The sequence below is a fragment of the Bacillus sp. OTU2372 genome, from assembly GCF_038440275.1.
GTDB classification, from domain to species: domain Bacteria; phylum Bacillota; class Bacilli; order Bacillales; family Cytobacillaceae; genus Neobacillus; species Neobacillus bataviensis_B.
In genome coordinates this window covers 57,672-115,342 of record NZ_JASATK010000015.1, presented here as the reverse complement: position 1 = coordinate 115,342, position 57,671 = coordinate 57,672, and the positions used below count along the sequence as shown (strand labels likewise).

45 protein-coding genes and 2 pseudogenes (2 of these 47 cut by a window edge) are annotated in these 57,671 nt (G+C 39.9%); 35 read left to right on the top strand and 12 right to left on the bottom strand.

The features are described from left to right. From AAHB15_RS20645 to AAHB15_RS20625, 5 genes are all read left to right on the top strand, one after another. Positions 1-709: the 3' portion of a carbohydrate kinase family protein gene (locus AAHB15_RS20645; protein ID WP_335574333.1), read on the top strand. 254 nt of this gene lie to the left of the window's left edge; only the last 709 of its 963 coding nucleotides appear in the window; its start codon lies beyond the left edge, outside the window; it ends in the stop codon at positions 707-709. Between the two features lie 141 nt (positions 710-850). Continuing rightward, positions 851-1,417, top strand: a complete 567-nt coding sequence (locus AAHB15_RS20640) for a DUF4256 domain-containing protein (RefSeq protein ID WP_335574334.1) — start codon at positions 851-853, stop codon at positions 1,415-1,417. Between the two features lie 247 nt (positions 1,418-1,664). Beyond that, a complete protein-coding gene (locus AAHB15_RS20635; protein ID WP_335574335.1) occupies positions 1,665-2,873 on the top strand; it encodes a macrolide family glycosyltransferase in 1,209 nt (402 codons plus the stop codon). Between the two features lie 120 nt (positions 2,874-2,993). Continuing rightward, on the top strand, positions 2,994-3,488 hold the full coding sequence (locus tag AAHB15_RS20630) for a DUF1456 family protein (protein WP_335574336.1): 495 nt from the start codon (positions 2,994-2,996) through the stop codon (positions 3,486-3,488). An 18-nt stretch (positions 3,489-3,506) separates the two neighbouring features. Next, positions 3,507-4,214 (top strand): M48 family metallopeptidase, encoded by a 708-nt coding sequence (locus tag AAHB15_RS20625; protein WP_335574337.1) that lies wholly within the window; start codon positions 3,507-3,509, stop codon positions 4,212-4,214. 127 nt (positions 4,215-4,341) lie between these two features. Here AAHB15_RS20625 and AAHB15_RS20620 read toward each other — a convergent pair whose 3' ends face one another. After that, entirely contained in the window at positions 4,342-4,962 is a 621-nt protein-coding gene (locus tag AAHB15_RS20620) for a GntR family transcriptional regulator (protein ID WP_342043213.1), read from the bottom strand. A 264-nt stretch (positions 4,963-5,226) separates the two neighbouring features. Between AAHB15_RS20620 and garR the strand changes: the two genes are divergently transcribed. The 3 genes from garR (at position 5,227) to AAHB15_RS20605 (ending at position 8,949) form a co-directional block, all read left to right on the top strand. After that, positions 5,227-6,120 (top strand): 2-hydroxy-3-oxopropionate reductase, encoded by an 894-nt coding sequence (garR, locus tag AAHB15_RS20615; RefSeq protein ID WP_342043212.1) that lies wholly within the window; start codon positions 5,227-5,229, stop codon positions 6,118-6,120. Positions 6,121-6,123: 3 nt separating this feature from the next. Further along, on the top strand, positions 6,124-7,560 hold the full coding sequence (locus AAHB15_RS20610) for a four-carbon acid sugar kinase family protein (RefSeq protein WP_335574340.1): 1,437 nt from the start codon (positions 6,124-6,126) through the stop codon (positions 7,558-7,560). Between the two features lie 66 nt (positions 7,561-7,626). Beyond that, on the top strand, positions 7,627-8,949 hold the full coding sequence (locus tag AAHB15_RS20605) for a gluconate:H+ symporter (protein ID WP_098531162.1): 1,323 nt from the start codon (positions 7,627-7,629) through the stop codon (positions 8,947-8,949). Between the two features lie 131 nt (positions 8,950-9,080). Here the strand turns inward: AAHB15_RS20605 and dltD are convergent, their stop codons facing one another. Genes dltD through dltX form a run of 5 tightly spaced genes read right to left on the bottom strand, consistent with a single transcriptional unit; the run spans position 9,081 to position 13,352 of the window. Further along, complete coding sequence (gene dltD, locus AAHB15_RS20600) at positions 9,081-10,280, bottom strand: D-alanyl-lipoteichoic acid biosynthesis protein DltD (protein ID WP_342043211.1); 1,200 nt, start codon at positions 10,278-10,280, stop codon at positions 9,081-9,083. Further along, complete coding sequence (dltC, locus tag AAHB15_RS20595; protein ID WP_144567131.1) at positions 10,277-10,513, bottom strand: D-alanine--poly(phosphoribitol) ligase subunit 2; 237 nt, start codon at positions 10,511-10,513, stop codon at positions 10,277-10,279. Before dltC ends, dltD begins: the two co-directional genes overlap by 4 nt. Before the next feature lie 5 nt (positions 10,514-10,518). Further along, positions 10,519-11,685, bottom strand: coding sequence for a D-alanyl-lipoteichoic acid biosynthesis protein DltB (gene dltB / locus AAHB15_RS20590; RefSeq protein ID WP_342043210.1), 1,167 nt, complete (start codon positions 11,683-11,685; stop codon positions 10,519-10,521). Beyond that, a complete protein-coding gene (dltA, locus tag AAHB15_RS20585; protein WP_342043209.1) occupies positions 11,682-13,184 on the bottom strand; it encodes a D-alanine--poly(phosphoribitol) ligase subunit DltA in 1,503 nt (500 codons plus the stop codon). The genes dltB and dltA overlap by 4 nt, the downstream gene beginning before the upstream one ends. An 18-nt stretch (positions 13,185-13,202) precedes the next feature. Beyond that, complete coding sequence (dltX, locus tag AAHB15_RS20580; RefSeq protein WP_144567134.1) at positions 13,203-13,352, bottom strand: teichoic acid D-Ala incorporation-associated protein DltX; 150 nt, start codon at positions 13,350-13,352, stop codon at positions 13,203-13,205. A 280-nt stretch (positions 13,353-13,632) separates the two neighbouring features. Between dltX and AAHB15_RS20575 the strand changes: the two genes are divergently transcribed. The 4 genes from AAHB15_RS20575 (at position 13,633) to AAHB15_RS20560 (ending at position 17,934) form a co-directional block, all read left to right on the top strand. Then, complete coding sequence (locus AAHB15_RS20575; RefSeq protein WP_342043208.1) at positions 13,633-14,835, top strand: MFS transporter; 1,203 nt, start codon at positions 13,633-13,635, stop codon at positions 14,833-14,835. Positions 14,836-14,976: 141 nt separating this feature from the next. Then, positions 14,977-16,089 (top strand): cell division protein FtsZ, encoded by a 1,113-nt coding sequence (locus tag AAHB15_RS20570; protein WP_342043207.1) that lies wholly within the window; start codon positions 14,977-14,979, stop codon positions 16,087-16,089. 196 nt (positions 16,090-16,285) lie between these two features. Further along, on the top strand, positions 16,286-17,047 hold the full coding sequence (locus AAHB15_RS20565; protein WP_335574345.1) for a TerC family protein: 762 nt from the start codon (positions 16,286-16,288) through the stop codon (positions 17,045-17,047). Between the two features lie 137 nt (positions 17,048-17,184). Beyond that, entirely contained in the window at positions 17,185-17,934 is a 750-nt protein-coding gene (locus AAHB15_RS20560; protein WP_335574346.1) for a sulfite exporter TauE/SafE family protein, read from the top strand. A 64-nt stretch (positions 17,935-17,998) separates the two neighbouring features. Here AAHB15_RS20560 and AAHB15_RS20555 read toward each other — a convergent pair whose 3' ends face one another. Together AAHB15_RS20555 and AAHB15_RS20550 are read right to left on the bottom strand one after the other, a co-directional pair. Next, positions 17,999-20,182 carry a glycosyltransferase family 39 protein gene (locus tag AAHB15_RS20555; RefSeq protein ID WP_335574347.1) on the bottom strand — a complete coding sequence of 728 codons (2,184 nt, stop codon included), beginning with the start codon at positions 20,180-20,182 and terminating at the stop codon, positions 17,999-18,001. A gap of 18 nt (positions 20,183-20,200) precedes the next feature. Then, the gene (locus AAHB15_RS20550) at positions 20,201-21,178 is read right to left on the bottom strand and encodes a glycosyltransferase family 2 protein (RefSeq protein WP_342043206.1); all 978 of its coding nucleotides are present in this window, start codon (positions 21,176-21,178) and stop codon (positions 20,201-20,203) included. A gap of 329 nt (positions 21,179-21,507) precedes the next feature. Between AAHB15_RS20550 and nagE the strand changes: the two genes are divergently transcribed. The 6 genes from nagE (at position 21,508) to AAHB15_RS20520 (ending at position 29,247) form a co-directional block, all read left to right on the top strand. Beyond that, positions 21,508-22,950 carry an N-acetylglucosamine-specific PTS transporter subunit IIBC gene (gene nagE / locus AAHB15_RS20545; RefSeq protein ID WP_335574348.1) on the top strand — a complete coding sequence of 481 codons (1,443 nt, stop codon included), beginning with the start codon at positions 21,508-21,510 and terminating at the stop codon, positions 22,948-22,950. 94 nt (positions 22,951-23,044) lie between these two features. Then, positions 23,045-23,647 (top strand): class I SAM-dependent methyltransferase, encoded by a 603-nt coding sequence (locus AAHB15_RS20540; protein WP_342043205.1) that lies wholly within the window; start codon positions 23,045-23,047, stop codon positions 23,645-23,647. Between the two features lie 65 nt (positions 23,648-23,712). Next, positions 23,713-24,357 carry a LytTR family DNA-binding domain-containing protein gene (locus AAHB15_RS20535; RefSeq protein ID WP_335574350.1) on the top strand — a complete coding sequence of 215 codons (645 nt, stop codon included), beginning with the start codon at positions 23,713-23,715 and terminating at the stop codon, positions 24,355-24,357. A gap of 382 nt (positions 24,358-24,739) precedes the next feature. Beyond that, positions 24,740-26,254 carry an acetyl-CoA hydrolase/transferase family protein gene (locus tag AAHB15_RS20530; RefSeq protein ID WP_335574351.1) on the top strand — a complete coding sequence of 505 codons (1,515 nt, stop codon included), beginning with the start codon at positions 24,740-24,742 and terminating at the stop codon, positions 26,252-26,254. A gap of 284 nt (positions 26,255-26,538) precedes the next feature. Continuing rightward, entirely contained in the window at positions 26,539-27,900 is a 1,362-nt protein-coding gene (locus tag AAHB15_RS20525) for an arsenic transporter (protein WP_335574352.1), read from the top strand. A gap of 348 nt (positions 27,901-28,248) precedes the next feature. Beyond that, on the top strand, positions 28,249-29,247 hold the full coding sequence (locus AAHB15_RS20520) for a DUF418 domain-containing protein (RefSeq protein WP_335574353.1): 999 nt from the start codon (positions 28,249-28,251) through the stop codon (positions 29,245-29,247). 125 nt (positions 29,248-29,372) lie between these two features. Here the strand turns inward: AAHB15_RS20520 and AAHB15_RS20515 are convergent, their stop codons facing one another. Beyond that, positions 29,373-29,855, bottom strand: coding sequence for a hypothetical protein (locus tag AAHB15_RS20515; protein WP_342043204.1), 483 nt, complete (start codon positions 29,853-29,855; stop codon positions 29,373-29,375). A gap of 220 nt (positions 29,856-30,075) precedes the next feature. Here AAHB15_RS20515 and AAHB15_RS20510 point away from each other — a divergent pair. Further along, positions 30,076-30,210 (top strand): annotated as a pseudogene (locus tag AAHB15_RS20510) (ABC transporter); the annotation flags it as partial. 43 nt (positions 30,211-30,253) lie between these two features. Here the strand turns inward: AAHB15_RS20510 and AAHB15_RS20505 are convergent. Beyond that, positions 30,254-30,790, bottom strand: a complete 537-nt coding sequence (locus AAHB15_RS20505; protein ID WP_335574355.1) for a ribonuclease H-like YkuK family protein — start codon at positions 30,788-30,790, stop codon at positions 30,254-30,256. 303 nt (positions 30,791-31,093) lie between these two features. On the opposite strand from AAHB15_RS20505, the gene AAHB15_RS20500 reads away from it, so the two are divergent. Beyond that, on the top strand, positions 31,094-31,252 hold the full coding sequence (locus AAHB15_RS20500; RefSeq protein WP_335574356.1) for a hypothetical protein: 159 nt from the start codon (positions 31,094-31,096) through the stop codon (positions 31,250-31,252). Between the two features lie 117 nt (positions 31,253-31,369). Then, positions 31,370-31,963, top strand: coding sequence for a biotin transporter BioY (locus AAHB15_RS20495; protein ID WP_342043203.1), 594 nt, complete (start codon positions 31,370-31,372; stop codon positions 31,961-31,963). A 63-nt stretch (positions 31,964-32,026) separates the two neighbouring features. Here the strand turns inward: AAHB15_RS20495 and AAHB15_RS20490 are convergent, their stop codons facing one another. Further along, positions 32,027-32,884: a hypothetical protein gene (locus tag AAHB15_RS20490; RefSeq protein ID WP_342043202.1), complete on the bottom strand. Its 858-nt coding sequence runs from the start codon at positions 32,882-32,884 to the stop codon at positions 32,027-32,029. A gap of 538 nt (positions 32,885-33,422) precedes the next feature. Between AAHB15_RS20490 and AAHB15_RS20485 the strand changes: the two genes are divergently transcribed. Then, a complete protein-coding gene (locus AAHB15_RS20485) occupies positions 33,423-35,468 on the top strand; it encodes a glycoside hydrolase family 2 protein (protein WP_342043201.1) in 2,046 nt (681 codons plus the stop codon). Between the two features lie 94 nt (positions 35,469-35,562). Then, positions 35,563-38,721, top strand: coding sequence for a family 43 glycosylhydrolase (locus AAHB15_RS20480; RefSeq protein ID WP_342043222.1), 3,159 nt, complete (start codon positions 35,563-35,565; stop codon positions 38,719-38,721). A gap of 65 nt (positions 38,722-38,786) precedes the next feature. Here the strand turns inward: AAHB15_RS20480 and AAHB15_RS20475 are convergent, their stop codons facing one another. Continuing rightward, on the bottom strand, positions 38,787-39,701 hold the full coding sequence (locus AAHB15_RS20475) for a helix-turn-helix domain-containing protein (protein ID WP_098531133.1): 915 nt from the start codon (positions 39,699-39,701) through the stop codon (positions 38,787-38,789). A 145-nt stretch (positions 39,702-39,846) separates the two neighbouring features. Between AAHB15_RS20475 and AAHB15_RS20470 the strand changes: the two genes are divergently transcribed. The 12 genes and pseudogenes from AAHB15_RS20470 to AAHB15_RS30255 all read left to right on the top strand — a co-directional run. Then, positions 39,847-41,616 (top strand): ABC transporter ATP-binding protein, encoded by a 1,770-nt coding sequence (locus tag AAHB15_RS20470; RefSeq protein WP_335575030.1) that lies wholly within the window; start codon positions 39,847-39,849, stop codon positions 41,614-41,616. Continuing rightward, positions 41,603-43,384 carry an ABC transporter ATP-binding protein gene (locus AAHB15_RS20465; RefSeq protein ID WP_342043200.1) on the top strand — a complete coding sequence of 594 codons (1,782 nt, stop codon included), beginning with the start codon at positions 41,603-41,605 and terminating at the stop codon, positions 43,382-43,384. The genes AAHB15_RS20470 and AAHB15_RS20465 overlap by 14 nt, the downstream gene beginning before the upstream one ends. A 100-nt stretch (positions 43,385-43,484) precedes the next feature. Further along, positions 43,485-45,311, top strand: a complete 1,827-nt coding sequence (locus AAHB15_RS20460) for a heparinase II/III family protein (protein ID WP_342043199.1) — start codon at positions 43,485-43,487, stop codon at positions 45,309-45,311. Positions 45,312-45,326: 15 nt separating this feature from the next. Further along, entirely contained in the window at positions 45,327-46,451 is a 1,125-nt protein-coding gene (locus AAHB15_RS20455) for a glycoside hydrolase family 88 protein (protein ID WP_335575027.1), read from the top strand. 48 nt (positions 46,452-46,499) lie between these two features. After that, on the top strand, positions 46,500-48,362 hold the full coding sequence (locus AAHB15_RS20450) for a DUF2264 domain-containing protein (RefSeq protein WP_342043198.1): 1,863 nt from the start codon (positions 46,500-46,502) through the stop codon (positions 48,360-48,362). A 247-nt stretch (positions 48,363-48,609) separates the two neighbouring features. Continuing rightward, positions 48,610-49,602 (top strand): LacI family DNA-binding transcriptional regulator, encoded by a 993-nt coding sequence (locus AAHB15_RS20445; protein ID WP_342043197.1) that lies wholly within the window; start codon positions 48,610-48,612, stop codon positions 49,600-49,602. Positions 49,603-49,755: 153 nt separating this feature from the next. Next, complete coding sequence (locus AAHB15_RS20440) at positions 49,756-51,036, top strand: sugar ABC transporter substrate-binding protein (protein ID WP_342043196.1); 1,281 nt, start codon at positions 49,756-49,758, stop codon at positions 51,034-51,036. A 156-nt stretch (positions 51,037-51,192) separates the two neighbouring features. Further along, positions 51,193-52,449 (top strand): carbohydrate ABC transporter permease, encoded by a 1,257-nt coding sequence (locus AAHB15_RS20435; protein WP_144567161.1) that lies wholly within the window; start codon positions 51,193-51,195, stop codon positions 52,447-52,449. A 3-nt stretch (positions 52,450-52,452) separates the two neighbouring features. After that, positions 52,453-53,304, top strand: coding sequence for a sugar ABC transporter permease (locus AAHB15_RS20430; protein WP_335573180.1), 852 nt, complete (start codon positions 52,453-52,455; stop codon positions 53,302-53,304). Between the two features lie 36 nt (positions 53,305-53,340). Further along, positions 53,341-55,410, top strand: a complete 2,070-nt coding sequence (locus AAHB15_RS20425) for a beta-galactosidase (protein WP_420491168.1) — start codon at positions 53,341-53,343, stop codon at positions 55,408-55,410. A gap of 772 nt (positions 55,411-56,182) precedes the next feature. Further along, positions 56,183-57,343: pseudogene (locus AAHB15_RS30260) on the top strand (arabinogalactan endo-1,4-beta-galactosidase); the annotation flags it as partial. 12 nt (positions 57,344-57,355) lie between these two features. Further along, positions 57,356-57,671, top strand: the 5' end (the start) of a protein-coding gene (locus AAHB15_RS30255) for an Ig-like domain-containing protein (protein ID WP_446715888.1). The gene runs 365 nt beyond the window's last position; the window shows 316 of its 681 coding nt (coding positions 1-316); it begins with the start codon at positions 57,356-57,358; its stop codon lies off the right edge, out of view.

Genomic DNA, 57,671 nt, shown 5'->3' with positions numbered 1-57,671 from the left:
TACTACGCTGGCATTTGTTCATTTAGATGAATATGGTGACCGCTCATTCAGCTTTTATCGAAATCCCGGTGCGGATACCAAGTTAACAGAGGATGACATTAATGAAAATATCGTAGCTCAAACCAAAATTTTTCATTTTGGATCTCTTTCCCTCACTAATGAACCAGCTGCCACTACCACTCTAAAGACAGTCCAATTAGCAAAAGAACAAGGGAAAGTTGTTTCCTATGATCCTAATTTAAGGGCTTTGCTTTGGAAGAATCTAGAGCATGCAAAGAAAATGATTAAAGAGGGATTGAAATATGCAAACATCGTAAAGCTTTCGGAGGAAGAGTTGGAATTCATTACTGGAAAGGCAGATTTAGAAAAAGGAACAAGACAACTCGTTGAACAGTATAACACAGAACTTATATTTGTCACTTTAGGAGCAGAAGGCTGTTTTTATCGAAAAGGGGAGAATATAGGGAAATTTAAATCCTTCAAAGTGAATCCAGTTGATACAACAGGTGCGGGAGATGGCTTCTTTAGTGGCGTTTTATATAAATATTTAGAAAAAAATAAATCTATTGCTGATTTAAACATCGATGATATGGAAGAAATTATTATATTTGGAAATGCGGTTGGAGCAATTGTCACAACAAGGAAAGGTGCAATATTAAGCATGCCTTCTATGGAAGAAGTTAAGAAACTAATGGATAATCAAAATTAGTAACTGTTTTACATGCTACTTTTTATCCAACTCTTTGATTGAAAAGAAGGCGCTAAGTCTAATATATTAATAATAGTAAAAGAGGAAGGAAGCAATTTTAAAAAAACTAGTTCTAAACATAATAGATGATGAGGTTTTAGTATGACAAATGAAAAAAAGCAGTTGTCACCAGAACAACGTGAAGAAATACTCAGCACATTGAAGGCTCGTTTTGAAAAAAACATGAATCGCCATCAAGGAATTGAATGGGCTAAAGTACAAGCAAAGCTAGAAACAAATACTGAAAAACTGTGGTCGCTTAATGAAATGGAAAGAACTGGCGGTGAACCGGATGTTATTGTTCATGATAAAGAGGCGGGCGAATACATTTTTTATGATTGTTCATCGGAAAGTCCTAAAAGCCGCAGAAGTGTTTGTTACGACCGTGAAGCACTGGAGTCAAGGAAACAGCACAAACCACAAAACAACGCTATAGATATGGCTGCTGACATGGGCATTGAGGTTTTAACGGAAGAGCAATACCGGGAGCTGCAGAAACATGGAAATTTCGATACTAAAACATCGAGCTGGGTGAAAACACCTGCTAATATTAGAAAACTCGGTGGGGCCATCTTTTGTGATCGTCGCTACAACACTGTCTTTGTGTACCACAATGGAGCAGAATCCTACTATGCTGCTAGGGGTTTCCGTGGCTCGCTAAGGGTCTAAATTTTGGTGTGAAACGCTGCCCAGTGAGGGGACAGGTGGCTTATACCCAAGGGGATGGATTTCGCCATAGGGTTATATCACCAAAACTCTTTTGTTATTTTGTATAAGAGTTATGTGATATCGCACGTCTAGTGTGTATCACAACTCATTTTAAGAAAGGCAACTGACCCATTTGGGTGTTGCCTTTCTTCGTTTCCTGTAACGGATGACCCATACTAGAAAACATTTTAGCTAAGGAGTGATGAAAATGGCACGTGTTTTATTTATTAATGCCGGTTCGGAAGGACATATCAATCCAACTATTGGAGTTGTGCAAGAGCTTATTTCGCGCGGCGAAGAGGTAGTGTACTTTACGATAGAGGCTTTTCGAGAGCGAATTGAGAAGACGGGAGCTACTGTACGAACGTTGGATGGTCAAAAAGTTATAACAGCCTTTATGTCGGGTGGAAGAAATTATTTACTTGAAAGAATTAACGGTCTTTTACTTACGGCAGATATTGTTATACCTAGCGTGCTTGAACAGATTGAAGGAGAACATTTTGATTACATCATCCATGATTCCATGTTTGGTTGTGGACGTATACTTGCCCAAATCCTTAAGCTTCCGGCAATCAATTCTTGTACTTCCTTTGCGCAGACAAAGGAATCATTCGATAAAATGTTGGAACAGCTTTCTAAAAACATTCCTACAGAAGTGGTTATAGAAATAAACGATGAATATCAAAGCCTGACGGCAATGGTGAAGGAAAAATATGATGTCGAGATTGATTCTCCTTATGAAGTTTTTTGCAATCCGGCACCACTTACAATCGTTTATACAACTAGGGAGTTTCAACCTTTTGGAGAAGCATTTGACCAAACTTACAAATTTATCGGTCCATCCATCTCTACACGATTCATTCAAGAAAACTTTGACATTACCTCAATCCAGGGAAAAAGACCAATTTATATTTCACTGGGTACGGTTTTTAACCAAGCCATTGATTTTTATAAGCTTTGTTTTAGGGCATTTGGGAACACTGATCATACCGTTGTCATGTCGATTGGGGAAAAAGCTCAACTATCTGATTTAGGGGAGATCCCTAAAAACTTCATTGTAAAAAATTATGTTCCACAAACGGAGATACTGAGGTATACTAAATTGTTTATTACACATGGTGGAATGAACAGTACCCATGAAGGTCTCTATTACGGGGTTCCGCTCATTGTAATCCCACAAAGCGCGGATCAGCCGATCATTGCCAGGCAAGTTGCCAATATCGGTGCCGGTATTAAATTACAAATGGATGGCTTGACAGCGAATCAACTACGTGAAGCCGCAAATCATGTGTTAAGCAGCCCATCTATCCATAATGCTGTTTCAAATATCAGGGAATCGTTTCAAAAATCGGGTGGATATCACCAAGCTGGTAATGAGATTTTTGAATTTAAAAGTAAATATAATATTAAAATATAAAAGATTCTCTGCTGAGTGTGAACTCACCAGCTCCTTACAGTGCCCTATATACTCCACATAAGTCGAGGCTGTTGTAAAGTTTGGATTTAAATAAATAAGTAAGAAATAGGAGGTCCATCGATGGACAATAATGATATACTAATTCGGTTGCGATATGCGCTAGAAATAAAAAATAAAGAAATGGCAGAGATCTTTAAACTTGGCGGTGTGGAAGTAACCGTACCAGAAGTAATACAAATCCTTACAAAATCAGATGACGATTATGAAGATGACTATCAAATAAAGTGTAATAACAGTATGTTCGATTCATTTTTAAATGGATTTATTATTTTTAAAAGAGGCATACAAGAGCCCAAACCGGGACAGTCTACTACACCGGAGCCGGCTTCACCAAAAAGCGCTAACGTTAATAATCTCCTATTAAAGAAAGTAAAAATTGCCCTATCTTTAACGACCGAGGATATGTTGGAAATATTCGAATTGGCTGGAATCAGGGTATCAAAAGGAGAACTCAGTGCTTTGTTAAGAAAAGAAGGGCATAAAAATTATAAAGAATGCGGAGATAAATTCGCTCGTAATTTCTTAAAAGGACTAGCGATTAAATACAGGGGTTAATGCACCAAAGGTGATAAGATGATACATACGTACAGGGGTAAGACTATTCGTTTTGAAATAAAGTACAAAAACCGAACATCCATAGGAATGACGATCGATAGCTATGGAAATCTAGAAGTCCAGGCTCCGAAAGGGACTCCTGATGAGAGAGTGCTTCAGTTATTAGAGCAAAACTGGGAACATATTCAGCAAAAGTTAAAAGAGATGCAGGATAGGCTTCATGGACCCCAGAAAAAGCTCTATGAGCCTGGTGAGAGTTTTCTCTATTTAGGAAACACTTATCCTATACAATTTTGTGAAAACAAAAATATTAAGCAGGACTATGTGGTGTTTGAAGGAGAAACGTTACACATCTATGTGAAGCAGCTAGAGGATGAGATCATAAAACAAGCTCTAAAGCGCTTCTATTATCAGCAGTGTAAAGCACTAGTTGAGAAGAGTATCAGCTCCTATCAAAGCCACTTTAAAACAAAACCACGTTCTATACGGATCACGGATAGCAAAAGTACCTGGGGAACCTGTGATTCAAGACAGCAGTTAACATTTAATTGGAGGCTGGCAATGGCACCACGTGAAGTCGTTGACTATGTAGTCGTTCATGAAATGTGCCATATGGTCCATCTGAATCACGACCGCTCTTTTTGGCGGCTTGTTGGAAAAATAATGCCCGATTATAAGGAAAAGGAAAACTGGCTGGCATTATCAAATTGGAAAATGACTGTATAAAAGTAATTTTCTTGTTAATTTTCACCAGTACTCCAATATTAAATAAAGCATCTGCATTATGCAGGTGCTTTTTAACATAAAAAACACATCTTCCCAAATTGCAGAAAGATGTGTCATTTGTTTAAACCTAATTACCAATTAGATGTAGACAAAAGTCTAAATCGGCCTGTAAATGACTTTTCATTAGCATTTCAGCTTTTTCACCGTCTCTTGCCTTAATGGCTTCATAGATTTCTTCGTGTTCATCAATGAGATGGGGACGGTTGTAAAATACAACGGTTTTACGGAAAAGATAAATCGTAGATTGCATCCGGTCAATAATATCAATCATAACTGGATTATTGCTGGCGTTAACAATAATTTCATGAAAGCGTTCATTAGCACGCATGATCTCTTCGACTGTACCTTTCCTTCCAATCTCAACACAGTTATACAGAGATTCCAGTTCGTCTTCCTTCAGATAGGATGCTGCACATTTTGCTGAAAAGCCCTCCAATAGAATGCGGACTTGAAACATATTTCTCAAATCCTTTTCGGTAGGCTTAACCACCCTCTTATTCACAATAAGCCCTTCTTGTTCTAATTTACGAATGGACTCACGTATAGGGGTCCTACTCACACCTAATTCAGCAGCAACCTTTTCTTCAACGATCTTGGTCCCTCCAGGAAGCTCTCCATTTAAAATCCTATCACGAATAATTTCATAGGATTGATGGAAAGCAGGACGAGAACGATCACTTCCTAACAAAGATTTCACCTCAAATATGATTTCACTACTTAAAATTATCTTACCAAATTTAAAGACAAAAAAATACCAAATTCATCTTATACCCATAATTTAGTATACACTAAATAAATTTTTGTATACAAAAATAAATAAAATTGTATACAAAATAAAAAAGTTAGTATACAATGACAAATGTAATCACTAATTGAAAGCGGTTGCGATGGTTCTGAGAGACGCAATTAGCTTATTGTATATTAAATGAAAAGAAATCAAGGAGGAATAAAGATGGAACGAAAAGTTGGCTTTATTGGACTTGGAATCATGGGAAAACCTATGTCATTTAACCTTATGAAGGCAGGGCATACACTGACTGTTTTTGATCTTAATCACGAGGCGGTAAATAGTTTAGTAGAGGCTGGAGCAGCAGTAGCAGCATCACCTAAAGAAGTGGCAGAAAAAAGTGATGTCATTATTACCATGCTGCCAGCTTCCCAACACGTGAAACAAGTTGTTACAGGTGAAAATGGCATTTTAGAAGGAGCAAAAGATGGTTCCGTCATCATTGATATGAGTTCTATTACTCCTGAAGTATCAAGAGAACTTGCAGCCGAAGCAGCGAAAAAAGGTGTAGGAATGCTTGATGCACCTGTAAGCGGCGGGGAACCGAAAGCCATTGATGGTACGTTAGCCATCATGGTTGGCGGTAAGGAAGATGTTTTTGAAAGCGTTCAATCCGTTCTTTACGGCATGGGAAAGGATGTAACCTTAGTAGGTGATAATGGTTGTGGTGTAACGGCAAAACTTGCTAATCAGATTATTGTAAACCTTAACATTGCCGCTATGTCTGAGGCACTTGTATTAGCAGCAAAGGCGGGTATTAATGTTGAAAAAATGTACCAGGCCATCAGAAGCGGGCTTGCAGGAAGTGCAGTGCTCGATGCAAAGGTCCCAATGATCTTAGACCGGAACTTTGTTGCAGGTGGCAGCATTGCTATCAATATGAAAGACATAACCAATGTAATGGATACAGCCCATGAAATCGGTGTTCCATTACCGCTATCAAGCCAATTATTAGAGATTTTCCATGCGTTAAAGGTGGATGGAAAAATAAAAGACGATCATGGCAGCATTGTTAGGTATTATGAAAAACTTGCAAATGTTGAAGTAAAGAGGGTTTAAAACATGAATGAGACAAAGCTCGTATCCGTAGAAATTCTTGAAACTCTTCCTGAAGTAAACCGTGTACAAGTTGATCATTTGCTTACGGAAGCACTAAAGACTTTGAATAAAAAAATTATTGTCCTGGATGATGATCCAACGGGTGTACAAACAGTCCATGACATTTCAGTTTTTACAGATTGGTCGCTTGAAAGCATTGAACAGGGATTTAATGAAGAACAGTCCATGTTCTTTATCTTGACCAATTCAAGAGGGTTTACAGCAGAAGAAACTGAGAAGGCCCACCGTGAAATGGCGGAGAATATTCTAACAGTAGCTTCGAAATTAAACCGGGAATTCATGATTATCAGCCGTGGAGATTCAACTTTAAGAGGCCACTATCCTTTAGAAACAAATGTTTTAAAGGAAACGATTGAGACTGCTTCTGATTTGAAAATTGATGGCGAAGTAATCCTGCCTTTCTTCAAAGAGGGAGGGCGCCTTACCATTAATAACATTCACTATGTTCAGTACGGTGAGGAGCTTGTACCTGCCGGCGAAACAGAATTTGCCAAGGATCGCACCTTTGGTTACACAAAATCTGATTTAGGCGAATGGATCGAAGAGAAGTCTAATGGAGAATTTACTGCTGAAAATACATTATATATTTCACTTGAACAGCTTCGTTCATTGCAGATTGGAAAAATAACCGAACAGCTTCTTCAAGTGGACAATTTTAATAAAGTAGTAGTCAATGCGGTTGATGAGGCGGATGTAAAAATCTTTACCATTGCTTTAGTACAGGCTATCAACGGCGGTAAGAACTTCTTATTTAGGAGTGCAGCCGCTCTTCCAAAAGTTATCGGAGGAGTGAGCAATAAACCGCTGCTCACTAGAGCAGAATTAGTGGGAGAAGAAACAGGGAATGGCGGATTAATTATTATTGGTTCCCATGTGAAAAAAACGACCGAACAGCTGGAAGAGCTTAAAAAGTTAAGTGCCATTGAATTTATTGAGTTTAATAGCCATTTAGTTTTACAGCCTGAAGCATTTCAGAAAGAATGTGACCGGGTAATTGAAACAACTGAAGCTCTTATTAGTTCCGGTAAAACCGTTGCTGTTTATACCAGCAGAGAGCGTCTTGACCTTGGGGAAGGCAAAAAGGAAGAAGAATTAAAACTCTCCGTTTCGATTTCAGATGCGGTCACAAGTATCGTCACTAGATTACAAGTTAGACCGAACTTTCTCATTGCAAAAGGCGGGATTACCTCAAGTGATGTTGGGACAAAAGGCTTGAAGGTGAAGAGAGCAACAGTCGCTGGTCAGATTCGTCCTGGTATCCCGGTGTGGAGAACAGGGGCTGAAAGCAAGTATCCTGGTATAGCTTATGTCATTTTTCCAGGTAACGTAGGGTCCAAAACAGATTTAAAAGAGGTTGCTGAAATTTTAAGCGGTAACTAGAATTTCTAAAAGGACGCCAATTATGATTGGTTGGCATCCCCTTAAACAAAGGAGAAGATGGAGAAAATGCCAATAGTATATATCTGCATAGGGGTAGCATTATTACTATTATTGATGGTGGTTTTTAAGTTAAACGCATTCATCTCGTTGATTGTAGTCGGATTGCTCGTAGGTATAATGGAAGGAATGTCACCAGTCGAAGCGATGACATCCATTACAACCGGTTTGGGCGGCACCTTGGGAAATCTAGCTTTAGTGATTGTATTTGGGGGTATGATTGGGAAACTGATGGCTGATTCCGGAGGTGCTCAGCGAATCTCTGTTACCTTAATCCGTGCATTTGGCAAGAAGCGAGTGCAGTTAGCAGCTGTTCTTACTGCATTTGTTGTTGGAATCGCTTTATTTTTTGAAACAGGCGTTGTTGTTTTAATTCCATTAGTATTCACGATTGCCGCAGAAGCGGGTGTTCCCATCCTATACATTGGAATGCCGGTTATCGCAGCGTTAATTACTATGCACGGCTTTGTGCCGCCGCATCCAGGGCCAACTGCGGTTGCGGGCATCTATCAAGCAAACCTTGGTAAGACATTATTATATGGGATTATCATCGCTATTCCTGCTGTTATTATTAGCGGACCATTATATACGAAGTTATTTAAAAAGGAAGATTTAGAAGTAGAGATTCCAAAAGGTCTTTTTACACCAAAACACTTTAAAGAAGAAGAAATGCCGGGATTTGGTATTAGTATGTTTACTGCTCTTATTCCAGTTATTCTTATTGCCTTCCAGGCTATTGTAGAAATAGTAGCACCAAAATCAGGTCTTTTACCTGCTGCTCAATTTTTAGGTAATCCTGGTGTTGCGCTATTAATTTCTGTAATCGTTGCCATTTTTACATTTGGTCTTAACCGTGGTAGAAAAATGCCGGAACTGATGAATTCACTTACAGCATCGATTAGTAGTATTGCAGTAATTTTATTGATTATCGGCGGCGGCGGTGCATTCAAACAAGTATTGATTGATAGCCATGTCGATAAATACGTTGCCCACCTAATGGAAGGATCATCGATCTCTCCGTTAATCCTAGCATGGTTAATTGCCGCAATATTACGTGTCGTTTTAGGCTCTGCTACTGTCGCAGGTATGACTGCTGCTGGGATTGCGGCACCACTGGTTGCAGCAACACATGTAAGTCCAGAGCTTATGGTTTTAGCTACTGGTGCTGGAAGTATGACATTCTCCCACGTAAATGATGCAGGCTTTTGGATTTACAAGGAATTCTTTAACCTTTCCATTGGTAAAACCATTAAAACATGGTCAGTTATGGTTACGATTGCTTCTCTTGTCGGACTGGCAGGGGTGTTAATCATCAATCTGTTTATTAAGTAATCAATTGAAATTATCTATAAATAATCGGAAATATGAAAATACTAAAATGAATGAAATTACAAGTATCCGTAAAAAAGAAAGAAGGCAACTCTCACTAGTTGCCTTCTTTCTTTTAAATTATCAGTTATACCTTAAAGATTCACCATAACAACCTTTTTTTCGTTCCCCTCATAAAATTGCTTAATGGCCTGGTCCGTGTAAACCCAGCCCTTCCAGCCAATGTGAATAGTATCCTTCATGAAATATGGATCATATTCGTGGCCTGAGAAATCGGCAACTTGGAACCCTTCAGCCTCTATTTGCTGTTTAATCCGTTCATAATAAGCAGTACGTCCTTGTTTAGGAAACCCAGTATAATCATAATAATGCCCATTGACCGGGACAGAGATGAACAGAGGCTTTGCTCCGGATTGTTTTAATACATCTAGGACAAGCTGGAAGTCTCCGTATTCTTTCGACTTTCCATAGGAACGATTAATGTCTTTATTTTTAAAAGACGGCAAGAAACCTTTAATTTTATTATATTGCGAGTTTACGATATAAAAATGATTGTTCGTTGCCCGCTTGGCACCAAATTGATCCGCTTCCTGCGCTAACTCGTTCCACGATTTATTTCTAACTTTCGGGGTAAGGTCCCGATGACGAGAAAAACCGCCGGCCAATGAGTAATATAAATCTTTTTTCTCTAGCAAATGCCGATAGACAGCAGCAACAGGGCGAAGAACACTGGCTTCCCGCTTTGTCCATGGATCATTTGTGATCTCAGCTTTGTAGAGAGTAGAGAGAATAGGATCGTTTTTAACAGATGAATAGGTTAAGAGGCGCTTAATGGCCTTTTTCTTCACCTCTGAATCAATTTGGTTATTAAAAGCAAAATCATATCCTTGCAGGGAAGAATAATTAGGTACAAAATGCGATTCATCTGCTCCTAGTGGATTAAACCATTGTGGAGACAACACAAACACGATTTTCTTATCCTTTAGCTGATTAATATGTTCGGAAAAATTTAAAAAATGAATCAGTGATTCGGTTCCGCCTCGGCCTATCAGGAAAGGTGTGAAGCCTTCATGGACCTCTTTAAAATAGTTAGAAGGATGAAAACGATCCAGCCTAGCCAGTTCCGATGAACCATAGATAGGCAAATATCGGCTATCCGCAAGCATTTTTTGCTGTATATACTTCCCTTGAAACATGAAAGGATTTAATTCAGTTGCTGCTTGGCTGATTCGGTTTTTCGGAATCAGGCTCTCAATCCACCGATCTGGAATGATCACAAGGATAGATAAAACAAAGAAAGCTAGAAAAAGCGGTATAAATACAGGTTTTCTCATTTAAAATCAGCCAACTGAATGGCGATATTATTCGGAGTGTTCCAAGTATCCCGGTCAAACTCAGTAATTGGGACAGTAATGCCAAAGCGCTCTTCTACTAAAACTAGTAACTCCACTGTCCCGAATGAGTCTAATAATGAGGAATCAAATAAATTAATATCCGGATTTTCCTTTACTACCTCGTCTTGACAAATTTCTGCTATTAACTCAATTACTTGTTCTTTAAATTCCATCGAAATCATGCTCCTCTTTGAGTAAAATGTCCCGAAAATATATAAAATCCAAAGCAAATAAAGTGGAAGGTAATCACAATACTAACGACCCGAGTGAATCTAGTTTGCGGCCACCATTTATGCTTTTTATTAAACTGCTCGAACGTATTGTAGCTGACCATCAATAAGGCATGATAAATTCCATAGAGAATATATTGAATCTCAAGCCCATGCCAGAAACCCATTAACAGAAATAACAAAATATATCCGAGGTTAGAGGTAATGTTACGGTTTTTAATCCACTTCTTTTTCGTCATCCAAAAAACAAACCGCATGTAAACATAATCTCTAAACCAGAAGGAAAGGCTCATATGCCATCGATTCCAAAAATCTTTTATATTCCTGCTGATAAATGGCAGATTGAAGTTTTCCGGCGATTTGACCCCCATAAAATAGCTGACGCCAATGGCAAATGCACTGTAACCTGCAAAGTCGAAAAATAAATAAAAACTATACCCATACATATAAAAGAGCTGGCTTTGAAAATGACTTGTCGCAATAAATCTTAAGTTTGGAATGAAAAAATGATTAATAGAATAGCCAATGATATATTTATATAAAAAGCCCAAGAATATTTTGTTAATGCCATCATATAACAGCTGTTTATACTGCTCAGCTGTTACCTCTGCTTTTAAATCTTTGTCAAACCGACGGTACCGGTCAATTGGGCCGGATGAAATAGTCGGGAAGAATAAAATGAAATAAAGCAAACTAGCAAGGGGGAGTCTTTGTTTTATTAACCCGTCCCTTGTTTCCATAATCAATTGTGTTCCTTTAAAAGTTAAGTAGGAAATCCCCAAAAAGGACATCCAGTTAGTATCTGAAAAGTAAGGTAGCAATTTATAAATCGTTAATGGAAGAATTGAAGCAATTACGGCAAAGGAAAAAACCCAGCCGCTGTTTGCTTTTTTTCGATAGGCTATATACCCTTCAATTAAGAGAACCTGCCAAGATGTAAAAAGGACCAAGGCAAGCGCACTAGCTGGCCTAGATGAAAAAATAATGGCTAAAACGATAACCGTTACAACCATGTTATATGATTGAAATCTCTTCCCTTGTAAACCAAGGATTATAGTTGGTGCTAAAAGAATCACTAGAATGAAAAAGAAGGTAAAAGAACTGTAAGGAATCATAGCAGTACCTTATCTCGAATTTGTTTTCGATCCACTTTTCCATTCGGTGTGATTGGCAATTCCTTGTGATACGAGAATTTCCGCGGGATCATATAGGCTGGCAGGACTAATCCTAGTTCCTTTTTTATCGCACCAGTAAGCTGAGATTCTTTTTCAAAATTATGTTCCGCTGGAATAATCAAGACGGAAAGGTATTCTATTTTATCGTCTTGATAAATAGGGACGACAACTGCTGATTTCACATATTTCGATTTTGCAATATGGTATTCGATTTCCTCAAGCTCCATCCGATACCCATGTAATTTGATCTGATAATCTAATCTCCCTTTATAAAAAAGTAAACCTTGTTTGGTGAAGCCGGCATCACCGGTTCGGTAAGCCTGCTGTCCATTATAACTGAAAAAGGCTTTATCGGTGAGTTCTGGCTGTCCTAAATAGCCTTTACTTACACTTGGTCCTACAATGATAATTTCTCCTTTTTCTCCGTCTGGTACAGGCTTATTATCTTCATTTAATAGGATAATTTGCGTATCTGATTTTGCTGCTCCTACAGGAAGAGTTTGATATTCCTGTATCGCTGACTCGGTAATTTCTAAAAAAGTAACCGCGACAGTCGCCTCTGTCGGACCATAGGTATTAAAGATTTTTGCGTTAGGGAACCGTTCTCGCAGCTGCTTGCAAACCAAAACCGGCAAAATTTCGCCGCAGAAAAGAAATACTGAAAGTTGTGGAAGCAGGTGATCATTAAACGATGGGTCCATCAAACACATTTGGACAAACGATGGCGTAGAGGTCCATACTTCTGTTTCGGATCTTTTTAACTCTTCAAATAAGATCTTTGGCCTAGCGATCATTTCTTTTGTAATACCAAATAATGTGCCACCACTTGCCAAAGCCGGGTAGAGGTCCATTACCGAAAGATCAAAGGAGAAGGGAGCTTGGTTTAAAAAGCGAAGTCCGCCCTTAATTGGGAAGTCTTCCATCATCCAGTCCACGAAGCTTTGCAAATTGTTGGCAGTTATCTGAACACCTTTTGGGTTTCCCGTACTTCCTGATGTATAGATAATATAAAAAACATCATGGTCCTTAACCCAATTGGATGAACCTATTGAGTATTGTTTATCTATGGCCTCAGGGGTTACAACTCTTATTAATGATTCTTCCATCGGAAACTCGAGTCCTGACACATTAATTAATAATTCCGCGTTAGAATTCCTGATTATTTTTTCCACTCTTTCTAATGGAATAGAGGTATCAACAGGAATATAGGGATGACCAGCTTTTACACTTCCAAGGAAGGAAATTACCATTTCCGGTTCCATATGTCCATAAACCAAAATAGGTGAGTGCTCTTTGAGGCTATGTGCCATAATGAAGCCTGCTAATTGATCAGATTTTCGCCAAAGCTCACCGTAGGTAATCTGTTTAGTAGGAGAGATAAAAACCAATCTTTCTGGTTGTAACCTAGCATTGTTTTGAATGGCTTGTAACAATTTCATTTTGGGATCCCCCCGTAATTAAAAATCATTGTAAATATACGAACCTGCACTTGCGTCATTGAAGCCATACATAAAAAACAGTAAAAGAAGAATAAGCAAGTAATACAAAAATCTACTGGCCCATCTAACTTTCTCCTGGTAAATGAAACTCTTTATTTTATCGAGCATAATGATACCCCGCTATAAAAATAGTCAATTGTAACTATAATCCTATATTTTACGTAATTATCATAATTCGGATTGAAACTCTTTGCATTAAGATTTAATGAAAAGAAAATTAATTTTTAATTTATTTCTTCAAAGATTAAAAGGAAGTTTCAAATTGACCGATTATGCTATATAAAAATCAGGGTGTCCGTGAGATGTGGACAAATGTATTTCGATGGTGCCTGACACCAAAAAGGAGTAAAGTGGATAAGGTAAAAAAGAAAGGAAGAAGGTTTTATCGTTGGAGAAGCTGCAACAAGGAACGACGGCCTTTCGAAGGGCTAATTTTGCGCTCTTTGCCGGAGGGTTTATTACCTTTTCGATTCTATATGATGTCCAGCCTTTACTGCCAATCTTTACAAAGGAATTTGATGTCACGGCGGCGACGGGGAGTTTGGCCTTATCGGTAACCACGTTTACGCTTGCTATATCCATGTTATTTATTAGCTCTTTATCCGAAGCGTGGGGGAGAAAGCCGATTATGTCGGCCTCGTTACTCCTCTCTTCACTAATCGTGATTATCACAGCCTTTAGTCCGACATTCAGCTCGTTACTTGGGTTTCGTATACTGCAGGGAATAGTGCTCGCAGGCCTTCCTGCGATTGCAATGGCCTATCTTGGTGAAGAGGTGGATTCTAGGAGTCTTGGAATTGCGATGGGCATATACATCAGCGGAAATTCGATTGGCGGAATGGCTGGCAGAATTATTACCGGGTCGATTACAGACCTGTTTTCTTGGCGCATTGCCATGGGGACTATTGGTGTCATCAGCTTAATCCTAAGCTTCTGGTTTTGGTTTCACCTGCCAAACTCTCGTTACTTTGCACCTAAGCCATTAAAGCTAAAGGCACTAAGCAAATCGCTGGTTGGACATTTAAAGGATCCAGCTCTTTTGTGTTTGTTTTGTATCGCATTTATTTTAATGGGAAGCTTTGTTACCCTATATAACTATATCGGCTTTGAACTGCTGGCACCACCGTATCACTTAAGTCAAACCATTGTGGGCTGGATTTTTATCGTCTATCTAACTGGAACATTTAGTTCGACTTGGATGGGGCGTCTTTCGGATTCTCTAGGCCGGAAAAAGGTTTTATGGATTGGCCTCGTTATTATGGCAGCGGGGGCCATAGTAACCTTAGCTTCACCATTAGTGTTAAAAATAATCGGAATTGCTGTTTTTACGTTTGGCTTTTTCGGAGCACATTCAATCGCCTCGAGCTGGGTGGGAAGGCGGGCGCGAACTGCGAAAGCACAAGCCTCGTCGCTTTATTTGTTTTTTTATTACTCCGGTTCGAGTATTGCCGGTACAGCGGGCGGCTTTTTCTTTTCCAACTTTGGCTGGAAAGGGGTAATTGGTTTTATCATCTGTTTGCTTTTGCTGGCTTTTCCATTATCACTCAAGCTTTCCTCTGTGACGGAGAGCCCAGTACAGGCTATGAACTGATTCGTTTAAAAAAGAACCTTTCGGACAAAGAAAGGTTCTTTTTCGTCCTCCAACTATTTTCCCTGTTTTTATATTGTTAAAGTCTAAATTTCAAAAATATGAGTATTATTTTAAAAGAAGAAAGGGGAGGGGATATAGAAAATGACGAAATCGATTGGGATCTTAGGTGTCGGCCAGGCAGGCGGAAATATTGCAGAAATCGCAGGATCGATGGGCTTTCAGGCCGCACTAATAAATACAAATCAACGTGATGGTACAGTTAATACAAGGGTTGAAAAGAAGTACTTTGTCCCAGGCTACAGCGGAGCCGGTCAGAATAGGTCGATTGGGTTAAAGGCAGTGAAAGAAAATTATCGAGAGTTAATTGACTTTGTCAAACGGTCTTTTAAGAATATTAAACTGTTATTAGTGGCCTTCTCTACAGATGGCGGAACAGGGTCAGGAATGAGTCCGCTCCTAATAGATATATTACTGGACCAGCTGCCGGGCATTAACATTGGTGCGATCGCGGTGGTCCCAGACCGTAACGTGCTGGCGGGAAATCGAATCAATGCCACAGCCTGTATCGAGGAGATTTCGAGAATCGAGGCTCTGTCTTCCGTATTCCTTGTTGATAATGATCAATTGCGGAAGGCTAGTCCCCAATCAAGTAAACATCAGATCTACCTTTCTTCCAATAATCAAGTCATGGATGCCATTAATAATGTGCTGCAAGTAACGAAGAAGAGTTCCTTATTTGGAAATTTCGATGAAACCGATTTAATGAATATACTAAGTACAAGAGGAGTTACGATTATCTCATCAACCACCCTCACAGATGCAAGAACAACCGCTGATGTCTCAAGTAAAATTCAGCAATCGTGGATAAACTCCATATTCTGCCCTGTTGAGTCAACTGGGGTTATAAGAGCGGGATTAATCTATGAAGGACCTGAAAGTATGGCAAAACTAATTAATGTTCCATCCATTTTTGAAAGGGTTGGAGAACCTCTTGAATTATTCGAAGGAACGTATATTTCAGAATCAGACCCAACAATTACAACTGTACTAGCAGGACTTTCCTTTCCGGCGCGGCGTTTAAAGACATTAGAAGATCTCCTTGAGAAAAATAAAGACCGCCTCCAGCACCTGGTTAATAAGGAGCATTCCCAACATTATGAGTCGCAAAGTTCCTGGGCCTCTAACTTAAAAGCGCGGACGCAGGAGAGAAAAGAAGGTAACGTTACATCCAAATTAACTAAATATCAAAAATAACCGATAGGTCAGCCTTCCGTTAGGGGGGTGGCCTTTTTTTGCTGCTTTAATTGGGTAATTGTTCCTCAATTTGGGAAGACTTTATTTAAATGGTTGCACGCAGGTATCAAGCGGAAAACTAGTAGCTACTGCCGTTTTTACGTTAAAATTAAACAATAGACAAATTGTCTTTTTTTTAATAAAGGAGAAATGAACGATGTGGGAAGAAGTGGTTTCAAACTTTGCCTCTATGCTGGATTGGCAGATGTGGGCAGATGTGTTGTCCTCACCAAAGGCGTGGGGATTAATTTTATCTTTAGCGGTACTGGAATGTATCTTGTCTGCTGATAATGCCTTGGTTTTATCAGCCTTTGTAAAACCTTTGCCAAAGCAGCAGCAAAAGAAGGCTTTGGTTTATGGACTTTGGGGAGCTTATATATTCCGGTTTATTTTTATCGGACTAGGAACATTTTTAATTAAACTATGGTTTATTAAACTAATTGGTGCGCTCTATTTACTCTGGCTGGCTGTTAAGTTCTTTATGGACAAGCTAAAACCTAAAGAAGATGGAGATGAGGAAGAGGAACGTAAACCGAAGGGCTGGTTGACCCAAACGTTTGGTGTATTCTGGGCAACGGTTATTAGTGTCGAACTAATGGATTTGGCCTTTTCAGTTGATAGTATCCTTACTGCATTAGCGGTTTCCGATGAAGTTTGGGTTGTCTTACTTGGCGGTATGATTGGGATTCTCTTGATGCGGGGGGTTGCGACCTTTTTTATCAGTTTAATGAACAGGGTCCCAGAGCTTGAGACGACTGCGTATTTCTTAATTTTGTTTATTGCCATTAAAATGGGACTTACCCTTGTTGATACCGAAATCCCTAATGAGATCTTTATCGTTGTTTTGGTGGTCGCCTTTGTTATAACATTTATCGTGCATGGTATACGCAAGAACAGGGCTGAAAAATATTCACATTAAAAGAACTTGGTTGGTATTGACATTATAGGAAGTAAAACTCAATATGGAAATATAAGCAGAAGAATAAAGTATAGGTTCTTCTGCTTTTTTAATGCACAGGTATTTCAGGACTTGCTAGATAATTAGGGGATATTAAAATGTTAAGTTTATTTCATTTAAACCTTTCAGAGTGGATATGGTTAATAGTCGCCGCTGTTTTAATCGGTTTTTCGAAAACGGGAATCAGCGCTTTTTCCATGCCGGTAATTCCAATCATTGCTTTAATCTTCGGTGGAAAAGAGTCCACTGGAATGATCTTGCCTTTATTAATTATTGGGGATCTTTTTGCGATTTATTATTATAATCGCCATGCTGACTGGAAGGACATAAAGGCTTTATTGCCATGGGTAGCTGCTGGACTATTATTAGGATTGGTCGTGGGTGAGTATACCAACGACGCACAATTTAAAATGATTATCTCTATTTGTGTTATTTTATGTTTAATTATTTTAGTCTATATGGAGAAAAAAGGGGAGGGTGCTAAGGTTCCCAAGGGTAAATGGTTTTATGCCCTAACCGGAATCCTTAGTGGTTTTGCCTCAATGATCGGCAATGCTGCAGGACCCATCTTCAGTGTTTTTTTATTAGCAAAAGGCTTCAAGAAAGATAAATTTTTAGGCACAACCGCTTGGTTTTTCTTCATTGTTAATATTTCGAAGGTACCAATGCAGGCTTTGGTCTGGCATAATATACATTTAAAAACGCTGTTGTTTAGCCTGATGATGATTCCGGCGATTGCTGTGGGTGCCATTATAGGTGCGTTTTTAATAAAGAGGATTAATGAAAAGCCATTTCGTATTATTATTTTAATAGTTACTGCTTTATCTGCAATCAGATTAATATTCTAAAAGGTTTAATTAATAGAAGAAAGACTAAGGCGCTTTAAGTACCTTAGTCTTTTTATTTCAAATTTTATCCTTTATAAACATACAACGTATCTCCGCCGCCAGGTCCAAATGATGTTTGACTTTGTGAGCTAGAGTCCGATTGCCATTCACTGCTCGGAACCTCTACACAATTGTCTTTAATCCACTGTGTCACCGATTGACTTTGTTCAAGTCCCCTTCCGCCGCGTCCAGAGATTAAGAAATACTTAACATAACCGGCTTTGGCTAGTTCTTCTAACTTTGCAGGAGTTAAAGCAGGATCGCTGCCTGAAAAACCGCCCATCGCCATAACAGCATAATCGGTATTAAGAATATATGGTGCTGCTGACTGCGTGCTGTCAGTAGCTAAGAAATATTTTTCACCGTTATAATTTTTTTCTAAATAAGAAAGTAAGCCTGTGTTTAATTGATTCTTAGAGTCCATTCCTTTACCACCGATATTCGCTGGTGCACTTGCAGGAATACTAGCACCCTCCTGATTAGTAGGTGGTGTCATATTCTCAGCATCTTGATTTTGTGATACTCCAGGTGCAATGTTACCACTTGTACCTTGCATGCCTCCAGGGAAGCTCATGTTGCCTGCCATTCGGCCGCCGCCCATGCCTCCCATGCCTGAACCTAGTCCTGCAATCGGAGTGCTTGCATTATTTGGTTTATTAATAGTAACCCCCGTCCAGTATAGCGGCAAAATCAATAGAGCCAGCAGGGCCGCCATTGGCAGAGCAGGGGAAATGGCTTCTTTTTTCATCTGTAGAACCATCAGGATAAAGAGGAAAGCCCCAACAAGAACAGTTCCGATTACCAAGATTTTTGATTGAGAGTTTTGGTTAAGAATTAATGATTCAAATAGGAAAGTAACCAGGATCCCTGAAGGCAGAAGCCGAGACTTCCATCCCTCTTTGTTTGTAAAAAAGTTCCATAGTATTGTCCAGCCAATTCCTACTAATGCAGCAATGGCAGGTCCCATCATACTTAAATAATATTGATGGAAGAACTCGGCGATGCTGAAGAATACCATCATTGGAATCAACCATGCCAGCCAAAAGGCTGCAAATTTAAGGCGTAAATCAAATTGCTTTGATTTCAGGTATTCCGCAACTAAACCAATTACGGCAAACAGGATAAATGGTAACAGCCAGCTTATTTGCCCGGAAAGCTCAGTTGAGAATAGACGTAATGGACCGGTACTGCCCGTGCCAAACATTCCACTTGTTCCGCCGCCTTTTCCGTCCATGCCTCCATCTTGGAAGTTTGGCGGAGTGCCAGCCCCCGTTGTCACTTGGCTGGTAGACGAACTGTCAGTTCCTGTTGTTCCCTGGGCTTGGCTAGCAGCTGTTCCTGATTGATTTTGCCCAGTCTGATCATTACTAGTATTGGTTGATGAGCTATTATCCTGCTTTTGAACCCCAGTAGAAGTTCCACTATCCTGTCCCAACAAACGTTGAATCCCATTATAGCCAAAAGCTAGTTCCAAGACGGAATTGGTCTGACTGCTTCCGATATATGGACGCTCACTGGCTGGAACAGAATCAACCACTAAAGCCCAAGATAAAGAAACGCCCGCCAACACAACCGTTGCCGCTGCTAAATGCAGCAATCTCTTCTTCCAGTTTAACTTAACGGCTATCCAATAAAACAAGTAAATGGCTGGGATGACCATATAGGCTTGCAGCATTTTAATATTAAAGCCGACGCCGATTAAGAAAACACTTAGAATTAACCAGCCGAGCTTTTTCCTGTCTACAGCTTTCATTAATGCCCAAGTGGCAATTAAAAGGGTCACAATTAAAATACTGTCCACATTGTTAGTTCTTACAACAGCAACAAAGATGGGTGAACACGCAAGAACTAAACTGGATAGTAAGGCCGCTACGCGCCCAAATTTTGGTTTTACAAGGATATACATTAGGTAAACCGAGAATACCCCGGCCAGTGCTTCCGGCAGTAATACACTAAAATCACTAAGTCCAAAGATCTTGGCACTTAAGGTTTGAACCCACAGTGCCACAGGCGGCTTATCAACGGTGATGAAACCTTCAGGATCAAACGACGCATAGAAAAAAGCATGGAAATTCTGCATCATACTTTTGACTGCCGCCGTATAGTAGGTGTTTGATCCGGCATTGTTCAGATTATAAAAATTTAAACCTGCCGATAATACGAGAATCCCGACTAGGAGATAATCAACTCTTTTTTTAATTGTTTTCATTTGGTTACCTTCCAACTGTTATTTTTTTAAAGTAATCGGTTCTTGTCTTACGCTTTTTATTTCATCCATCCCGTAGTGGTCACGGACAATATATAATGGCCGATTCTTGGTTTCATCATATATCCGCCCGATATATTCCCCCATAACTCCTAACAAAATAAGAACAAACGAACTGAAAAACAACTGAATGATGATGAGAGAAGACCATCCGGGGATCGTTGCTTCGGTGAAAATTTTTAAATAGAACACGTAAAACATATAAATCAAACCGGTAATCGCGAGCAACCCTCCCGCATAACTTGCCAATTTCAGAGGTTTATAGGAAAACGATGTAATCCCGTCCATTGACAGCTTCAACATTCTTTTTAAAGGATACTTGGTCTCGCCTGCGGCCCGTTCATCGCGTTCATATTCGATTGCGGTCTGACGGAAGCCGACCCAGCTCGCCATTCCCCGAACAAATCGATTTTTTTCATGAAGCCCCTTCATTTGCTGGACGACTTTCCGGTCCATTAAGCGGAAGTCCCCGGTATCAAGCGGTATATCAATATCCGTCATCGAGCGGAGTGTCCGATAGAAAAGGGAGGCTGATTTCTTTTTAAAAAAACTTTCGCCCTTCCGTGAAAGCCGCCTGGCATAGACGACTTCATAGCCTTCCATCCATTTTTCAATCATGTCTAGTATCAGTTCCGGTGGGTCCTGCAAATCGGCATCAATAATGACGACGGCCTCTCCTTGTGCATAATCAATCCCAGCTGAAATCGCTACTTGATGTCCAAAATTCCGCGAAAAGTTAATGAGTTTGACTCTTGCATCGGTTATCCCAATTTCAATCAGTATTTCTTCCGTTCTGTCTTTGCTGCCATCGTTGATAAATAGCAATTCATAGGGGGCATCCGTGGAGTCCATCACAGTAATCAAACGCTGATAGGTTTGCTGGATTACCTCTTCTTCATTAAAAACAGGCACAATAATCGAATATTTTATATTTTTCACCGTTTCAATTCTCCTTTCAAAGATATGATGAGAAACAATTCCGTGCTATCTGCCTTTACTTTAACGGTTTAAACTTAATTATTTCTTAAAGCCAGGAAAGTTTAATTCCTTTTTACCTCAAAGCCTCTTTATTTTCTGCTTCTTCCTAATAACAGTAATAGGAGTCAGTACCAGACAGTAAACTATTAATGGACATGGTCTTTAGCGGAGGTGGTGATAAGAAAAACCAGCAGCATATCTTACTAGTTTGATAGTTATTATTATTCATTGTCCGTTTTTTCAAGATAGCTGCAGCGTTACAGAAAAAACATTAATAGGGGGTTCAGCAAATGAGGAAATACCTGCAAAGATTAGGAAGTTCGTTGATGTTACCGGTTGCGGTCCTGCCGGCAGCAGCGATATTAATGGGTATCGGATATTGGATTGACCCGACCGGTTGGGGTGCAGACAGTCCTCTGGCCGCTTTCTTAATTAAAGCTGGCAGTGCGATTATCGATAATATTCCGATTCTTTTTGCAGTCGGTGTTGCCTTAGGGATGTCAAAAGAGAAAGATGGCTCTGCCGCACTGAGTGGTCTGGTTGCCTTCTTGGTTGTGACTACATTGCTTTCAACAGGCACAGTAGCGCTCTTAGAAGGGGTTGATCCAACTAAAGTCGATCCATCATTTGAAAAAGTCAAAAATGCTTTTGTTGGAATCATCTCCGGTATTGTGGCCTCCAAGATGTACAATCGTTATAGTCATGTGAAATTACCGGATGCATTCGCATTTTTCAGCGGTAAACGGTTGGTCCCAATTATGACAGCTATTTCAATGCTGGTTGTTTCCGCGGTATTATTCTTTATATGGCCGCCAATTTATACGGCATTGGTTACCTTTGGTAAAGCAATTAGTGATTTAGGTGCTGTTGGTGCTGGCCTTTATGGCTTCTTTAACCGCCTTTTAATTCCTACCGGATTACACCATGCCTTAAACTCAGTATTTTGGTTTGATGTGGCCAACATTAACGATATCGGAAACTTCTGGGCAAGCAAGGGGGAAAAGGGGGTAACCGGTATGTACCAGGCCGGATTCTTCCCAATCATGATGTTCGGGCTGCCTGCAGCCGCTTTAGCTATGGTTCATACGGCTAAAACGAAGAAGCGAAAGCAAGTCGCGTCATTAATGTTAGCCGCCGGCTTTGCCGCCTTTTTTACAGGTGTGACGGAGCCGATTGAGTTTGCATTCATGTTCTTAGCTCCTATGCTTTATCTTGTGCATGCTATCTTAACAGGTCTGTCATTGGCAATTGCAGCAGCGTTCCATTGGACAGCTGGGTTTGGGTTTAGTGCCGGACTTATCGACTATGTGCTAAGTTTTAAAATCCCAATTGCTAATAAGCCATATATGTTAATCGTTCAAGGTTTAGTTTTTGCGGTTATTTATTACTTCTTATTCCGTTATATTATTGTTAAATTTAATTTAATGACTCCTGGCCGCGAAGATGACGAAGATGAGGCTGTGGAAGAGACCGCAGGCGAAAGTAAGTTTGCTTCAATGGCAGCGATCATTTATGAAGGATTGGGCGGTGATGAGAACGTCGTTTCAGTGGATAACTGTGTGACCCGCTTAAGATTAGAAGTGAAGGATATGAGTAAGGTCGACCAGAAGAGAGTCAAATCGGCCGGTGTACCGGGAATTAACATTGTTGGTCCACAAAGTATCCAAGTTATTATCGGTACGAATGTTCAATTTGTCGCCGATGAGGTTTATAAGCTAAGGAAAGAGAACTAATAAAGAGTGCCGCTTAGATTGATTTTGTATCTAAGCGGTTTTTTTAGGTCTTCTTTGTTAAAATAAATGGAAATAGAGAACTTAGGAGTCACCTATGAAAGAATATTACTATGATAAATTACTTAATATTAAAACCCTCGGCGACCAGCAGGGATTTAATAAGTCCATGCATTATCATCGTTACGAGCCCACACCGTACAGTGCACTAGAGGAACTGTTTCGCCATTATGGGATTCGTTATGACGAGCATATTGTGGACTTTGGATCTGGTAAGGGACGGCTCAATTTTTATCTTCATTATTTCTATGATGTTAGAGTTGTTGGGGTTGAAATGAATGAAGACCTTTATGATGAGGCACTGCAAAATCAGAAGCGTTATGTGAAAAAGACTGGGAAGGACAAAATTCAATTTGTTTGCTGCCTGGCAGAAGAGTATGAAATCAGCAGCTTCGATAATCGTTTTTATTTTTTTAATCCGTTTTCGATTCAAGTGTTTCGAAGAGTAGTTAATAATATCCTGCGCTCTTTAGAACGGAACCCAAGGGAAGTAAAACTGGTTTTATATTATCCGTCTGAGGATTATATTTACTTCCTAGAACAGGATACTGCTTTTGAGTTACAGAAGGAAGTAATCTTACCGTATGTTTACGAGCATAATCAGAATGAACGGTTTTTAATTTATCGGCTAGTGCTGTAGATAAGTGTAAAATAGTAGAAATGGTGCCTGCCACCATTTACAATCTCTCCAAGGGAGTTATAGTGATGGAAAGTATTACGGTTGTTTCTCTTTTAGATGTGATTAGTGAGTTGTTTTCGGAGGAGATTTCGATTGCGGTTTCTAATACTCGGGAATATATTTATTTCCGGCCGAGTAAGCGGGTTGATTTGAAGATCAGGGCGGGGGATCCATTGAAGGAGGGGACGATAGCCTATAAGGCGATCCATTCAAAACAAAAGATTTCCGAGTTTATAAATCGGGACCTATTTGGCGTCCCTTATCACGGTATGGCGGTTCCTTTCTTTCATGAAGGCAGGCTGGAAGGTTGTGTGACCGCAATTTATCCTGCTTTAACGAGCGGAAAGCTGGTCGTGACGATCAAAACAGAGGATGGCTGGATACCGGTTCCTTTTTCTCAAGTGATCTATATCGAAGCCAAGGATAAAAAAACGTATGTTACCACTATGGAACTTAGCGGTACACATAAGTACTCTTTACAGGAATTTGAGTTCCATCTGCCAAAGGATTATTTTATCCGTTGTCATCGCTCGTTTATCGTAAATGTAAATCATATTAAAGCGATCTTTCCTGACACTCACTCTACCTTCATCTTGTCGATGGATAACTGCGACAAAGTCCCTGTGAGTCAATCATATTCAAGTTATTTTCGAAGATTGCTAGGTTTTTAATTAGATAAGAAAGAATAGAAGTTTGTGACTTTGAGAATTGTCTAGCTCCAGCGCCTAGCCCCTCGATGGTCTACAGCCAATCCGTCCAAAAGGTTAAAAAGCAACCTTTCGGCCAGTTCGTCTTATGCTTGGCTACAGAAAGCTATCGCTTTCTGTACGCATTAAGGGCGACTAGTCTTTGACCCTGCTTTCGCCGGCCAGTCTAAAAGTCGCCCTATATCGGGGCTGACCAAGTCGCTTGCGCTTTTCTTAGTAAATACTGTTTGAGAACGTAATAATGCTGGTTTATCTGAATTTTCCGTAATTTATCCTGGAAATCTCTATTTTATAACCTTTATCGGTTACAATTATCTCAAAATTCACTTAGGGGAGTGGAGATCGCATGGAAAATTATGTAGAGCGGATTCGTGATCAGCATTTGTTAAATCGTATCGTAACACCAGAAGAGGCGGCTTCATGGATAAAAGATGGGATGACTTTGGGGTTAAGCGGGTTTACACGTGCTGGAGATGTGAAAGCGGTACCATTCGCTTTGGTTAAACGTGCTGAAAAGGAGACATTTAAGGTAAATGTGTATACGGGTGCGTCCTTGGGTTCTGATGTTGATAAGTTGTTTGCAGAGGCCGGGATTCTTGGAAAAAGACTTCCCTTTCAGGCTGATCCGACCATGCGGAATAAAATTAATAATGGGGAAATGATGTTTGTAGACCAGCACCTATCACATACGGCGGAATTAGTAAGAGCGGGTGTAATGGAGCCTGTCGATTTTGCAATTTTGGAAGCGTTCTCTGTGACGGAGGAGGGAATGGTGATTCCAACAACTTCGGTAGGGAATTCCCTCTCATTTGCGTTAAATGCTAAATCTATTATTATAGAAATTAATTTGGCTCATCAAGTCAGTCTTGAAGGTTTGCATGATTTATACGATCCTGGGAAGCAAGGCGAGCGCAGCCCGATTCCTTTAACAAAGGTAGATGATCGAATTGGAACCATCGGCATCCCGGTGGATATGGAAAAGGTGAAAGGGATTGTGTTTACAAATCAGCTAGATTCTCCGTCGACGATTGTTCCGCCTGATGATGAGACTGTCGTTATGGCGAACCATTTGATTGAGTTTTTGCGGACGGAAGTGAGGACAGGAAGATTGACGAAACGGCTTGCTCCATTGCAATCCGGGATTGGTTCGGTGGCTAATGCTGTCCTGCACGGCATGCTAGATTCGGAGTTTACTGACTTAGAAGTCTATTCAGAGGTATTGCAGGATGCTGTATTTGACTTACTTGATGCCGGTAAGGTGAAATTTGCTTCATGCTGTTCCATTACCCTTTCTGACGGAAAGATGAAGGAGGTTTACGGGAACTTTGAAAAGTATCGTGACCGGTTAATCATGAGGCCGCAGGAGATATCAAATCATCCAGAAATCATTCGCCGTCTGGGGTTAATTTCGATTAACACAGCTTTAGAATTGGACATCTATGGGAATGTGAACTCTACCCATGTTCTAGGAACTAAGATGATGAATGGGATTGGCGGCTCAGGGGATTTCGCACGTAATGCCCGTTTAGCTATTTTTGTAACAAAGTCGATAGCAAAGGGTGGAAGGATTTCAAGTATTGTCCCGTTTGTGTCCCATGTTGATCATACCGAACATGACGTGGACGTCATTGTGACAGAGCAGGGATATGCAGATCTGCGTGGATTGGCACCAAGGGAGCGAGCGGAGTTAATAATTGAGCGTTGTGCTCATCCGTTGTATCGCGAACAGCTGCGCGAATATTATCAAGAAGCACGAATGAGAGGCGGACAAACTCCTCATGTTTTAGAAAAAGCATTATCCTGGCACATAAACTTCTCCGCGAATGGAACGATGAAATTACCGGTTGGCCAAACCGTATAATATAAGTACAAACAGTGCTAAGAGTAGTATGGGTGACAGGCACCACAGATGGACAAATGTCCATCCGTGCTGCCTGTCACCTTTTTATTATCTAGATTTACGTGGATTTATCCTAGAAAAGGGTACAAACCTAGAGCCTGTCTAATTTGGGTTACATATCATGAAGTACAGTCATACAGAGAGATAAATGGAAGGGAGGGACAAGTGCTGACAAACCTGAGGGAGGAGGCAGGTCCGTCTTATGAAACATCATGAATCACTAACTAGAATGAAAGGGGATAGACATGTTATTACAACCAATGGTATGGATGACGATCATATCTTTTGTGGTTACGTTAATTTTTATTCTTTGGAGGCCAAAAGGGGTTAATGAAGCAATTCCAGCAACAATTGGGGCGATATTTGTATTATTAAGCGGCAGTGTGTCGCTGTCTGACCTTGGAGTGATTACCGAGACTATAAGCGGTGCTGCCATAACGATTATTGCGACAATTGTCATGGCGATCGTGTTAGAAAGCTTTGGATTCTTTAACTGGGTTGCCGAGAAGCTGGCTGAAAAGGCTCGAGGGTCCGGGATTCGGTTATTTTGGTATGTGAATCTCTTGTGCTTCCTAATGACACTGTTTTTTAATAATGATGGAAGTATCTTAATCACTACGCCAATTTTGGTGATGCTGCTAAATAATATGGGGTTAAAGAACCATCAAAAGATTCCGTATTTATTATCAGGCGGGCTGGTAGCGACAGCATCGAGTGCTCCAATTGGTGTGAGTAATATTGTGAACCTGATTGCACTTAAAATCGTGCATATGAGTTTGTATTTGCACACAGCGATGATGTTTGTACCAGCAACACTCGGGCTTCTGTTCTTAGTTTTTCTGCTGTACCTTCGATTTAAAAAAGTTTTACCGAAAACTGTTCCTACCAAGGTAAGCGGATTAACACTTACATCTTACCATCCACTTAAGCCGGGGCCAAAATATTCTTCCGGAAAAGAGCGGTCCAAGTTTATGCGGAATGTGCTTCTATTTGTATTTGCTGTGAGGATAAGCCTGTTTGTCGCCTCTTACATTGGAATTCCTGTTTCCGTCATGGCTGTGATTGGTTCGCTTGTCCTGCTTGGCTGGAGATGGGTCTACCTAAAAATTCCACCGGTGGATATGATTAAAAAAACGCCTTGGTATATTCTCGTTTTCGCATTTAGTATGTACGTCATCATATATGGCCTCAACAATATTGGTCTAACGGACTGGTTAATCGGATTCATGCGCCCGATGGTTTCCGGAAGTTTATTGCATGCAAGTGTGATGATGGGGACACTGCTATCCGTTCTATCTAATATCTTTAACAATCATCCGGCCCTGATGGTTGGAACGCTCACGTTAACACATATGGGGCTAGACATGCTTACCTTAAAAGTAGCTTATTTGGCTAACGTTATTGGAAGTGATATGGGTTCATTACTATTGCCAATGGGAACCCTCGCCACGCTGATGTGGATGCATATTATAAGGAAGGGAAAGGTCAAGTTTTCTTGGTGGGAATACGTAAAAGTTACAGTAGTTGTTATACCACCTGCAACCTTGTTTACGTTAGTTGTCTTGTATTATTGGGTCTCCAGTTTGTTTGGGGGAGCACTTCAGTAAGTTAGAGATGGAATGCATCAAAGAGGTTATCAGTCTATAAGAAGGGAAAAGGAAAGGTGATCCACTTAGTAAGAAAAAGAAGCCAAAAAAATAATCCAAACTTGTTTGGCCGACAAAGGATGGATTAACACGCTCGTATTTGCACACTTATTAAGCCGTGGAGTAGGTGACCACGGTTTATTTTATTTCGGTAAAAGATCGGTATATAAATAAAATATGAATCTGAGTATAACTATGTTCATCACTATAAAAAAAAGATAAAGCTCACTATTGGTGACAGGCACCATTAACATTAAGAAAACATGGTAAACTAGTGACATGGTAAAAGAAACTGATTAGGAGATTACTATGAGTGCAATAGGGGACAATGAGCGGATTGATGTGTTGGATTATCTGCGGGGGTTTGCTTTGCTGGGAATTATTTTGGTCAATATTGGGCCATTATTGTCCGCCAATCCCCCAGCGGCAAATTCTGCGGATGCAGCTTATTGGCGGTTTTTGTATTTATTTATGGAAGGCCGTTTTTATACGATTTTCACCTTCCTGTTTGGTGTCGGATTATTTCTTTTCATCGACCGTGCCAATACAAAAGGGAAGAAAGGACAAGTGTTGTTTGTACGGAGACTGATCGTGTTATTCATATTTGGATGGGGGCATGTGCAGTTCCATCCGGGAGAAGCATTAACAATCTATGCCGTCTCAGGTTTGATCCTCCTGCCATTTTACAAAGTGAACAGAAACGTCAATTTTATCTTCGGCGTCATCATGCTAGTAGTATTAGGACTTTTTGCTGTAAAAATCTTTATGGTTATTCCGTTGATGTTGTTGGGGATTGCTGCGGGACAATATCATCTGTTTCAGAGAATCCGGCATCACATAAAGGCAACAGCTGTGTTTACGGTGATAATGTTAGTCGTAAGTCTAGCGGGGCTGATCTTTCAATATCAATCCGGACCGAGTCCTGCGGATGTCGCTAATTCCATCCAAACGCAGCAGTTTATGAGCATAGGTATTACGATTGGCCCTGTGATTTCAGCCTTTTATGCGGGATGCATCGTGATGCTGATACAATTACCTTTTTTCCGTCAACTATTAGCTCCTTTAAAAAGCTATGGCCGAATGGCATTTACTAATTATTTGATGCAAACAACCTTAATCTTACTGGCAGGAAAAATCCTTCAGCTGCAAAATCATATTAATTATCTTCAAACACTCTATATATGCTTGGCTATTTATGTCATCCAATTAATCTATAGTACACTATGGCTTCGTTATTTCAATTTCGGTCCAATGGAGTGGGTATGGAGAGCTTTGACCTATCTGGAGTTACCCCCAATGCGAAAATGATCCTAGCCGAGCCTCAGCCTTTCCGTCCTGGAGGCAGTCATTATACTAAGAAAGCTCAGTGCCCGCTCCATCTCTTAGAATGCTGGGCGGGCACTTTGTTAGTTTTGTAAATATCTAAGTATTAGTTATTGATTAATTTTAACATCATGATCTTTTGCCAGTTTATTCAACTTATTCTTATAATCCCGGATATGGTTTCTTGCATCGGCCAGCATATCATTTGCCTCCTGAACCAGCGCTGGATCCTGCTCCTCGAGGGCCTGTTTTATGGTAACAAATGCTTTATATTGAATGTCAGCCCCCACAATATAAATCTCATGTATCTCCTGTAACTCATCGGTTTCTATCTTGACTGAATCCAATTCTTTAATAAATTCATTATAGTTTGGAATGACTTCTTTGGTTAACGCATCGTACATCGTTTGGTCATCCTGATAATTCGCTCCGGACACACCCTCATAGGCAGAAACCGCTGCCGCTTCTAACTTCCCTGCTTGTTTCATTTCTTTATTTACATAATTTAACAAATCATCCTGTACTGGGTCACTAAAGCATCCTGACAACAGCAAAATGAACGGTAAAACAATGGCTAATAGTCCAGTTTTCACTCAATCACCCCCTAATCCTCAATTTATGAGGCGCTGGAAGTCCAATATGTTAGGGAGTAAAAAAAGGACAGTATTCTTAGTCCATACAAAGGGTGGATTTTTCCCTACGGGTTATTTTAAAATAGTTGATAAAAATTCTCAATTAGCTATTGACACTATTTTCCTCAATTGTTTATACTTAATTCAAATGATAATGATTTTCAATATCATTAAAATAATAAATGAGCTCGTCAAAAAGACATCAGCCTATAAAAATAACAAAATTGTCTACTTAGATGCTGACTCCTGGTACCTAAGCGGCGGCGGTTTAAAATCGCTGAAAAGTATGGCAAAAGAGGTAGAAGAAGCCCTTTAATAAAAAAGCGTCAGGCACCATAAGAATTTCGGTGTCTGACGCTTTATTTCGTATAGCGATTAGCATAGCTAGAGGCTACAAAAGCATCCGGTTTGATTTTTGGTTCCACCCCCATCGACTCCATTCGTGTCACCATTTCTTTAACAAATTCTCTCGTCTTATTACGTTTGCCGGCCCCAATATCGATATGCCCTTCCATGGTGAAGGTTGAACCCTCGTAAAGATAAGGGAGGACGATCGCGATAAGCTGATTTTTCCGTTCTTCGGTGAACATGGCGACTATTTCCTCTGTTAAAGATAATTCAAGTGAAATCCGCTCATGAAGCTGTGTCATCTTCCTTGGGACAACGACCTTTCTTATACAGGCCCACACCCCAGTTCCTTCATTTTGAATGACAATTCCGGTGATAAAAACCGTTTGCGATTTATGGACCTGTGAATCTGTGCCCACCATCAAGCGATAGTTCCCTTTAGGATTGAACGACATAAAGGTAACAATTCGCTCAAACACCTGCTCGAATGAGAGCCCATTCTCTTGAAGATTTTGAAATGTATGGTGGTACGCTGAATTATTTTTCATATTGAAACACCACATCTTTCCCTTCGTTAAAAAACTTAGACTTCCTCTTATTTCTATCTTATGCGGGGGGACAACTGTCGTGCGGATAATAACTTCAATTTCAATCTAATTAATATGTATGTCGTGTTTTGAAAAAATAGTAAAACGAGAGGGAAGTCTGGGGAGAGTGAGGCTAGTCCTTTTGCCTGACGGCTATAATAATCGGGACAAAAAATTATCTTAAAAACGTTATTTGCCTAACAATATTTGTGCCAGTCCATCATTAGATAAAGAAACAAGATTAATAGAAAAAGGATGATGAGAATGGCAAAGAGAAACAGAGGAAAGACAATCAGCAACCTGCCTTCAAATGGACGGGGGACATGCCCATTATGCGCAAGAACCGGGATAAAACTGCTATATTCACATAAAACAGAAACAGGCCAAACCATCCAGGTTTGTAAAAACTGCCGTAATAAATAAGGTTATTCTCCAAAGCTTTCGATATTCATATTGTTAACTACTATTGATTTTTAGTTGACAATAATCCCCTTACCATTTATTTTAAAGATAAGATAAAAAATATGGGTGGGGGATTAAATGAGGAAGTTAAGGGCATTAGATTTAACACTTGCTGCTATGTTTGTGGCACTGATGGCCATTGGAGCAAATATTTCGACGATTGCTCCATTTTTACATGTGGGCGGAGTTCCGATTACACTACAAACCTTTTTTGCTATTTTAGCAGGAGCCATCTTAGGAAGCCGTTTAGGTTCAATTGCTATGACTGTTTATATGTTAGTGGGCTTAGTCGGAGTTCCTGTTTTTGCTGACTTTACTGGCGGGCTTTCCATCATCATAAGACCTACATTTGGCTTTATTCTTTCTTATATTTTTGTAGCATTTATGATTGGTAAAATGGTTGAAAGGAATAAAAGCCTGCCTGCGTTTATCACTGCTTCGTTAATCGGAATGGCGGTCAACTATCTTTTCGGAACCAACTGGATGTATTTCGCATATAAACTTTGGGCTGCAGCTCCAGAAGGTTTCTCTTACAAAATGGCATGGTTATGGATGGCAGCACCCCTGCCGAAGGATATCGTTTTATCCGTCCTAGCTGCAATAATGGCCCACCGCCTCGAAAAAACAGTCCTTTCCAAAGGTCAATTCAAACAAATCAAACGTGGTGCCTGACACCATTAATCATTTTGTCACTATGCAAAAGCGGTTCAACCGATAGGTTGACCCGCTTTTGCTTTAGATTTTGGATGCAAAAGAGCCTTTATGGAGAGATTTACTAATGAATTCGGTAAAGAGAAGGGAGAGGAAAGATAGTACAATGTAATACCATGTGTCCCACCATACTAAACTGTGGAGGATTCCGACACGTCTCAGGATGTGTGTGGCGAAGTACATACAAAGTCCTATAACAGGGTATTTTCCCCATCGTGGTAAAGGTTGAAATTTGCCCATAAACACGTAAACAATACTCGCGCATAAATAAAAAATGGTTGAAAAAGCTGTCGTATCTTTAGATTGGTTAGCAAATAAACCAAACTCATAATAGCGATTAGAAAAAAACATAATCGGGATAAAATGCAGCGAACCTGAAAAGGGACTTATAATGAGATATAAACAAAGGGTATGAAAAAAGCCTTTTAAAGGGACACTCATTTTTCGATAAAGAAATTTAGCAAATAGAAAGTAAAAGGGAAGGCCAATGGACGTATAGACAGTCCTCCACCAATGATGCTTATATATATGTAGTTCTAAAAAAATCCATTCAATCCCCGTATACAGAGCAGTCGTAAATGCCACCCAAAGCCAATTTTTACGGAAAGCAGCGAGAAAGGTGGCAGTCACAGGTAATGTTAAGGCATTAGATGCGATGGCCCCCAAAGCACTATCATAAATAGGATTGTGTTTGATGATATGAGGATAATATTGATAGCTGCTTAAAAAGTTATAAATAACAGCCTCAATGATATAACCCAGCCCGACCATGCCCATAAAAGTTAATAAGGCTTGTCTGACATCTGATTTTATACATATATAAATAAGAAGAATGATACTAATGAATCCAAGTCCGAGATAGCATAATGAATTTAAATCCACTATCATACCCCCTTTAAAAAAATAGTATCCATCTCAAACTGAAATTTATTCAATAGTAGCCTAACATAAGAAAATAGGCCCATGACACAGTAGAAGCCCATCATGTAAAATTTAGCTACAATTGTAAAAATATTCTTTAAATTTAATTATGTAGGCAATTATGAAACTTAATTTTGAAACGGGTTTCATAGTCTGTTAGTTATTTTGATATCAAGAAATAAATATTTGGTCAATCATTCGTTAATCAGCTTATACATTAAACTTTGGCTGATCAGAAAAAGTAATGATGAAGTATCAGCAGTATAAAATATGGCGACTCAAGGTTCGTTTAGAAGCAACACTTTGAAGGCCATTAGGGGGGTGATGAGAAATTTACTTATCCAAATAATTGTAAGCGTTTCAATTTTAGGAATTAATGAAACCGATTTCAAAAATAAGTTGTTTTTTTGAAATCAAGCAGTCTAAAAAGGTGATGTTTTCAAATTCAGAAGTACTTACTTTTCAGGATTAAGATTTATATCAAACGGGAGGTTGGCAAATGAATCGAAAATTCACTAGTTTTGGAATTGGTGTTCTTCTTCTTGGTTCCACGCTTTTTGCTGGGCTGCCTAATGCCAAGGCAGATACAAAAGGAAATAATGTGAATATTGCTGAACATGAACCAATGAATACGAAAGTGCAATCAATTGATGGAACGAATGTGTTGTTTCAATATGGGGAACCAGTTCCTTCGTTTGATACATGGACGTTAAAAGAGCAAAGTAGAAGTTATTTAAACCTTGATGGTAAGTGGAAATTCGCCATGGACCCAAATAATCAAGGGTTGAATGAAAAGTGGTTTGAACAAGGATACGATGATAAAAATTGGCAAGAAGAAAAGGTTCCGGGCAGTTGGGATCTGTATGATACCCCTGGATTTGGTACATACGATGGATCAAACTTCGGAAAAGGAAGTGCTTTTTACGATGGTTACGCTTGGTTCCGGACACATTTTTGGCCTGATGCCAATTGGAAAAACCAATTCGTCAAGCTTAATTTCCTTGGTGTTAACTATCGTGCATGGGTTTATGTCAATGGTCATTTGGTGGGGGAACATGAAGGGGGATATTCACCTTTTGCCCTGGATGTAGGCGAATATTTACAACCTGGAAAAGATAATGTCATTGCGGTCCGAGTATACCGTAAACCGACCTATGATTCCTATACAAGCTCGAATCCGAAACCAATTACAGCTGACACAGAACTGCCGTATAAACCGGTAGACTTTTGGCCATATGCAGGGATTACACGCAGTGTTTATTTAGAAGCAACATCCGATGTAAATGTTAGCAAAATACTAACTGCAACAGGTGACCATACCTTAACAACAAAAGTGGTGGTGTACAATCATGGAGACAAAGAGGTACATCGACAATTAGTTGTCGATCCAGGGGGAAAAACGGGTGGAGAACCCAAGTCACAGGATGTGGATTTAAAACCTGGTGAAGTAAAAGTCGTTTCAATGGATTTCCAGATTCCAAAAGCAGCCTATTGGTCACCGGATTCCCCGACTCTTTATCAAGTGACCGCAGCACTTTATAAAGGAAAAGGGGAAGGTCAGGTTATTCAAAAAGGTAATGGATCTATCGATGATAGTCTTTCCACAAATTATGGAATGCGAACCATTGCTGTAGAGAATGGCAAATTAACGCTAAATGGGAAACAGGTCTTTTTGAAGGGACTTAACTGGCATGAGGAAACGGCTGCAAGCGGCCGCTCTATGACAATTGAAGAATATAATACGGAATTGAGTCATGTTCTGGATGTAAATGCAAACTTCATACGTAATAGCCACTACAATCGTCATCCATATGTGTATGATTTTGCGGATCAACATGGATTAATGGTACTTGATGAAGTAGAGAATATGTGGCTTGATACAAAGCAGGAAGTGCTGCAAACAAACTCTTATGGTCTCTCTAGAGCCTTAGCTTTAAGTATGGCTTGGAATCAAATCAATCACCCTTCCACCATCATGTGGTCATTACAGAATGAGTCAGGGATTTGGGATGATCAAACCGTTTATCGTAATTGGCTGGGAGATATGAAGGAAGCGGTAAAAAGCGTTGATATCCAAAAACGTCCCGTCACATGGGCATCTGGAAGCAGCTGGGACCCGGCTTATGACTTGGCGGATGTAATTGGTTTAAATGAATACTTCGGATATTTTTATATGCAGGATTCAGACTTGGGGCGGACATTGGATATCGTTCATAAAACCTATCCAAATAAGCCGATTCTGATTACGGAAAATGGAACATGGGCCTATGCAGATGAGGTTAATAATCATGGACCAGAAACGCAGTCCGGAACAGAAGAATGGCAATCCTATAAGTTCCTAAATCACTGGAATCAGGTAACAGATCCTAGTCGCCTGCCTTATATGGCCGGCTATACGTTCTGGGTGTTAAAAGATTATAAAGAAAGATTAAACTACAACCAACAGATTAATGGAATTTCCACAATGGGCTTAATGTCTTTCGACAAAGAAAAACCACGCTTGGTATATGACACCTTTAAAAACGCAATCAACCCTATTCGCTAAAGGCTGATGGAGTATGGTTCATCGATGAATTTACCTCTTTGACTATAGAAAAAAAGAAACATTAATAAAGTAAGGAGGAATCTTGTTGTTTAAAATGAAAAAGGTTTTATCGTCCATTTTAACAGCTTCACTCATTACAATCCCAACCTTTTCCTCAACCGGACATGTTTCTGCTGAGGGGACAACCGAGGACACAGACGTGCTCTATTTTGTGAATGCAGGTGACCCGACCCCTGATACAGTCGAGGGAACCGATCAATTTGGGCTGTTTTCTAGTAAAACAGAGCAAAAATACGGTGTAGACAGCGTTACAGGGAAAAAGTGGGGATTGGTAACCACCGCCAGTAATACTAGTGTCTCTAATGGCGCTGATAAATTTGGCTCACTTCGATATTATAACGGATCGCAAGTTAGGGATAAGGCATTAGAGTATAAGTTCGAGCTGCCGAATGGTCAATATGATCTTACATTAGGATTCAAAAATCCGTGGAGCGGCCGAAGTGTGAATATCATCGGTGAGGGACAAAATCTATCTAATGGAGATTTGGATATTGGAAGCTATAACGCTGAAAAAGAGGTCACTTATCAACAGGTTTCCATAACCGATGGAGAATTAGATGTCAGGATCCAAGGACCTGCCACAGCTGCTCTATCAAACTATAATGACCCATTAGTAAACTATATCATTATAAAAAAATATACAGTGATTCCTCTTTCAGATTTGGAAGCAAAAATAGAATCAGCGAAGAAAGAGGCGGAAAAAACAGATACCTATACCCAATTCAGCCTGGAATCACTAAATAAGGCCATCACACAAGCAGATGCCCTGGTTAAAAATATCAATGAAAACGGGTTAGATGCTCAGAATAAAACCAATCAGGAGCAAATTCGAACAGCCATAAAAAATCTAGACTCTGCATTGGCTGGACTTACTGTATACGCTCCGAATACTTCCTATAAACCGGGGCAAGTATGGACAGATACAAACGGTGCCCCTATTCAGGCGCACGGCGGCGGAATCATGTATGATGAGCAAACGAAAAAATACTATTGGTACGGCGAAGATAAAACAAATGGATATCTTCCTGCCAGAGGGGTAAGAGTTTATTCTTCTACTGATTTATATAACTGGAAAGATGAAGGCGTAGCCCTTACTGCGATTGAATCGATGGACCAATTTGAAACCGATCCATTAATCTCTATGCTTTATGAAGGCAGAAAGGACAAGTCCGATATTCTAAATGATATTGGTACAGACCGGGTAATTGAAAGGCCTAAAGTAATCTACAATGAAAAGACCAAAAAATATGTTATGTGGATGCATACCGATGGCCCTTCGACTACATCAACTGCGATGTATGCAAAAGCGGAAGCAGGTTATGCATTAAGTGACTCTCCTACAGGACCTTTCGTTTATCAAGTAAGCAATCGGATGGATAGAGCGCCTAAAGATGCCACTTACAATGGTCAGCCAGATCAGCCGGGGATGGCTCGTGATATGAACTTGTTCAAGGATGATGACGGTACTGCATACTTGATTTATTCCAGTGAAGAAAATAGGACCATTTATATTTCAAAGCTAAATGATTCTTATACCGATGTGGCAGGCTGGCATAAGGACGGAAATATAGTACGTGATACTGAATACAAAGCTGTATATGGAGAGGATTATGTGAGAGTCTTTCCAGGGGCGCAGCGTGAAGCACCGGCAATGTTTAAATATCAAGGAAAATACTATTTAATAACATCTGGCGCTACCGGCTGGGACCCAAATCCAGCAAGGTATACAGTGGCGGATAATATTTTTGGAGATTGGAAGCCTTTGCGTGATCCTTCGATAGGTGATAAAGCTTCAACAACATTTGATTCACAAAGTACCAACGTTATTCCAGTCGATGCTAAAAAGGGTAAGTTTATTTTTATGGCTGACAGATGGAAGGCTAGTGATTTAAAAGATTCAAGATATATTTGGCTGCCAATTGAGTTCGGCCAGGGTGATGAAATGAGTCTGCAATGGTATGAAGAGTGGAAACTGGATGCATTAGACAGAATGGGGAAAGTCACCATCAATACAGAACTGCCTGAGAAGGTGTCTGTTGGTCAAGTGCCCACTTTACCGAATAGAATCAATGTGACAAATTCAGAGGGGGAAAAGCTTGATACGGCGGTAACATGGGCAATTAATCCAGCAGATTTCTCAAAGCCTGGTACCGTTGTCGTTGAAGGCACACTTTCTGAGTTAGCCAATAAAGTGATTAGAACAAAAATCTTAGTTATCCCGGATCATGTAAGATATTTTGTCCATGCGGGCGGAGTGAAAACAAGTGATTACGTGACATGGTCTTCTTATATGGAGAATACACTATTAAACAAAGATGTAATTGATCAAAAGTATGACCCAGTTAATGGTCAGACATGGGGATTTGTTGGGGATAAAACAAGACTTGCTGGCGGAGAAGGTGATGATTTATTTTCTTCATTACGCTACCTTTTAGCGAATTCTGGTGATGACCTTTCATATAAGTTTGATCTAAAAAATGGTAAGTACACGGTATATACCGGTCTATATGATCGCTGGTATTCATCGACTAAGGGAAGCAGAAAAGCGGATATCCTAATTAACGGTGAAACAAAAACAAAGGGATATGTATTTACAAGTGCATATGATGTTCTAAGCTATCAACATGTGAACGTAACGGATGGAAAATTGGATGTGACTGTTCGCAGGATACCTGGTTCACCAGATCCGCAAATCAGCTGGATTATGATTGTGGAAGAAGATACAACAGCTCCAGTCATTACGGTTAAAGGTAATGAGGGAACCTATTCTGTTGATGGAAACATATCCATCTCCTGCAGTGCAAGCGATAATTTATCTGGAATTGAATCTGTTGATTGTCCGGCCATTGAAGGTCCAGCATATGAATATAGTGTTGGTGTAAATAAATTTACAGCAAAAGCTACAGATCATGCAGGGAATTCCTCGGAAGCTGAAATTCAATTTACAGTGACTGTTGACTTCGACAGTCTAAGCCGATTGACTGAGTCGTTTATTACAGACGAAGGAATAGCGCATTCACTTACAGCCAAACTTGCCTCAGCAAAAGAAGCATTTGCTGGAGGAAATAAAGAGGCTGTGGCAGGCAAACTTAAAGCATTTGTGAATGAACTGTCGGCCCAAAGCGGTAAATCTATTACGGAAAAGCAAGCAAATCTATTAATATCACTGTCTAGTAACCTTTTATTAAAATAAAAAAGACAGATCTAAAGGAAAAATAAAGTAAAACGGACACGCCCTAGTTGAGTGATGAAACAGAACTAGGGCGTGTCCTCATTGCTTTTAATTGATGATTTATTATTAGGTACTTTTCCAACATATTGTTTTCGGAACTGATTGGGAGTTAAATGTTCCAGCTTTTTGAAGATTCTACTGAAATATGCGGATTGTGTGAAACCACTGCTTTCTGAAATCCTATCAATGCTCCAATCTGTTGAAACCAATAATATCTTTGCTTGATCAATACGAATTTTATTTACATATTCAATCGGTGTACAGCCAAAGGACTGGATCATGCATCTTGCAATATGATTGGGATGGAATTTGAGAGCCCGGCCAATACTTTCATAGGTCACTTTTTTGGCATAATTTTTCCGCAAATAAACGGCTGCTTTTTCTGCGACCGCGAATGCGGGCAGAGAATTGGCTAAGTGCATATGATTTGAAAGTTCTTGGAGTAATTGCTGAAAAAGGATCTGCCGCTGCCATTCTCTAGAGTAGATAGACTCATTTTCCGATGAAGTAATTTTTGAGCACAGGAGTTCAACCGCTTCAGGATTGGATACTTTGCAATATTTGGGTAGTGTAATTCCGAACGGGCTCTCTGATAAAAAGTTTCCACAATCTTCAGCAGCTCTTTCCTCGTAATGAAAAGGTTTAGAAATGGTAAGGTCCTGCCAGCCCTTCGAAGAAACAAAATGAAACCAAAAAAAGTCGGTAATTTCATCACACGGTGAAATAGAATAATGGTGCCGATCGGGGTAGAGAATTAATGCATTTCCTCTACTAACCTTATATTTACGATAATCTTCACCCATGAACAATTGTCCTTTTGTGACAACTAATAAATCAAAAACACCAATATTATTTCGATTTAGATGTGATTGACCGATATCAAAAGTATTTTTACCGGCGGCAAGAAGTGTTGGTAAAGGCGGGGCAAACAATTGAAGCATTTGATCTCTCCTCTAATGTTAGGATTGTGCAATTTTTTGTTATGATTTTATATTTTATTCTTTAATAATAACACTATAATTGGTTCATAAATGTTTTTATTTTAATGTATTTATGTAAAGAGGTGTAGGGAGGGGGAGTTGAATTATGCAAAGCATACGGTGGGTGTGGGGGTATATTAAGAACTTTCGCATTCGATTATTCAGTGGACTATTTCTGGCATTAGCTGTTTCCATGCTAAACATGCTGAATCCATATTTTGCAGGAAAAATTGTCGATAAAGTGATTTATGGCCACCAGAACAATTTATTATGGCCCTTTTTAGGGACTATGATTGGGGTTACCGTTATCAAAACGGTCATTCGATATAATTACCAATTAATGTTTGAAGCAGTTTCACAAAACGTCATATTTAAAATTAGAGAACAATTGTATGACCGGCTTCAGCATTTAGATTTTAGTTTTTTCGATCGGACCAAAACGGGAGATATTATGGCCCGTATGACCGGGGATCTAGAAGCTGTAAGGCATTTTACGGCGTGGGCTATTTATATGATCTTCGAAAATCTAACCATATTACTCATTGCGATTGGGTTTATGTTCTATATTAACCCATTATTGGCTTTGGCAATGATAGCGGTAACACCGATTATTGGTTTCTTTGCTACTCGCTTATCCTTTACGGTCAAACCGACCTTTACAGAGATTAGGGGACAGTTTGCACGGTTAAACTCAGTGGTACAGGAAAACATTAGCGGAAATCGGGTTGTAAAGGCATTTGCGAAGGAAGATTACGAAATTGACAAGTTTTCAGTCGAAAATGAGGCCTTTAAGGAAAAGAGTCTTGATTCTGCAAAAGTTTGGGAAAAATATTTGCCTGTGCTCGATTCACTTGCAGGAGTATTAACTGTTGTGATGATTTTGGTTGGAGGAATTATGGTCATTAATGGTTCGCTTACGTTTGGGGAATTAGTAACCTTTAATTCCTTGATTTGGGCGTTAAATAATCCTATGCGAATGGCTGGATGGTTAATCAATGATGTGCAGCGGTTTATTGCTTCAGCTGAAAAAGTGGAGGACTTGTTAAATACTGAACCAGAAATCACCAATGAAGCAAACCGAGCAGCTATTAGACACATTAGTGGGGGTGTTGAGTTTAACAATGTGTCCTTTAGTTATGGGGATGAACAGGTCCTGAAAGATATCAGCTTTAAAGTGCTTCCGGGCCAAACAGTAGGAATCATCGGTCCAACCGGAGCTGGTAAATCTACATTGGTAAACCTTTTAAGCCGTTTTTATGATACAGCCGGCGGGGAAGTAATAGTGGATGGGCTTAAAGTTAGAGATTGGGATATTTCTAAATTGAGAGATAGTATGGCCATGGTCATGCAGGATATATTCCTATTCTCCGATACGATTGAGGGGAATATTGCGTATGGGAATCCAGATGCTACCTTGGAAATGGTGCAATCTGCTGCTAAAATGGCGGAGGCTCATGATTTTATTACCAACCTTCCAGAAGGTTACGACACGATTATTGGGGAACGGGGTGTAGGTCTTTCGGGAGGCCAAAGGCAAAGGATTGCTTTAGCCCGGGCTATTCTAAAGAACCCATCCGTCCTAGTCCTTGATGACACAACATCAGCTGTCGATATGGAAACGGAGCTTCGTATCCAGCGGACATTAAAGTCATTACTAAAAGAGAAGACATGTTTTATCATTGCTCATCGGATTTCTTCTGTAAAAGAGGCTGATTTAATCCTTGTCATGGAAAATGGCGAAATCATTGAAAGAGGTAAGCATAAAGAGCTGCTTGCGAAAAAAGGGTATTACTACAAAGTATTTATGAATCAAAATGGCAATTTTGATGGTCAGCACAATGGTGAGGATGTGATTTATCTCAATGGCGCGCAATAAATTTGATGTGGATGAAGAGTTGGAATCACCCTTCAGCTTTGTTCATTTGAAACGATTGTTTACTTATTTAAAACCGTACAGAAAAAAGATTTTATTGACCGTTTTGATTATGCTGATTGCCAGCGGAGCCAATTTAATTGGTCCCTATTTAATTAAAAAAGCAATCGATGATAGTATTCCAAACAAGGATGTAGGAAGTTTAGTGGTCCTTTCCTGCATTTACCTTGGTGCCCTAGTGATTACCGGGATTTGTATGAAATTCAGAATTAGAATGATGTCCGAGATAGGGCAGAGCGTCATCCTCAACATTAGAAAAGACTTGTTTACCCATTTGCAGAAATTGTCTTTTTCCTTTTATGACAGCAGGCCGCACGGGAAGATTTTAGTGAGGGTGGTTAACTATGTTAACTCCTTAAGTGATTTATTATCAAATGGATTAATTAATTTGATTACGGACCTGTTTAGCCTGTTCGTTATTGTCGGTTTTATGTTAGCGATTGATGTAAAGTTAACGCTAATGGCGATGCTCGGATTTCCTGTCCTTGCTGCCGTCATTCTCCTTATTAAAAATGCACAGCGGAAAGCATGGCAAACATTAAGTAATAAGCAGTCCAACATGAATGCTTATATTCATGAAAGTATCAATGGAATCAAAGTAACTCAGGCCTTTACAAGGGAAGAAGAAAATAAACGAATCTTTAGAGACGTATCGGAGAGTTATCGAAGCTCCTGGATGAAAGCGGTTAGAATCCAGTTTCTGCTATGGCCTTCGATTGAGAATATTTCGATTCTCACTACTTCGATTATTTATGTATTCGGTATATCCCAGATTGGAGAAGGAGTAACCGTCGGTGCGTTGGTTGCCTTTGTTGGGTATATAAGCATGTTTTGGGCTCCAATTGCCAATATCGGAAACTTCTACAATGCGATTATTAATGCAACGGCCTATTTGGAACGAATTTTTGAAATGATCGATGAAAAGCCTACTGTAGAAGATCAACCAAATGCTGTGGAGCTTCCTCTTATCAAAGGAAAAGTTGAATTTAGGGATGTTGTCTTTGAATATGAAGAAGGTGAAAGAATCCTTAAAAATGTAAGTTTCTCTGTCAATCCTGGTGAAACCATCGCACTTGTCGGTGCTACCGGATCGGGAAAGACCACAATTGTCAGCTTGCTCAGCCGTTTTTATGATGTAAGCACCGGAAGAATAGAAATTGACGGTGTTGATATCAGTACAGTTACCATTCCTTCTCTAAGGAAGCAAATGGGCGTTATGCTGCAGGATCCATTTATTTTTTCTGGCACGATTATGGATAATATCCGTTATGGCCGGCTTGATGCTACAGACGAGGAAGTGATCGCGGCGGCAAAGGCGGTCCAGGCACATCAGTTTATCAGCGGTCTAGCCGATGGTTATCTAACAGAGGTCAACGAACGTGGCACAAGGCTTTCTACCGGACAGAGACAATTGATTTCCTTTGCCCGTGCACTCTTGGCCGATCCTAAGATCTTAATTCTGGATGAGGCTACCTCTTCGATTGATACGGAAACAGAGCTGGCGCTGCAAAAAGGCCTTGAGACCTTGCTTGCCGGAAGAACATCTTTTATTATTGCTCACCGCCTTTCTACTATTCAAAATGCAAACCGTATCCTTGTCATCGATAAAGGCAAAATCATCGAGGAAGGATCGCATAACGAGTTATTAAGCCGAAAGAGTTACTATTGGAACCTGCACCAATCACAACATCAATCCCTAGAAGTGGGATAAAAAGGAAAAAAAGAGAAGGGTATAAGGAATCTGGTAAAAGCCGGATTCCTCTTTTTAAAAGGCTTTTTCCTTAAGTAAGGTAAATTAGGAGGTGAATGGCTTGATCATTGTTGATTATAAAAGATTGCTAGAAGTGAATACTTCTTTGTTATTTTCAAGCAAGGAAGAAAAAAACAAATGGTGGAGATCTATCAGCCACAATGCCGCTTTTCAACCGCTTCTTGATGAAATTAGGAATGAGGCAGGGAGGCTTTTGACAGAAAAAGACCCAGAGCTGCCCTATTCACTGTTTAAAATTTTTGCTGAAACGGGTTTCAGGCTTGAATATGAAAAGGTTTATTTTGAAAAGAGGAGACGGCTGAATACCTTTGCGATCATGGTTTTGCTCGAACCTACAAACATTGATTATTTAACGGCGTTTGAAAATACCATTTGGTCGATTTGTAATGAGTACAGCTGGTGCCTGCCCGCTCATTTGCTAAATAGTCCGGAAACATCGGTACAAGTCAGTTACTCATTAAAAAAGGCTTTTGTGCAAGCATATTCGATTGACTTGTTTGCAGCTGAAACCGCATTTTCTTTGGCAGAAATATTGAGACTCACAGAGGATTACTTGAATCCGCTCATTTGTAAGCGTATTTATGAGGAAGTATTTAAACGAATCTTTCATCCATTTATGGAAAATCAATTTGGATGGGAAACACAGACCCATAATTGGGCTGCTGTTTGTGCGGGATCAATTGGGTCAGCTGCGCTGCATTTAATGAGGGATCCTGGAGAACTCGCCATAGTAATAGAGCGGGTGCTTCCAGCCATGGATTCTTATTTAAAAGGTTTCAATGATGATGGCATTTGTCTTGAGGGGTACGGCTACTGGCAATATGGCTTTGGCTATTATGTTTATTTTGCAGACTTATTAAAAAAGAGGACTGGAGGCAAGTTGAACCTCTTTGATTCTGAAAAGGTCCATCAGATTGCCCTCTTTCAACAAAGGTGTTTTCTGAGCCGGAACTTGGTTGTGAACTTTTCAGATGCCCAGCCGACAGCCACCGTTTTTTTAGGCCTGAGTCATTATTTAAGCAGAATTTACAATGATTTTGAGGTCCCGGAACAGGATTTACGCGCGAAGTATACAGAGGATCATTGCAGCAGATGGGCTCCAGCCATTCGCAATCTACTATGGTTTGATGAAACGGCATTACCGACACAAAGGAAGAGCGAAACCTTTTACTCGGAAAAACCTGCATGGTTTATTTCAAGGCATCAATCAGAATTCGGCTGTTTTTCCTTCGCGGCAAAAGGCGGTCATAATGATGAACCTCATAATCATAATGATCTCGGCCATTTTATCTTGCAAGGTAATAATGAAGTTTTTTTAAAAGATTTGGGTGCTGGTTTATACACGAAAGATTACTTTAATGACAAACGCTATACGTATTTATGTAACGGTTCCCAGGGACATTCTGTTCCTATTATTAATAATCAATTTCAAAAAGAAGGTCCAGAGCGTTTTGCCAGCATCTGTAATGCTTCATTTGAAGAAGAGGTTGATACCTTTGAATTGGATATTGAAAATGCGTATGAAGAAGAGAGTCTTCAAAAATTATCACGAAAGTTTACTTGGGTGAAACAAAATCAGCCTAAGCTTATTTTGGAAGATAAATACACATTTACCGAACAACCTGTTTCTATTATTGAACGGTTCATCATAACCTCACTTTCCATAACAAAGGATGATAAAGGAGTGATCCTTGAGGGACAACATAGGCTCAGAATCTTATATGACAAAGCAAAGCTATGGCTAGTAGTAAGAATACTTGCATTTGAAAACCATTTCGGAGAAACAGAAAATAATATCGCACTAGACTTTGCTTTAATCAATCCGGAAATGGATTGTAGTGTCCAGCTAGTTTTTCAATTTGAATAAGTAGGGGTGAAGAGAATGACAGAGCAACTGCACTGGGTAAATGAAGCATGGCAGCAAGTTACGCAAAAAATAGGCAGAACCAGCAAAACAGTAGGAGCCAATTTTCCGCATGCAAGTGAAAACGGGACTTATCTTCTTGCGGAACCGCACTGGTGGACAGCAGGTTTTTGGCCTGGTTTGCTGTGGCTAGTGTATCTGGATACGAAAGATGCTGCATTAAAGCAGCTGGCAGAGGAATGTGAGGACAAGTTGGACGCTGTCCAAAATGAGTATTACCGGCTCGATCATGATATGGGGTTTATGTGGACTCTAACCAGTGTTGCCCACTATAAACTCTTAGGAAATGAGGATTCCAAACGTCGTGCACTCCTGGCTGCCAATCTCCTCATGGGAAGATTTAATGTTAATGGAAACTTTATCAGAGCTTGGAATCCATGGACAGAGGGAGAAGACAATAGCGGGATAGCGATTATTGATTGCATGATGAATTTGCCGCTATTGTACTGGGCAAGTGAAGAAACAGGTGATCCAAGATTTAAAAGTGTTGCTAAAAGGCATGCTGACACGGTGTTGGAGCATTTCATCCGGAATGATGGCAGTGTTCATCATATAGTCCGTTTTGATCCTGAAAGCGGGAATAAGGTTGAGGCTTTTGGAGGACAAGGCTACGGACCGGATTCAGCATGGTCTAGAGGAACCGCCTGGGCGATTTATGGTTTGACATTGTGTTACCACTATACTAAAGAAGCAAAATACCTGGAAACTGCAAAAAGAGTGGCTCATTTCTTTATCTCCCATCTCCCGGAGGATTTTGTTCCTGATTGGGATTTCCGCCTTCCTGCAGATATCGATTCACCAAAGGATTCTTCTGCAGGTGCTATAGCCGCATCGGGTCTCTTGTTATTGGCAACGGAGGTAACAACGGCAGAATCACCTGTTTACAAGCGAGCTGGGGAGAAAATCCTCGAATCCCTTTACAGGAATTATGGTAATTGGGATGGTTCGGAGGAAGGATTAATCCTGCATGGGACAAGCCATTTTCCTGAAGGGAAATATACGGATAACCCACTGATTTACGGGGATTACTATTTTGTTGAAGGTCTTGCCAGATTAAAAGGTTATAAGGAATTATTTTGGTAGAATCATTGACCGGCTGGGACCACTCGAAGTTTAAAGGAGCTATCGTGTATGTTAAAACTAGATTTACCTATACAAAAGAATCCTCTCCAATCACGACGAGATTTTATTAATGCCGTAAATCAAATTATAAACCCATTGAAACCCTATTACAGTAAGGGAAGAGCACTTTTAGAAATTGGAAGTACAGGTGCCGGTTACTCTGATTCAATTGCTGGAATGGAGGGGTTCTCAAGGGTGCTTTGGGGTCTCGTTCCACTATTGGCTGGAGGAGAAGAATCGGAAATCTGGGAAGATTGTCTGCAAGGAATCAAGAATGGTACAAACCCTTCCCATGAGGAATACTGGGGAGAAATTACCGACTTCCATCAAAAGGCAGTCGAAATGGCGGCATTTGGCTATTGCTTAGCACTAACACCCGAAAAGGTCTGGGAACCGCTTAGCAATCAAGAAAAAGGGAATTTATTTAACTGGCTCAATCAAATTAATCAAATCAAAGTATATGATTGTAATTGGTTGTTTTTTCCTGTACTTGTGAACCTTGGTTTTAAGAGAGTGGGATTACCTTATGAACAGGAAAAAGTGAAGGAAAACCTTGACCGCATAGACCAATTTCATATAGGAGAAGGATGGTACGCGGACGGAACAGATGCTCATTGTGACTATTACGGGCCATTTGCGATCCATTTTTACAGTCTTCTATATTCAACACTGATGAGTGAAGAGGATCCAATAAGGGCGCAGCGCTATAAAAGCAGAGCCGAGGCTTACGCTAAAGACTTTATCTATTGGTTTAGTAGTGATGGTTCTGCCCTTCCATATGGAAGAAGCTTAACCTATAGATTTGCCCAATCTGCCTTTTGGGGTGCGCTCGTATATGCTGGAGCGGAGCCGTTTCCTATGGGTGTGATGAAGGGACTGATCTTAAGGAACCTCCGCTGGTGGTTCAGTCAGCCAATTTTTGATTCTAATGGTTTGTTGACAATTGGCTATCGCTATCCCAATTTGCTCATGGCGGAAAATTACAATTCACCCGGCTCACCGTATTGGGCCCTGAAGACCTTTTTACCTTTAGCGTTGCCAGAGAATCATCCTTTTTGGCAGGCAGAAGAAATGCCGCTTCCAGTTTTAAAAATGAAGGTGGCTCAACCAGCACCACGCTTTATATTGTGCAGACAGGATGAAAAAGACCATCTTGTTGCGTTTAACGCGGGATATCAGCATACGAATGACCACTCCCATACTGCGGCCAAATACGAAAAGTTTGTTTATTCAAATGTATTTGGTTTTAGTGTATCAAAAGCAGAGTGGGGGCTTGGGCAAAGTGCATTTGATTCAATGCTGGCTGTCAGCGAGTGTGACAACATTTTTAGAGGTAAAAGAAAGTGTGTAGAATATACCATTGATGAAAACGTGATTTATACAAAATGGAAACCGTGGAAGGATGTCGTGATTCGAACCTGGATTGTGGCGGGGATACCATGGCATATCCGTATTCATTGTATTGAGACGAGTAGAAGCCTCGATGTTGCGGATGGGGGATTCGCACTAGGACTAGAACATAACGCATTTATAGATCAAAAAATAGAAGTAGTGTCGAATAAGCTAGAAAGCTTAGCCGTATTACCGTGGGGAGCAATCGGCATCAAAAGTATTTATGGAAACGGGCAGCCGGAGTTGGTCTATCCGAATGCAAACACGAATTTGATGAATACCCGTACAGTCATTCCGACAGTAAAGGCAAGCCTTAATCTAGGTACGCACTGGCTGGTAAATGCGGTGTTTGGGCAACCGGGCAGTGTGAATGCTATTAATCTATGGGACAATGTACCGCATGTTGTGGTTACGGATGTAGAAATTATTATTGGAGAGGGACTTGAGAAAATTAATATTCCAATGGGTAAGGGAGATTAGCAAGAAAGAGCCTGGGTATACAGGCTCTTTTCTTGTGTAAAAAAGCTTTGGCGATCTAGAATATAAATTCGAGGTGGAGGGGCTGTAAACTAAAGTACTCTAGGAAAGCTTGACCTGTTTAAGAAAAACTAGTAAAATACAAGTAAAAAGTTTTACTTTGTTTTGTGGAAACATACCATTGATAAATAAGTGAAATTAATATTTTTAAATTCTTATGTAAACGATAACAGAAGTGGAGGTGAATAGAATGGCGACAATTAAAGATATTGCCGAAGAGTCTGGTTTTTCAATCTCGACGGTTTCACGTGTCTTAAATAATGATCAAAGCCTTTCTGTTCCGGATGAAACAAGGGAAAAAATATATGAAATTGCAGAAAAACTAAACTATCGTAAGAAAACGGTAAGGCTTTTAGTAAAGAATATTGCCTTTTTGTATTGGTTAACAGACATTGAAGAATTAGAAGATGTCTATTTTAAGACCATGAGGATAGAAATTGAAAAGTGGGCAAGTAAATATAACATCGAGCTAACCACTTATAAAATAAGCGATGGAATCGAGAAAATCCCTGATACAATTGAGGGATTTATTGCCGTAGGTATGTTTTCAGATAAAGAGTTAGCATACTTGAGAAAGATTACTACAAAGGGTGTTTTCCTCGATACAACACCAGACCCGAATCATTATGATTCCGTCCGGCCTGATTTAGTGCAAATGACGCGAAGAACTGTAGACTTTCTAATAGAAAAAGGCCATTCCGATATCGGTTTAATTGGCGGTACCTATCATAACCCCAATACAAATCAAGATGAAATGGATATTCGTGAGCAGACGTTTCGTTCCTATATGGTGGAGAAGGGGTTATTAAAGGAGCAATTTATTTTTTGTCACAGAGGTTTTTCTGTAGAAACTGGCTACCGTTTGATGACGGATGCCATAAAAAAACTCGGTGATGGATTACCCACCGCCTTCTTTATTGCAGCAGATCCGATTGCCGTTGGCTGTCTGCAAGCATTAAATGAAAATGGAATCGCCATTCCCAATCGTGTAAGCATTATTAGTATTAACAATATTAGTGTAGCAAAATATGTTTCGCCGCCTTTGACTACATTTCATATTGATTTGAAGGAAATATGTAAAAACGCTATTGAATTGCTTTTGGAACAAGTGCTGGAAAAACGTAAAATCGTAAAGACTTTATATTTAGGATCGGAGTTAATAGTCAGAAAAAGTACCAATTAGAGAGCAGTAAAATTACTGCTTTTCTTTTTGACTAATTTTCGTAAAAAAATTCACTTAATTTAGTAAAAAAGTTGTTTACACTTTTTCTTAACGGTGATATATTTATTCTTGTAAACCGCTTTCACTCATTTGACTTGAAAGGACGAAAAAGATATGAAAAATTTTAAGAAATATGCCGGGATCGTTAGTGGACTTGCATTGAGCTTCTCATTGGTTGCATGTGGACCACAAGACAGTAGTAAGTCAGGTTCTGATACTGCAAATAAAGATTCAAAAGAAACAAAACAATTACTAGTTTGGGAAGACCAACAAAAATCTGCTGGTATCAAGGATGCCATTTCCCAGTTTGAGAAAGACCATAACGTAAAAATCAAGGTGGTTGAAAAACCATACGCAAAACAAATTGAAGGCTTACGTCTAGATGGACCAGCCGGGACAGGCCCCGATGTATTAACAATGCCTGGTGACCAAATTGGTACAGCTGTAACCGAAGGGTTAATTAAAGAGTTAAACGTTGGTGACGATGTTCAATCAATCTATACGGATGTTGCTATGCAGTCACAAAAAGTAGACGGCAAGGTTTACGGTCTTCCAAAAGCAGTGGAAACGACAATGCTTTACTATAATAAAGACTTAATCGCAGAGAAGGACCTGCCAAAAACTCTTAATGAATGGTACGAGTATGATAAGAAAGTAACTAAAGGCGGCAATTATGGATTCTTAGCTCTATTTGACCAAATTTATTATGCTCAAAGTGTAATGAGTGGTTATGGCGGCTACATCTTCAATAAAGATGATCAGGGTAAATATGACCCAGCGGACATCGGTATTAATAATAAAGGTGCGGTTCAAGGGGCAGAAATTATTCAAAAGTTTTATAAGGAAAAGTTATTCCCTGCTGGTATTATCGGTGCACAAGGTATTAATGTTTTAGAATCATTATTTACGTCGGGAAAAGCAGCGGCAATCATTTCTGGACCTTGGAACATTGACCCATTTACAAAGGCGGGAGTAAACTTTGATGTAGCGAAACTTCCTGAGCTAGATAATGGTAAAAACATGAGTGCATTCGTCGGTGTGAAGAGCTATAACGTAAGTGCATATTCAAAAAATGCAGACCTTGCACAAGAGCTAGTTGAATACTTAGCTAACAAAGATAATTCTAAGAAACGTTTTGAAATTACAAAAGAAGTTCCAGCTGTAAAAGATTTAGCTAATGACCCAGTTGTCACAGAGAGTGATGCAGCAAAAGCTGTTGCACAGCAATCTCAATTCTCAGAATTGACACCCAATATTCCTGAGATGAACGAAGTTTGGACGCCTGCTGATGCAGCATTACAAACTATTGCAACAGGCAAGGCAGAACCAAAAGCAGCCTTAAATCAAGCGGCTGAAACTATTAAAGGACAAATAAAAGCAAAACACAGCAAATAATTAGGTATAAAGAATGGTGTCAAACGCCTAATGAGGTTTGACACCATTTGTTTTCTAATGATTCCTGACTTTGATTATGTCTAGCTTCAGCGCCAAGCCTCCCCATATCGGGGCTGAACGTGGCGCTTGCACTTTCAAATAAAAGAGGTGAAGAGAATGCAGCATCGTAAAACCGCCTTAGTACTTTCTGTTATTCCTGGGCTTGGGCAATTGTACAATAAACAATGGGTAAAAGGTTTATTGTTCCTTATTTTAGGAATATCGTTCATTGCGGTATTTAAAGATTTATTAAATATGGGTTTTTGGGGGCTAATGACACTTGGGACCGAAGTGCCGCGGGATAATTCCATATTCCTGCTGGCAGAGGGGATTATTGCCCTGATTGTTACCTGTTTTGGACTTGCCTTTTATTACGCCAATTTCCGGGATGCTTATAAGAATGGAAAAATGCGTGACCAAAACATGAATCCAAGTTCTCTTAAAGAAGATTATCACAATTTAATTTCACAAGGTTATCCCTATGTTATTAGTGGACCTTCGCTATTTATTTTAATTTTCGCTGTTGTTTTTCCAATATTATTTAGCTTTGCATTAGCATTTACGAATTATGATTTATACCATTCTCCTCCAGCGCACTTAGCTGATTGGGTTGGATTAAGTACATTTAAGCAAATATTTACAGTGGATATCTGGCGTTCAACCTTTTTCGATGTTTTAAGCTGGACGGTTATCTGGACACTTGTTGCTTCGACAGTTCAGGTTGCACTTGGTATTTTCTTGGCTGTACTAGTTAACCAAAAAGACCTTAAATTTAAGAGACTTTATCGTACGATTTTAGTTTTACCATGGGCGGTACCAGGATTTGTTACGATTTTAATTTTTGCCGGCCTATTTAATGACAGCTTTGGTGCGATTAATAATACAATTTTAGCTGCATTTGGCATTGATCCAATTCCTTGGATGACCAATGCTGCTTGGTCCAAGTTAGCGCTTATTCTAATGCAGGGCTGGCTTGGATTTCCGTATATATTCATCGTGACTACAGGTGTCCTTCAGTCTATTCCTGACGACCTTTATGAAGCGGCCACGATTGATGGGGCCTCTATCTTTGCTAAATTCAGACATATCACCATGCCAATGATTTTACTCGCAATGGCACCAATTATCATTACGCAATATACTTTTAACTTCAATAATTTCAATATTATTTATCTGTTCAACGGCGGAGGACCAGCAGTTCCTGGATCAAATGCCGGTGGAACCGATATATTAGTATCTTGGATTTACAAATTAACCATGCAGTCGAGTCAATATTCACTTGCTGCCGCATTAACCATTTTGTTATCTGTATTTGTCATTGCGATTGCTTTATGGCAATTCAGAAGAACAAATTCGTTTAAGGAGGGGGCTTAATAGATGTTAACAGGTATGAAGGGAAATCGATTTTTTCGTCTCTTTGCTTCCCATTTAATTTTAATTCTAATTGCGGTTATTATCATTTACCCCCTACTGTGGACAGTGGGAGCAAGCTTTAACCCCGGTAACAGTTTAGTCAGTAATTCGATTATTCCAAAAAATCCTACGTTGGATCATTATAAAGAACTATTTGCAGGAAAAGAAAGTCTGCAATATGGGCATTGGTATTTAAATTCTCTTAAAATCAGTATTTTTACAATGATTGGGTCGGTTATCAGCGTTTCCTTTACGGCGTATGCCTTTTCACGATTTCGCTTTAAAGGCAGAAAAAATGCTTTAACTCTGTTTTTGTTATTGCAGATGATTCCGCAGTTCTCAGCGTTAATTGCTCTGTTTGTACTGGCGCAGCTTCTAGGGATGATGAACAGCCACTGGCTCTTAATCCTCCTGTATATTGGCGGGACGATTCCAATGAATACTTATCTGATGAAAGGATATATGGACTCTATTCCTATGGACTTAGATGAGAGTGCCAAAATCGATGGTGCAAGCAATACAAGAATCTTCTTGCAAATTATCATGCCATTGTCACGGCCAATGTTAGCGGTTGTTGCGATGAATGGCTTTACTGGTCCACTTGGGGATTTCGTTATGTCATCGACCATTTTGAGAACACCAGAATCTTACACATTGCCAATTGGACTCTACAATTTAGTCAATGAAGTAATGGGTGCAAGTTATACAACCTTTGCTGCAGGGGCCATTCTCATCAGTATACCTATTGCCGTAGCATTCCTGTTATTGCAAAAACACTTTGTTTCAGGCTTAACAGCAGGTGGAACAAAAGGTTAATGAATCGTCAGTTGGAACTAATGGTAGAAGGAGATTATTATGACAAATCATGAAAAAAACTATACAACGAAAACGAACTTCATGCTTCATGGAGGAGACTATAACCCGGATCAATGGTTAGATCGCCCAGATATATTAGCGGATGATATCGAATTGATGAAACTAGCTCATACGAATACCTTTTCCCTTGGAATTTTTGCTTGGGCTGCAATAGAGCCGGAAGAGGGAGTTTACAAGTTTGAATGGTTAGATGAGATTTTTAATAACATTCATGGAATTGGCGGACGTGTTATTCTAGCTACACCAAGCGGAGCACGTCCTGCTTGGATGTCACAGAAATATCCAGAAGTATTACGTGTGAATAGTGCAAGGATAAAACAATTGCATGGCGGAAGACATAATCACTGTTTTACTTCAGAAGTTTATCGTGAAAAAACACAGCGGATGAATCGACTGCTGGCAGAACGATATGGTAATCATCCAGCTTTATTAATGTGGCACATCTCAAATGAGTACGGCGGCGAATGCCATTGTGACAAATGTCAAGATGCTTTTAGAATTTGGCTGAAAGAAAAATACAATCATGATCTTAAAGCTTTGAATGATGCTTGGTGGGGGCCGTTCTGGAGTCATACTTACAGTAACTGGTCGCAGATTGAATCCCCATCTCCAATCGGAGAGAGCATGGTTCACGGATTAAACTTAGATTGGCGCAGGTTTGTCACTGACCAAACCATTTCATTCTTTGAAAATGAAATTGTCCCAATTAAGGAATTAACACCTGATATACCGATTACGACAAACTTTATGGCTGACACGCATGAACTCATACCATTCCAAGCACTGGACTATAGCAAGTTTGCTAAACACCTTGATGTCATCAGCTGGGATGCGTACCCTGCGTGGCACAATGATTGGGAAAGTACGGCAGATTTAGCGATGCGAGTTGGCTTTATCGATGACTTATACCGCAGTCTAAAGCAAAAGCCATTTTTATTAATGGAATCTACCCCAAGCGGTGTCAATTGGCATAACGTCAATAAGGCAAAACGTCCAGGAATGCACCTACTTGCATCCATGCAAATGATTGCTCATGGATCTGATAGTGTTATGTATTTCCAATGGCGGAAATCCCGTGGATCATCGGAAAAATTCCATGGCGCAGTGGTTGATCATGATAATAGTCCAGAAAATCGTGTTTTCAAAGAGGTTGCAAAAGTTGGTCAAACGTTAGAAAAGCTGTCTGATGTTGTTGGGACAAATCGTCCGGCGGATGTGGCGATTCTGTATGATTGGGAAAGCAATTGGGCACTAAATGACGCTCAAGGGTTTGGGTTGGAAACCAAGCGATATCCGCAAACATTAGTCGATCATTACCGTACCTTTTGGGAACAGGATATTCCGGTTGATGTGATTACAAAAGAACAAGATTTTTCTTCCTATAAATTATTGATTGTTCCAATGCTTTATTTAGTAAGTGAAGAAACCATTGCCCGTTTAAAGAACTTCGTTGCAAATGGCGGCAGATTGGTTATGACTTATATTAGCGGACTTGTCAATGAACATGATTTAACTTATCTTGGCGGCTGGCATAAGGACTTGAAAGAGATGTTTGGGATGAAGCCGGTTGAAGCTGATACATTGTATCCAAGTGATAGAAACTATGTAAGTTATCGCAGCCAGGTCTACGAATTGAAAGATTATGCAACTGTTATTGAACTTGATACCGCCAAGGCTGAAGGTCAATATAAGGTAGACTTTTATGCCAATACCCCAGCGGTTACGAGCCATCAGTATGAACAAGGTAAAACCTATTATATTGGCGGCCGATTAGAAGATGAGTTTCATCGGGAATTTTACCAGGAACTAATTAATGAGTTGGCACTGCAGCCCGTAGTTTCTGTAAAACATGAAAAGGGCGTATCGGTGCAGGTTAGACAAGCTCCTAAACATGACTATATTTTCGTTATGAATTTTACGGAAAAGAAGCAGCCAATTGTACTGGAGGACGCTGTAAAAGATTTAGTTACTGGTGAAGAACTTACAGGTGAGCTGACTTTGGAAACGTATGAAGTTCGCATTCTGGAAAAGGCAAGAAATAATTAATGGATGATTGTGAGCGGGAGCTTTTCCCGCTTGATTTGTCCAATCTATAGAAAACATCCATTTCGTTAGTAGAGTGGGTGTCTTTTCTATAGATTGATAGTTTTACAGTATTATGGAAACGTTTCCTTGTTGATTTAGCAAAGATGTTGCTATAGTCATAAAAAACTTGAGAGGGTAGGAGAATATGAGAAGAATAGTCAAGCCGTTTGCAATACTGTTAGCCATTGTGATGGTGTTTAGCACACTAGTTTTGAATAGTCACATTAGCCTTGCTGCAGAATCACAAACACAATACTTAACAAATGGAGGGTTTGAAAGTGATTTTTGGAATGATGGCTCATGGAATATTGAAACGTTAAATTGGGACAACATTGATATTCAACACTATTTATATTCCTCTGATCCTTGGATGACGAAAGATGAAGGGGACCATGCTTTAAAGTATTGGATTAAGGAAACGGCTACAGGGACTCCATCTTTTGCAGTAAAGCAAACAATCCCGACACTTCCTGCAGGAAGTTATGAATTATCGGTAAAATCGATGGGGGGAGCAAGTGCTGAAGCCGGCAATATTAAACTTTTTGCGGGAGCGGAAACTATAGATGCTGTTGCCACAACAGGCTACAATGCATGGGGGACCATTACCTTGAAATTTGTTTTAAAACAAGAGACGTCTAATCTTCAAGTGGGAGCAACTGTTAGCGGATCACCAAAGGCATGGGGGTATTTAGATAGTTTCACATTGAAATCTGTCCCTAAGGCCGTTGATGCTGATATTTTTGTAAAAAGAGTAGATGGACTCGATAAGGACTTTATTAAAGGTGTTGATGTTTCTAGTATCATTTCTTTAGAAAACAGCGGTGTTAAATTCTACAATGAGGCTGGAAAAAAACAGGACATTTTTAAGACTTTACATGAGGCAGGAGTCAATTATATTCGTGTCCGTGTATGGAATAATCCTTATGATGCAAAAGGAAATGGATACGGCGGTGGTAATAACGATTTAGCCAAGGCAATTGCAATTGGGAAAAGAGCAACAGCTAATGGAATGAAGCTGCTAGTAGACTTTCACTATTCTGATTTCTGGGCCGACCCTGCTAAACAGCAGGCACCGAAGGCATGGGCAAACTTAAGTTTCGAAGATAAGAAGAAAGCTTTATATAACTATACAAAAGAAAGCCTAAAAGCTATGAGAGCGGCAGGAATTAATATTGGTATGGTTCAAGTGGGCAATGAAACGAATGGAGGAGTGGCAGGAGAAAAGGATTGGACAAAAATTAGTGCTTTATTTAATGAAGGAAGTAAAGCAGTAAGAGCGGTTGATCCGAATATCTTAGTAGCTGTTCATTTTACAAACCCTGAAACAACAGGCAGATATGCTTCTTATGCTAAAACTCTTGCTGATAATAATGTAGATTATGATGTATTTGCAAGCTCCTATTATCCATTCTGGCATGGTACCTTAAGTAATTTAACATCAGTCTTAAAGAATGTGGCTGATACGTATGGAAAGAAAGTAATGGTGGCTGAAGCATCCTACACCTATACAGCTGCGGACGGTGATGGACACGGAAATACTGCACCAAAGGATGCTGGCCAAACATTAAATTACCCTGTTACAGTCCAAGGTCAGGCCAATGCTGTAAGGGATGTAATCCAAGCGGCTGCTAATGTTGGTGATGCTGGGATAGGTGTCTTTTATTGGGAGCCTGCTTGGATACCAGTGGGACCGCCTGAAAAACTAAAACAGAATCAAACGAAATGGGAAAAATATGGTTCAGGCTGGGCATCAAGTTATGCCGGAGAGTATGACCCTGAAGATGCTGGCAAATGGTACGGCGGAAGTGCGGTAGACAACCAGGCATTGTTTGACTTTACTGGACATCCGCTTGCATCCCTAAATGTCTTTAAATATGTAGACACAGGAGCCGTTGCCACGTTAAAAATTGACGAAATCAAAGATATATCGATATTTGCTATCTCAGGGGAAAATATTAATTTACCAGATACTGTCGCTGTTACTTATAATGATGGAAGCAAAGGGACGGTTGTTGTTACTTGGGATAATGCAGCTCTACATCAAGCCATCAGCACGGGTGTTGGCACCTATGTGATTAATGGCGCGGTCGAAGGCGGAATGACGGTAAAGGCAAGGTTAGAAATAAAGCCTCAGAACTTTGTGGTGAATCCAAGCTTTGAAAATAGTGATCGGAGCATGTGGAAGATTATCTATGGAACGGGAACTACTCCGCACACAGACT

What these genes read in the sequence shown, in the direction of transcription:
- AAHB15_RS20640 (WP_335574334.1), top strand. Translation starts at nt 851, where the DNA reads ATGACAAATGAAAAAAAGCAGTTGTCACCAGAACAACGTGAAGAAATA.
- AAHB15_RS20635 (WP_335574335.1), top strand. Translation starts at nt 1,665, where the DNA reads ATGGCACGTGTTTTATTTATTAATGCCGGTTCGGAAGGACATATCAAT.
- AAHB15_RS20630 (WP_335574336.1), top strand. Translation starts at nt 2,994, where the DNA reads ATGGACAATAATGATATACTAATTCGGTTGCGATATGCGCTAGAAATA.
- AAHB15_RS20625 (WP_335574337.1), top strand. Translation starts at nt 3,507, where the DNA reads ATGATACATACGTACAGGGGTAAGACTATTCGTTTTGAAATAAAGTAC.
- garR (WP_342043212.1), top strand. Translation starts at nt 5,227, where the DNA reads ATGGAACGAAAAGTTGGCTTTATTGGACTTGGAATCATGGGAAAACCT.
- AAHB15_RS20610 (WP_335574340.1), top strand. Translation starts at nt 6,124, where the DNA reads ATGAATGAGACAAAGCTCGTATCCGTAGAAATTCTTGAAACTCTTCCT.
- AAHB15_RS20605 (WP_098531162.1), top strand. Translation starts at nt 7,627, where the DNA reads ATGCCAATAGTATATATCTGCATAGGGGTAGCATTATTACTATTATTG.
- dltD (WP_342043211.1), bottom strand. Translation starts at nt 10,280, where the DNA reads ATGAGAAAACCTGTATTTATACCGCTTTTTCTAGCTTTCTTTGTTTTA.
- dltC (WP_144567131.1), bottom strand. Translation starts at nt 10,513, where the DNA reads ATGGAATTTAAAGAACAAGTAATTGAGTTAATAGCAGAAATTTGTCAA.
- dltB (WP_342043210.1), bottom strand. Translation starts at nt 11,685, where the DNA reads ATGATTCCTTACAGTTCTTTTACCTTCTTTTTCATTCTAGTGATTCTT.
- dltA (WP_342043209.1), bottom strand. Translation starts at nt 13,184, where the DNA reads ATGAAATTGTTACAAGCCATTCAAAACAATGCTAGGTTACAACCAGAA.
- dltX (WP_144567134.1), bottom strand. Translation starts at nt 13,352, where the DNA reads ATGCTCGATAAAATAAAGAGTTTCATTTACCAGGAGAAAGTTAGATGG.
- AAHB15_RS20570 (WP_342043207.1), top strand. Translation starts at nt 14,977, where the DNA reads ATGACGAAATCGATTGGGATCTTAGGTGTCGGCCAGGCAGGCGGAAAT.
- AAHB15_RS20565 (WP_335574345.1), top strand. Translation starts at nt 16,286, where the DNA reads ATGTGGGAAGAAGTGGTTTCAAACTTTGCCTCTATGCTGGATTGGCAG.
- AAHB15_RS20560 (WP_335574346.1), top strand. Translation starts at nt 17,185, where the DNA reads ATGTTAAGTTTATTTCATTTAAACCTTTCAGAGTGGATATGGTTAATA.
- AAHB15_RS20555 (WP_335574347.1), bottom strand. Translation starts at nt 20,182, where the DNA reads ATGAAAACAATTAAAAAAAGAGTTGATTATCTCCTAGTCGGGATTCTC.
- nagE (WP_335574348.1), top strand. Translation starts at nt 21,508, where the DNA reads ATGAGGAAATACCTGCAAAGATTAGGAAGTTCGTTGATGTTACCGGTT.
- AAHB15_RS20540 (WP_342043205.1), top strand. Translation starts at nt 23,045, where the DNA reads ATGAAAGAATATTACTATGATAAATTACTTAATATTAAAACCCTCGGC.
- AAHB15_RS20535 (WP_335574350.1), top strand. Translation starts at nt 23,713, where the DNA reads ATGGAAAGTATTACGGTTGTTTCTCTTTTAGATGTGATTAGTGAGTTG.
- AAHB15_RS20530 (WP_335574351.1), top strand. Translation starts at nt 24,740, where the DNA reads ATGGAAAATTATGTAGAGCGGATTCGTGATCAGCATTTGTTAAATCGT.
- AAHB15_RS20525 (WP_335574352.1), top strand. Translation starts at nt 26,539, where the DNA reads ATGTTATTACAACCAATGGTATGGATGACGATCATATCTTTTGTGGTT.
- AAHB15_RS20520 (WP_335574353.1), top strand. Translation starts at nt 28,249, where the DNA reads ATGAGTGCAATAGGGGACAATGAGCGGATTGATGTGTTGGATTATCTG.
- AAHB15_RS20505 (WP_335574355.1), bottom strand. Translation starts at nt 30,790, where the DNA reads ATGAAAAATAATTCAGCGTACCACCATACATTTCAAAATCTTCAAGAG.
- AAHB15_RS20500 (WP_335574356.1), top strand. Translation starts at nt 31,094, where the DNA reads ATGGCAAAGAGAAACAGAGGAAAGACAATCAGCAACCTGCCTTCAAAT.
- AAHB15_RS20495 (WP_342043203.1), top strand. Translation starts at nt 31,370, where the DNA reads ATGAGGAAGTTAAGGGCATTAGATTTAACACTTGCTGCTATGTTTGTG.
- AAHB15_RS20485 (WP_342043201.1), top strand. Translation starts at nt 33,423, where the DNA reads ATGAATCGAAAATTCACTAGTTTTGGAATTGGTGTTCTTCTTCTTGGT.
- AAHB15_RS20480 (WP_342043222.1), top strand. Translation starts at nt 35,563, where the DNA reads ATGAAAAAGGTTTTATCGTCCATTTTAACAGCTTCACTCATTACAATC.
- AAHB15_RS20475 (WP_098531133.1), bottom strand. Translation starts at nt 39,701, where the DNA reads ATGCTTCAATTGTTTGCCCCGCCTTTACCAACACTTCTTGCCGCCGGT.
- AAHB15_RS20470 (WP_335575030.1), top strand. Translation starts at nt 39,847, where the DNA reads ATGCAAAGCATACGGTGGGTGTGGGGGTATATTAAGAACTTTCGCATT.
- AAHB15_RS20465 (WP_342043200.1), top strand. Translation starts at nt 41,603, where the DNA reads ATGGCGCGCAATAAATTTGATGTGGATGAAGAGTTGGAATCACCCTTC.
- AAHB15_RS20455 (WP_335575027.1), top strand. Translation starts at nt 45,327, where the DNA reads ATGACAGAGCAACTGCACTGGGTAAATGAAGCATGGCAGCAAGTTACG.
- AAHB15_RS20450 (WP_342043198.1), top strand. Translation starts at nt 46,500, where the DNA reads ATGTTAAAACTAGATTTACCTATACAAAAGAATCCTCTCCAATCACGA.
- AAHB15_RS20445 (WP_342043197.1), top strand. Translation starts at nt 48,610, where the DNA reads ATGGCGACAATTAAAGATATTGCCGAAGAGTCTGGTTTTTCAATCTCG.
- AAHB15_RS20440 (WP_342043196.1), top strand. Translation starts at nt 49,756, where the DNA reads ATGAAAAATTTTAAGAAATATGCCGGGATCGTTAGTGGACTTGCATTG.
- AAHB15_RS20435 (WP_144567161.1), top strand. Translation starts at nt 51,193, where the DNA reads ATGCAGCATCGTAAAACCGCCTTAGTACTTTCTGTTATTCCTGGGCTT.
- AAHB15_RS20430 (WP_335573180.1), top strand. Translation starts at nt 52,453, where the DNA reads ATGTTAACAGGTATGAAGGGAAATCGATTTTTTCGTCTCTTTGCTTCC.